The following is a 57,671-nucleotide window of genomic DNA, read 5'->3' on the forward strand; positions in this document are numbered from 1 at the left end:
GTGCGGTGGCGGGCCTCGGCCTCCACAAGGGCGTCGCGATGATCGTCATGGGCAAGATGAAGATCAAGCTCAAGGGCCGGCTCGCCTGGTACATGCACCGTGGCTACCACGGCATGGCCATGCCGACCTGGAACCGCAAGATCCGCGTCTTCGCCGACTGGACCCTCGGCATGTTCCTCAAGCGCGAGGTCGTCTCCCTCGGAGCGCTGGAGACCCCGCGCGAGGAGTTCTACGAGGCCGCCAAGCCGGCGCCGGCTCCGGCCGCCGCCGCTGCCCCGGCCGAGAAGGCCAAGGCCTCCTGACCCCGGCCGGTACGCCGGTTTCCTGAGCACGACCCCGAAGGGGCCGCCCGCCATCCGTGGTGCGGGCGGCCCCTTCGGCGTACCCGGGGACGGGGCGTCCTACCGCAGGTCCGGCGCGGCCGGCTGGAGTCCCGGTCGAAGGACGATCCACTGGCAAACCGGTCGTGATTGCCCCAGAGGGGAAGTGGGAAGTCGTTCCACGGAACTTCTGGAGGTGCCTGAGATGACCGACGCCGCGCCGCGGCTGGCAGCGATTGCCGAAACCCTGCTGGGCGCCCCCGTGCCCGTGCGGATACGGGCCTGGGACGGCAGTGAGGCCGGCCCGGCCACCGGCCCCGTGCTGGTGATCAACCACCGGCGCGCCCTGCGCCGGATCCTGTGGAAGCCGGGCGAACTGGGGCTCGCCCGCGCCTGGGTCGCCGGGGACCTGACCGTCGAGGGCGACCTGTTCGACCTGCTCGACCGGGTGGGCGGCCTGCTCTGGGAGCGCGAGCACCCGGCGCCCGCCCCCGCCCCGGCCCCGGCCCGTTCGGGGCTCGGCAAGCTCGCCGCCCTGCGCCCGCACCTGCCCGGACACGGATCCGCCGCCGGGACCGCCGCGCTGCTGCGCGACCCGGCCGCACGGGCCGCGGTACGCGACCTCGTGGTCCTGGCGCGCCCGTGGACGGCGCCCGCCCCGCCGCCGGAGGAGGCCGTCCGCAGCGGCGGGCCGCGCCACTCCAAGCGGCGCGACAGCGAGGCGATCAGCCACCACTACGACGTGGGCAACGACTTCTACGAGCGGGTCCTGGGCCCCTCGATGGTCTACTCGTGCGCCTACTGGACCCCGGACGGCACCCTTGAGGACGCCCAGCGGGACAAGCTCGACCTGGTCTGCCGCAAGCTCGGTCTGAAGCCCGGCCAGCGGCTCCTGGAGGTCGGCTGCGGCTGGGGTTCCATGGCCCTGCACGCGGCCCGCGAGTACGGGGTGCGCGTCACCGGCATCACGCTCTCGCGCGAGCAGGCCGCGTACGCCCGCAAGCGGATCGCCGAGGCGGGCCTGACCGACCGGGTCGAGATCCGGGTGCAGGACTACCGGGACGTCAAGGACGGCCCGTACGACGCGATTTCCTCGATCGGCATGGCCGAGCACGTCGGCTCCGAGCGCTACCGCGAGTACGCCGGGATACTGCACGCCCTGCTGGCCCCCGGCGGCCGGCTGCTCAACCACCAGATCGCGCGGCCCCCGGAGCACGACGAGCAGGCCTACGAGATCGACGAGTTCATCGACGCGTACGTGTTCCCGGACGGGGAGCTCTCCCCGATCGGCACCACCGTCGGCGAGCTGGAGCGGGCCGGCTTCGAGGTCCGCGACGTGGAGGCGCTGCGCGAGCACTACGCGCTGACCCTGCGGGCCTGGGTGGCGCGCCTGGAGCGGCACTGGGACGAGGCCGTACGGCTCACCTCGCCCGGCCGGGCCCGGGTGTGGCTGCTGTACATGGCGGCCTCCGCGCTGGGCTTCGAGCACGGCCGCCTCGGGATCAACCAGGTGCTGGCGGTGCGCCCCGGGGACGGAGGGGCCTCGGGGATGCCGCTGCGGGCGCGCGTCTGGGGCGAGGGCCCCGCGTAGCCCCGTACGGCCGCCGGGGCCCGGCGGCCGGGCAACGGGAAGGGCCCCGGGGCGTGTTGCCCCGGGGCCCTTCCGTGTCCCTCGCGCGCGCGGCGCGTACGGCCGTACCGCTACTCGGTCTTGATGGCGGTCAGCATGTTCAGCCGGGCGGCGCTGCGGGCCGGCCACATGGCGGCCAGGACGCCGACGACGGCGGCCAGCAGGAGGAAGACGCCGATCCGGTCGTAGGGGAGGACCAGTTCGTAGTTCGGCACCGACTTGGTGAGGGTGGAGCCGACGGCCCAGGCGAGGAAGACGCCGATGCCGACACCGAGGACCGCGCCGAACAGCGAGATGACCACGGACTCCAGGCGGATCATGTTCTTGACCCGGCCCCGGTCGAGGCCGATCGCCCGCAGCATGCCGATCTCCTGGGTCCGCTCGAAGACGGACATCGCCAGGGTGTTGACCACGCCGAGCACCGAGATGATCAGCGCCATGCCGAGCAGGCCGTACATGATGTTGAGCATCGTGTTGATGATGCCGCCCATCTCGTTGCGCATGTCCTGCTGGGTGGCGACGGTCATCGCCGGGTTCTTGCCGAGGGCGTCGATGACGGACTGCTGGCTGGCCTTGGACTGGCCGTCGGTGGTGTTGACGTAGACCTCGGGGATGTACTGCTGGTCCGTGTGCGCGGCGAGGATCTTGTTGTCGAGCACGTACGGGGACAGCAGCCCGTCGAGGTCCTCGTAGACGGCGCCGACCTTCAGGGCGGCCTTCTGGCCGTCCTCGAACTGTGCCTGGAGCGTGGAGCCTACGGTCAGGTTCTGCTTCTTGGCGGTCTTCTCGGCGACGGCGACCTCGCCCTTGCCGAGGCTGTCCAGGGAGCCGCCGACGACCTTGATGTTCAGCAGCTTGCCGATGGCGGCCGGGTTGACGCCGGAGGCCGAGCGGAAGCTGTCGCCGATCTTGAAGTAGCCGGCGGCCTGCGGGGAGACCGCCGTGACGCCGGGGGCCTTGGACAGGGTCTCGGCGACGGACTTGTCGAGGCTGCCCATGCCGCCGGACATGGTGACCTTGTAGTCGGCCTTGAGCTTGTCGGTGCTCATCCGGTCGATGGCCTTGCCCATGGTGACGCCGAGCACGGACATGGTGGTGACGAGGGTGAGGCCGATCGCCAGGGAGGCGGCCGTGACGGCGGTGCGGCGCGGGTTGCGGACGGCGTTCTGGGCGGCCAGCTTGCCGGGGACGCCGAAGACCTTCTGCAGCGCCGGGCGGACGGCCGCGATGACCGGCCGGGACAGCAGCGGGAGCAGCACGATCATGCCGACGAGCATGAGGAAGGCGCCGCCGCCGATGACCATGCGGCCGTCGCCGCCCATCGAGACGCCGAGGAAGACGACGCCGATGCCCGCGAGGCTGATCACGGAGCCGATGACGTTGCGGACGACGAGGGACTTGGCGGAGGCCGGGAGGTGGGCGCTGCCCATGGCGGCGACCGGGGCGATCCGGCCGGTGCGCCAGGCGGGCAGCAGGGCCGCGACGGTGGTGACGAGGACGCCGATGACCAGGGCGGCGATGATCGTGCCCGGGGCGATGACCAGGTCCCCGGCGGGGATCTTGGCGCCGATGGTGTCCATCAGGGAGCGCATGCCGACCGCCAGGCCGACGCCGGCGGCCAGGCCGATGGCGGCCGAGAGGGCGCCGATGACCAGGGCCTCGGCGAGCACCGAGCGCATGACCTGGCCGCGGTTGGCGCCGACGGCGCGCAGCAGGGCCAGCTCCTTGGTGCGCTGGGCGACCAGCATGGTGAAGGTGTTGTAGATCAGGAAGACGCCGACGAAGAGGGAGATGCCGGCGAAGGCGAGCAGCATGTTGCTCATGCTGGACATCGACTTCTCGATGTCCTTGGCCTGCTGGGCGGCGAGCGCGGCGCCGGTCTGGGCCTTGGTGCTCTTGCCGTCGACGAGCGGCTTGATGTCGGCGAGGAGCTGGTCGGCGGAGGTGCCGGAAGCGGCGGCGACGGAGAGCTCGTCGTAGAAGCCGGGCTGGAGGTAGAGCTCCTGGGCGACCTTGGTGTCGAACAGGACCAGACTGCCGCCGGCGTTGACGGCGCCGTCCTCGGTGGTGAAGACGCCGGTCAGGGTGAACTCGCGGACCGGGCCGTTGGTGGCGACGCGTACCTTGTCGCCGGTCTTGTAGCCGCCCGTGACGGCGGTCTCCTTGTCGAGGGCGACCTGGTCGTCCTTGACCGGGCCGGTGCCGTCGGTGAACGTGTAGCGCGGGTCCTTGCCGTCCTTGACGGGGGCGTAGTTGGAGCCCTTGTTGGCCCAGCCGGAGCCGATCAGCTTGCCGTTCTCGTCGCCGACGCCGGCGAAGCCGGAGACGCGGCCGGAGACCGAGCCGACGCCCTTGACGGCCTTGACCTTGTCGAGGGTCTGCTGGCTGATGCCGGGGTCGCCCTCCTTCTGGCCGTCCTCGCCGCGGGCCTGCCCGTGCGAGGTGACGGAGACGGCGACGCCGCTGTAGCTCTTGGCGGACTGGCCGGACAGGGACTTGCCGAGGGTGTCGGTGAAGACGAGGGTGCCGGAGACGAAGGCTACGCCGAGGGTGACGGCGAGCACCGTCATCAGCAGCCTCGCCTTGTGCGCGAGTACGTTGCGCAGGGCGGTACGGAACATGGGGATCTCAGTCCTGGGGCTGGAGGTCTGTGAGGAGGGCTGCGGGGGCTCCGCGGAGCGGGGCGGTCACGCTCCGGGTCAGCTGGTGCGGCCCTTGGCGTCGAAGGCCTTCATCCGGTCGAGCACACCGTCGGCGGTGGGCGCGTACATCTCGTCGACGATGCGGCCGTCGGCGAGGAAGATGACGCGGTCGGCGTAGGAGGCGGCGACCGCGTCGTGGGTGACCATGACGACGGTCTGGCCGAGCTCGCGGACCGAGTTGCGCAGGAAGCCGAGGACCTCGGCGCCGGAGCGGGAGTCGAGGTTTCCGGTCGGCTCGTCGCCGAAGATGATCTCGGGGCGGGCGGCGAGGGCGCGGGCGACGGCGACGCGCTGCTGCTGGCCGCCGGAGAGCTGGGTGGGGCGGTGGGAGAGGCGACCGGAGAGGCCGACCATGTTCACCACGTTGTCCAGCCACTGCTTGTCGGGCTTGCGGCCGGCGATGTCCATGGGGAGGGTGATGTTCTCCAGGGCGGTCAGGGTCGGCAGCAGGTTGAAGGCCTGGAAGATGAAGCCGATCTTGTCCCGGCGCAGCTGGGTCAGCTGCTTGTCCTTGAGGGAGCCGAGCTCGGTGTCGCCGATGCGGACGGAGCCGGAGGAGAAGGTGTCCAGGCCGGCGACGCAGTGCATCAGGGTGGACTTGCCGGAGCCGGAGGGGCCCATGATCGCGGTGAACTGGCCCTGGGCGAAGTCGACGGAGACGTTGTCCAGCGCGACCACCTGGGTCTCGCCCTGGCCGTACACCTTGGAGAGCTGCGTGGCGCGGGCGGCCACGGCCTGTGCGGTGTGCTGCCGGGCGTAGTTCATGGCGGTCACGGGGGGACTCCTGTCGAGCGGTTCTGCGGTGTGGCGGGACCTTTCCATCCTCACCGCGGGCACCCCCGCCGGGGATCAGCCCCGGTGCCCGTTCGACGGTCCACTCGAGTCTGACCAGGGGCGGCGCCGTCTCCTCCTTTGGTATGACAGGGACGCCGTCGCGGGGCCCGCGCGGGCGTCGGGCGCGCGGGGTGGCCCGGGGGTGGCCCGGGGTGGCGGGCGGGGTGGCGCGGGGGCAACGGAATCAGGTCAATCCCGGGGCGGGGCGGCGCATCCTCCGGAAGCGGGCCGACCGCGACTTATCGGGTCTGACGGCCACTCAATCGCCAATAAAATCAGACAACATCGGATAGAGGGCCCCCTGTCGCCGGGGGTGTTCCGGATAGGCTCGTCACTGCCTTCAAGGCATTTTCCACGGGGCCCGCCGCGCCTTGCCCGGATGGTGGAATGGCAGACACGGCGAGCTTAAACCTCGCTGGCCCTCGGGCCGTGCCGGTTCAAGTCCGGCTCCGGGCACATGCGGCTCTTCCGTTTATCGGCGGCGGTTCGCCGACCCTTCTCCTAAGATCCTCCTCCAGCAGTAGGGTGCTTTTTTTGCGAGCGCATTACTCTTGAGGCAAGGCCGCGCACGGTGGCCATGGAGGAGTGAGATGAGGAGCAGTAACCCGGTCTTCTCGCGACGGGGGTTCAGCCGCGACAACGGCGGCTACGCGGGCTTCGAGGCGCAGCACGCGCAGGCCGGGACCGCGACCAACCCGTACGCGACGAATCCTTACGCCACCGACCCGACCACCGGCATGCCGGCGGCCCCGGTCCGCGGCAACGCGATGACCATCGACGACGTCGTGACCCGTACGGCCATGACGCTCGGCACCCTGATCGTCACCGCGACCCTCGCGTGGATCGCCCTGCCCGTCGACCCGGCCAACGTCGGCAAGTCGTACGGCATCGCCGTCGGCTCGGCGCTCGTCGCGTTCGTGCTCGCCATGATCCAGAGCTTCAAGCGCAAGCCCACGCCGGCGCTGATCCTCGGCTACGCGGCGTTCGAGGGCGTGTTCCTCGGCGTGATCTCCATGGTCACCAGCACCTACATCAGCCCCGGCGTGGTCGTCCAGGCCGTGCTCGGCACGATGTGCGTCTTCGCGGCGGTGCTCGTCGCCTACAAGATGCGCTGGATCCGCGTCACCCGCCGCTTCACCGGCTTCGTGATGGCCGCGGCCCTCGGCTTCGTCCTGCTCATGCTGGCGAACTCGCTGTTCATGCTGTTCGGCGGCGGTGACGGCCTCGGCTTCCGCAGCGGCCCGCTCGGCATCGTCTTCGGCATCGTCGGCGTCATCCTGGGCGCCTGCTTCCTCGCCATGGACTTCAAGCAGGTCGAGGACGGCGTGACGTACGGCGCCCCGCGCGAGGAGGCCTGGCTGGCGGCCTTCGGCCTCACGCTGACCCTGGTGTGGATCTACCTGGAGCTGCTGCGCCTGTTCCAGATCCTCTCGGGCGACGACTAGTACGACGGCCAGTCGTACCGGCCGCACCGGCCGTACCGGCAAGGACCAAGGGGAAGGCCCCGCGAGCGGACGCTCGCGGGGCCTTCCCGCGTCCTGGGCTCGTGAGGGGGACAACGGGTCGCCGGTGCGATCAGCCGAACCTGCGGGCGGCTCTGCGCAGGCCGTACTCGTGGATGATCGCCTTGGCCTGGCCGTGCGACAGCTCGTGCGCGCCGAGCAGCCAGCTGACCTTGTCCTCGAACCGGACGAGGGAGGGGCCTTCGTCCACGGTCCGGAGCCAGTCGGAGATCTCACGACCGGTGGTCTGGGGGATTCTGTCGATCATGTTGCGGTGGGTCTGCTCGGAGAACTCTACGGACATGGGCGCCTCCGGGGGGTGTCGCCGTGCTGTTCTCTTCACGTCACCGTGCCGCAGAGTTCGCCCGTTGGCAATGGTGCCGGGACGGCGCGTAAGGTCGGCCGGGTGCTCGATACCTCACCCCTGAACGCCGTCGTGGAACGCTTCGCCGACCGGCTGCGGGCCGCCCCGCAGAGCACGCTCCAGCGGGGTGCGGCCGCCGAGGCCCTGGAGCTGGCCCGTGAGCTCGCGCTGCGCGCCCAGCGGCTGGAGGAGCCGGACGGGGCGGCTCCGGCGCGCGTGATGCCGGACGCGGGCCTCTTCACCGTGGGGGACCAGGTGGCGGTGGCCGGCCTGGACCTCGCCGAGGCGCTGCGCGCGGCCCCCGTCGGCGGCCCGGACGGCGCGAAGGCCCCGTCCGAACTGCTGGACGAGGCCGTGGCGCTGGTGGAGCTGGCGGAAGTCAGAGCGATGCGATGACCCGGTCCGCGAGGATGTAGACGTTGCTGTCGGGGTCCTCGGCGTCACCGCAGGAGAAGGTCAGCGCGTAGGCGCCGGAGATGCCGGAGCCGCCCAGCAGGACCGGGGCGGTGCCCGAGCGCAGTGCCTCGGCGAGGCGCTCCGCGGTCTCCCGGTGGCCCGGGGTCATGCAGAGCGTGGTGCCGTCGGTGAAGACGTACACGTCGAGGGTGCCCAGCGGGCCCGGGCGGACGTCCGCGAGGGCCGTACGGGCCTCCGCGAGCTCCTCCAGGCGGTTGACGGTGCGCTCGTGGTCGGCGCCGGGGTTCGGCTGGACCGGGACGAAGTCGGGGTGCGAGGGGTGGCGGCGGCGGGCCGCGGCCAGCTCGGCGGAATCCTCGGGGTACTCGTCGGCGAGGTCGTCGCCCAGGACCGGCTCCAGGCCGACGAGGTCCGCCTGCCGGGGCAGGAAGACCGGGCCGTCCTCACCGAGGCCGGGCAGGCCGCCCAGCAGGGAAGGGGCGTCGGCGGCGTCACGGGCCTCCTGCGCGGCCCAGAAGGCCCGCGCCTCGGCCAGCTCGCGCTCGCGCTCCTCGGCCAGGGCCTCGGCCACGGCGGCTCGTATCTCGGCGGCGGGGGACTGCACCGCGGCGCGGGCGTGCGGGACGGTCGCGGCGCGCGGGTGGGCCGACACCGCAAGCTCACCGCGCAGGGCGGTGACCTGCTTGCGCAGTCCGTGGACGGCGTGCAGCGCAGCAGCGCCCACGGCCGTGGCAGCGGCCGTGGTCAGCAGCAGGGCAAGAGACATGGCGCTCACTGACTAACTCCTGGTTGATTCGATCCCCCGACTTCCTACATCAGCTTGTCCTGTGCTGTGAATGGCGTGCAGTGCATTACGTCATGAAATGGACAGGTCTTTCGTCCTTGCGGGCCAAGGGGGATGGCTTCTGACCTGGGCAAATACCGATCCCCCAGGACAAAGGTCACATCCTGGGGGAGATTCGGTCACAGCTCGGCCGCGACGGGATTGGATTTGCCGTCAGTAGAGCGCACGGACCTGGAGGATCCCTTGCGGGGCCTGGGTGCCCCGCTCGATCCGGTGATCGGCGGGGCCGTCCGGGACTACGACAGGCGTTCGATCACCATGGCCATGCCCTGGCCGCCGCCGACGCACATCGTCTCCAGGCCGAACTGCTTGTCGTGGAACTGGAGGCTGTTGATCAGCGTGCCGGTGATGCGGGCACCGGTCATCCCGAACGGGTGACCGACGGCGATGGCCCCGCCGTTGACGTTCAGCTTGTCGAGGGGGATCTCCAGGTCGCGGTAGGACGGGATGACCTGCGCCGCGAAGGCCTCGTTGATCTCGAACAGGTCGATGTCGCCGACGGTCAGCCCGGCCCGCTTCAGGGCCTGCTTGGACGCCTCGACCGGGCCCAGGCCCATGATCTCGGGGGACAGGGCGGTGACGCCGGTGGAGACGATCCGGGCCAGCGGGGTCAGGCCCAGCTCCCGCGCCTTGGTGTCGCTCATGATGACGAGCGCGGCGGCGCCGTCGTTGAGCGGGCAGCAGTTGGCGGCCGTGACCAGGCCGTCGGGGCGGAACACGGGCTTGAGGCCCTCCACGCCCTCCAGCGTGACGCCGGCGCGCGGGCCGTCGTCCTTGCTGACGACCGTGCCGTCCGGGGTGGTGACGGGGGTGATCTCGCGGGCCCAGAAGCCGTTCTTGATGGCTTCCTCGGCGAGGTTCTGCGAACGCACGCCGAACTCGTCCATGTCCCGGCGGGTCACGCCCTTGAGGCGGGCCAGGTTCTCGGCGGTCTGCCCCATGGAGATGTACGCGTCGGGGATCAGGCCGTCCTCGCGCGGATCGTGCCAGTCGCTGCCCTCGCTCTGCGCGACGGCGGCCGTGCGGCCCTCGGCGTCGGAGAAGAGCGGGTTGTGGGTCTCCGGCAGGCCGTCGGAGGAGCCCTTCGCGAACCGGGAGACGGTCTCGACGCCGGCGGAGATGAACACGTCGCCCTCGCCCGCCTTGATGGCGTGCAGCGCCATCCGGGAGGTCTGGAGGGAGGAGGAGCAGTAGCGCGTGATCGTGGTGCCGGGCAGGTAGTCCATGCCCATCTGCACCGCGACGATGCGGGCGAGGTTGTGGCCCTGCTCGCCGCCGGGGAGGCCGCAGCCGAGCATCAGGTCGTCGATCTGGCGCGGGTCCAGCTCGGGGATCTTGGCGAGGGCGGCCTGGATGATCGTGGCGGTGAGGTCGTCGGGGCGCACGTCCTTGAGCGAGCCCTTGCCGGCGCGCCCGATCGGGGAGCGGGCGGTGGAAACGATGACGGCTTCGGGCATCGGGACTCCAAGGGGGTGCGTGCGTCGTTGCGGGACCGCAAGCGAAGTTACCGCCCCGTACGGTCGAGGTCACCGGCCTGGGCGTGTGACCCCGGTCGCCTTTTTCACGCGCCGCTCGCACGGCTCGGCCGCAGGCGGCCTCCCCGGCTTCGCGCCGCTGCGACGGACTCCGTCCGTCGGCCCGCTGGGCGGGGTCGGTTCGGGTGGCGGGTGCCGGTGGGTTGGGTGCGGGTGGGTGGGCCGCTGCGCGGGGCGGGGTCCCCTACCCTCCCCCAGACTCCGTCCGGGGGGACCCCCACTTCCACCGTTCCCAGGGGCTCCGCCCCTGACCCCGATACCGGACGCTCCGCGCCCGGTGCGCTCAAACGCCGCGCGGGCTGGATTGCCCGCAGGGCAATTCCAGCCCCGCCTGGGGGCACCTCCCAGCGGTAGCTGGGGGAGTTTGAGGCGCGGGGGTCTGGGGGCGGAGCCCCCAGGGGGTCCGGGGCGCAGCCCCGGGGAACGGGCGAAGGGCGGGGCGGGGAGCAGCCCGCGCAGCGGCCCACCCACCCGCACCGGCCCTCGTCCGGCGGTAGGGCCCCGCTCAAGGCCCGGTCGGACCCCGGCGGAGGCCGTGCCGCCGGGCCCGCACGCCGCGCGGAAGGGCCCATGCGGGCCCGGGGCGGGGAAGTCGGGCGGGTGGCCTCCGGAGGGTTACGCGGGGTCCTCCTGGGCGGCGGCGGCCGCCGTGGCGGGTTCCGGGGACTCGGGTTCCGGGAGGCGCCGGCGGCGGCGGTGTTTCAGGAGGGCCCACGGCCCCCGGGCGGCCGTGACCTCGGTGCCCGGTTCGCCCGCCGCCGCCGACGCCGCCTTGGCCACCAGCAGCATGTCCTCGTCCCGCGAGACGTCCAGCCGGTCCGACCCCGGCCACAGCCCCAGCGCCGCGCACAGCGTCGGCAGCACCGCCATGGCGGCGGTCGCGTACCCCTCCGCCGAGGGGTGGTACGAGTCCGGGCCGAACATCTCGCGCGGGTTCGCCGCGAACTCCGGGCCCAGCAGGTCCCCCATCGAGATCGTGCGCGCCCCCAGCGCGACCACGCCGATCGTCTGCGCCGCCGCCAGCTGCCGCGAGACCCGGCGGGCCATCCACCGCAGCGGCTGGTACACCGGCTCGATGGTGCCCAGGTCGGGGCAGGTCCCGACCACCACTTCCGCGCCCGCGAGCCGCAGTCTGCGTACCGCCGAGGTCAGCAGCCGCACCGACTGCGTCAGCGGCATCCGCTTGGTCACGTCGTTCGCGCCGATGATGATCACGCAGACGTCCGGCGCGGGCCCGGGCCCGTCCAGCAGCAGGCCCACCTGCCGGTCGAGGTCGTCCGACATGGCCCCGGACAGCGCCACGTTCCGCAGCTCCACCGGCCGCTCGGCCACCGCCGCCAGCCCAGACGCCAGCAGCGCCGCCGGCGTCTGGCGGGCCCGGTGGACGCCCAGTCCGGCCGCCGTGGAGTCGCCCAGCATGCCCATCCGCAGCGGCCCCGGGCTCAGCTCCGGCCCGCTGAACTCGCTCCCGTACAGGCCGTCCGCGCGCGGCGGGTCACCCAGGCCGTTGCCCACCGTGCGCTTCGCGAACTGCACCTCCGCCAGCACCAGCCCGAACGCGGCGACCCCGACCAGCCCGAGGCCGCCCCCGCCGTACGCTGCCCCCGCCGCGATCCGGCGGGCCGTCCTCGCCCTGGACACCCTTGGAGCCACCTCCTGCGTCGTGTTGACCTACCTGCCCCGTACTGCCGGTCGGCCAATCCCTTTCCGCATACTCTGGCCGGACCTCCCGGAGAACCCGTGGAGTCCCCTTCTTGGAGAACATGGTGCAATTCCACGACTCGATGATCAGCCTCGTCGGCAACACCCCGCTGGTGAAGCTCAACCGCGTGACCGAAGGCCTGCAGGCCACCGTGCTTGCCAAGGTCGAGTACTTCAATCCCGGCGGTTCGGTGAAGGACCGCATCGCCGTCCGGATGATCGAGGCCGCCGAGCAGAGCGGTGCCCTGAAGCCCGGTGGCACCATCGTGGAGCCCACCAGCGGCAACACCGGCGTCGGACTCGCCATCGTGGCCCAGCAGAAGGGCTACAAGTGCATCTTCGTCTGCCCTGACAAGGTGTCCATGGACAAGATCAACGTGATGCGCGCGTACGGCGCGGAGGTCGTGGTCTGCCCCACCGCCGTCGACCCCGAGCACCCGGACTCGTACTACAACGTGTCCGACCGCCTCGCGCGCGAGCCCGGCGCCTGGAAGCCCGACCAGTACAGCAACCCGAACAACCCCCGTTCGCACTACGAGACCACCGGTCCCGAACTGTGGGAGCAGACCGAGGGGAAGATCACGCACTTCGTCGCGGGCGTCGGCACCGGCGGCACCATCTCCGGCACCGGCAACTACCTCAAGGAGGTCAGCGGCGGGAAGGTCAAGGTCATCGGCGCGGACCCGGAGGGCTCCGTCTACTCCGGCGGCAGCGGCCGCCCGTACCTCGTCGAGGGTGTCGGCGAGGACTTCTGGCCGACGGCCTACGACCCGGACGTCACCGACGAGATCATCGCGGTGTCCGACAAGGACTCCTTCCAGATGACCCGCCGCCTCGCGAAGGAGGAGGGCCTGCTGGTCGGCGGCTCCTGCGGCATGGCGGTCGTCGCCGCGCTGCGCGCCGCCGAGGGCCTGGGCCCGGACGACGTGGTCGTCGTCCTGCTGCCGGACAGCGGCCGCGGCTACCTCAGCAAGATCTTCTCGGACGAGTGGATGGCCGGGCACGGCTTCCTGGAGGAGGCGGGTCCCGCCGCGCGCATCGGCGACGTCCTCGCCGACAAGGAGGGCGGCATCCCGTCGCTCGTCCACATGCACCCCGAGGAGACCGTCGGCCAGGCCATCGAGGTGCTGCGCGAGTACGGCGTCTCGCAGATGCCGATCGTCAAGCCGGGCGCCGGCCACCCCGACGTGATGGCCGCCGAGGTCATCGGCTCGGTCGTGGAGAAGGAGCTCCTCGCGGCGCTGTTCGCGCAGCGGGCCTCGCTCGGCGACCCGCTGGAGAAGCACATGAGCGCGCCGCTGCCGCAGGTCGGCTCCGGCGAGCCGGTGTCCGAGCTGATGGCGGTGCTCGGCGAGGCCGACGCGGCGATCGTGCTGGTCGAGGGCAAGCCCACCGGTGTGGTGAGCCGTCAGGACCTGCTGGCGTTCCTGGCCAAGACGGCCAAGTAGTCCCGGGTGCGCGGACGGCGGGGCGGCGGGCCACTGGGCCGCCGCCCCGCCGCGGTCGCTTGCGGGGCGGGGACCGCCGCACCCCCGGCGGGCCGGGGGGCGGGACGACGGCGGTCCCCGCCCGGGGACACGGGCCGGGTCAGGGCCGTCCGCGTCCGTGGCACCGGCGCGTTCCGGGAGCCGCTCCGGAGGTGCGCAGGTGCCGTGCGAGGCGCCGGCCGGGGTCGCTGCCTCCCGGTCTCCCGGGCTCCCCTGCCGACGACACCACTGTGGCGCAGCCGTGTTAAGCCGGTGCTGCCGTCACGTGTCGCCCCCGTACCGTTTGCGCGAAGAGCACGGCCCAGGGGATGTCCGCCTAGGCGCGCGGGTCGCGGCCGGGGCGGCGGAGCAGGCCGGTGTGGGCGAGGTTCACGCCCACGATGCCCGCCCAGGCCGCCACCAGGCCGCCGATGCCCTGGGTGATGCCGATGGCCGACAGCGGGACCGCCAGCACCAGCGTGACGATCGCGAAGCCGAAGCGCTCCCCGAAGGCGCTCACCGGTCCGGCGGGGCCCTGCCCGCCCGTCCCGCCGCGCGCCCGGAGCAGCCGCTCCTCGGCGAGCCTGCGCCGGACCTGGGTGTCGACCTTGTCCACGAAGGAGTCCACGAGCGCGGCCTCGTACTCGGGTCCGAGCTCCCGCCGGACCTCCAGGGTGGCGGCGAGTTCCTTCTTGAGCTCTGTCATGAGGCCACCGTAGGAAGGGCCGCCGCGGCCCGCACTGGGGGTAGCCCCCGTATCCGTATCCCGGGCACCGGCTTGCCGAGCTGCATAGACACATGCAGAGTGCAGGGTGACTGAATATCTCACCGGGGACGGGACGGAGGGGGCGGCGATGAACGACAGCCCGGCCGCACGGCTGCAACAGCTGTTCGAGGGACACCGGCTGACGCCGACCCAGCGGCGCATCGCGCACTGCATGGTGCGCGGGGCGGCGGAGGTGCCGTTCCTGTCGAGCGTGGAACTCGCCGAGCTGGCCGGGGTGAGCCAGCCCTCGGTGACCCGGTTCGCGGTCGCCCTCGGCTTCGACGGGTACCCGGCGCTGCGCCGGCACCTGCGCGAGGTGGCTCCGGCCGGGCGGCCCGAGCCCGCGCGCGAGGGCGAGTACAACGAGTACCAGCAGGCGGTGCAGGGCGAGATCGAGAACCTCCAGCGGCTGTCGGCGATGCTCGCGGACCCGGCGCCGGTCGAGGAGGCGGGCCGGGTACTGGCCGGGTCGTCCCCGCTGCCGGTGCTCGGGCTGCGGGCGGCCTCCTCGCAGGCGCGCGGGTTCGCGTACTTCGCGGCCAAGGTGCACCCGGACGTACGCCTCCTCGACGAGGGCGGCTCCATGCTCGCCGACCGGATCGACGCGGCGGCCGCGGCCGGGGCCTCGGCGCTGCTGTGCTTCGCGCTGCCGCGGCACCCGCGCGAGGTGGTGGAGGCCCTGGAGCACGCGCGGGCGGCCGGGCTGACGGCGGTGACGGTCGCCGACTCGGCCTTCGCGCCCGTGGCCCGGCACTCGGACCTGCTGATCCCGGCGCCGGTGGGCACGGGGCTGGCCTTCGACACGGCGTGCGCGCCGATGCTGCTGGGGCGGGTGCTGCTGGAGGCGATGGCGGACGCGCTGCCGGACGCGCAGGCGCGGCTGGAGGACTTCGACGCGCGGGCCGCCGCGCGGGGGCTGTTCGTGGATTGACGCTCTCCCCCGTGAGCGGGGGAGATTCCCACCGGGCCGCCGCTGTCAAGCGGCGGTCGTAGGTGGTTCCTGCTTCATCACCCATCGCCCGGCATGCCGGGTCTTACACGGGCTCCACAGGCGTTTTACGTGTCCGGACGTCCCTCGGCCACGATGCGCCGTCCTTCACGACGAAGGCTGAGTTCTGCGTTCTCGTCCCGGTCGTGGGCTGCTCCGCAGGAGCACACCCAGTGCCGGACCTTGAGCTGCTGCGCTCGGCGGTGACCAACGAGCGGGCGGCGGCCCGGATGCGGGAGGTGTTCGCGGCGCAGGTGGCCCCGGCGCTGGCGGCCGCCCTGGGCCCGGACCGGGCCGCGCGGGCGGCGGGCCTGGTCGCCGCCCAGCTCCTCGGCCTCGGCCTGAGCCGCTACCTGCTGCGCCTGCCGGGGGTGGCGGACCCGGCCCCGTCCGAGGTCGTGGAGGGCCTCGCCCCCGCCATCGCGGCCACCCTGGCGGCTCCCTGACGGGGCCGCCCCTACAGCAGAGCGTCCCGGTGGTCGCCGCCCGCCTCCGTGACGATCTCCGTGAGGGTCTGGGCCGGGCGGGCCAGGGCGAAGCGGACGGTGTCGGCGGGGCCGGGGGTGAAGCCGTGGACCGCCGGGCGGGGGAGGCTGTTGTAGCCGTAGTGGGCCGTGAAGGCGTACGCGCCCGTGTCCGGGACGGCGATGACGTCGCCCGGGGAGAGTTCCGGCAGCTCCCGGGCGGTGGCCAGCAGGTCGCCCGCGAAGCAGGCCGGGCCCGCGATGTCCTGGGGGACCGGCGCGCCGTCCCGGGGTACGCCCTTGGCGTCGTACGCCAGGATCCGCAGCGGCCAGGCGGCCGGCGCGTACACGGTGCGGGTGGCCACCTGGACGCCCGCGTGGGTCAGCGCGATGCGGCGGCCGCCGGTCGTCTTCGTGTACTCGACCCGCGCCAGCACCAGCCCGTGCTTGGCCAGCAGCGACCGCCCGAACTCGGTGACCAGCCCGTACGGGCCGTCGAAGAGCGCGGGGACGGCCGCGCGCAGGGCCGCCACGTACTCCCCGTACGTCGGGGCGTGCTCGTCCGAGGCGAAGTTCACCGGCAGCCCGCCGCCGATGTCGAGGGTGTCGATCCGGCGCTCCCCGACGGCCGCGTTGATCTCCTCGGCCAGCCCGTGCAGCTCCCGCACCCCCTCGGCGATCAGCTCCAGCGGCACCCCCTGCGAGCCCGAGTGGACGTGCAGCCGGGTCAGCCACGGCCGCTGCGCGCAGGCCCGTACGAGCCGCTCGCGCGCCCCCGGATCGCGCAGCGCGAAGCCGAACTTGGAGGTGGCGGTGGCCGTGGACAGGGCGCCGATGGACCCGGTACCCGTCTGCGGGTTGATCCGCAGCCCGACGGGGGAGCGGGCGGGGGCCGCCGCCACCAGGGCGTCGAGGCGCTCCAGCTCCTGCCGGTTGTCGGCGTTGACGGCGATGCCCCGGGCCAGCGCCCCGCGCAGTTCGGCCGTCGTCTTGGCGGGGGAGTCCAGCACCGTCCGATCCGCCGGGACCCCCGCCGCCCGGGCCAGGGCGAGCTCGCCGGGGCTGGCCGCCTCGCAGCCGAGCCCGGCGTCCGCGAGCAGCCGCAGTACGGGCACCAGCGGGGCGGCCTTCACCGCGAAGGTGTGCAGGACCGGCGTCCCGGGCGCCACCGCGGCCGCGAACGCCTCCGTCAGGGCGGCGGCGGAGGCGCGGATACCGGCCACGTCGAGCAGGCAGACCACCGGCTCGCGCTCCAGCAGACCCTGCTCCACGGCGGCCCGTACGGCCCGGTCACGGCGCTCCGCGGCGCCCTGCGTGTGCGTGTCGGCAGCCATGTCCGCCATCCCATCATCAGGCCGACCCGCCCGCAGCTGTTGACTGGAACTATTCATGACGCGAGGATGTGAATGGATTGACCAACACCGGAGGAGGCACCCATGTCAGGACCCCGCCCCGTACGGGCCGCGCGAGGCACCGAGCTCAGCACCCTGGGATGGCAGCAGGAGGCCGCCCTCCGGATGCTCCAGAACAACCTCGACCCCGAGGTCGCCGAGCACCCCGACAAGCTCGTCGTCTACGGCGGCACCGGCAAGGCCGCCCGCGACTGGCGCTCGTACGACGCCATGGTCCGCACCCTGCAGACCCTCAAGCAGGACGAGACCATGCTCGTCCAGTCCGGCCGCCCGGTCGGCGTGATGCAGACCCACGAGTGGGCGCCGCGCGTCCTGCTCGCCAACTCCAACCTGGTCGGCGACTGGGCCAACTGGGAGGAGTTCCGCCGCCTGGAGCACCTCGGCCTGACCATGTACGGCCAGATGACCGCCGGCTCCTGGATCTACATCGGCACCCAGGGCATCCTCCAGGGCACGTACGAGACCTTCGCCGCGGTCGCCGCGAAGAAGTTCGGCGGCACCCTCGCCGGCACCATCACCCTCACCGCCGGCCTCGGCGGCATGGGCGGCGCCCAGCCGCTGGCCGTGACGATGAACGACGGCGTCGCCATCTGCATCGACGTCGACCCGCGCGCCATCGAGCGCCGCATCGAGCACCGCTACCTGGACGTGAAGGCCGACAACCCGGCACACGCCCTCCAGCTGGCCACCGAGGCCCGCGACGCCCGCCGCCCGCTCTCCATCGGCCTCCTCGGCAACGCCGCCGAGCTGCTCCCGCAGATGCTGGCCGAGGGCGCGCCGATCGACATCGTGACGGACCAGACCTCCGCCCACGACCCGCTCTCCTACCTCCCCGTCGGCGTCGACTTCGACGACATGGCGGCGTACGCGGCCAAGGACCCGGCCGGCTTCACCACCCGCGCCCGCGAGTCGATGGCCAGGCACGTCGAGGCCATGGTCGGCTTCATGGACGCGGGCGCCGAGGTCTTCGACTACGGCAACTCCATCCGCGGCGAGGCCCAGCTGGCCGGCTACGACCGCGCCTTCGCCTTCCCCGGCTTCGTCCCCGCCTACATCCGCCCGCTGTTCTGCGAGGGCAAGGGCCCCTTCCGCTGGGCCGCCCTCTCCGGCGAGGCCTCGGACATCCACAAGACCGACAAGGCGATGCTGGAGCTCTTCCCGGAGAACGAGTCCCTGCACCGCTGGATCAAGATGGCCGGCGAGCGCGTCCACTTCCAGGGCCTGCCCGCCCGCATCTGCTGGCTCGGCTACGGCGAGCGCGACAAGGCCGGCGAGCGCTTCAACGACATGGTCGCCGACGGCACCCTCGCCGCCCCGCTGGCCATCGGCCGCGACCACCTCGACTGCGGCTCCGTGGCCTCCCCGTACCGCGAGACCGAGGCCATGCTCGACGGCTCCGACGCCATCGCCGACTGGCCGCTGCTCAACGCCATGGTCAACGTGGCCTCCGGCGCCTCCTGGGTCTCCATCCACCACGGCGGCGGCGTCGGCATGGGCCGCTCCATCCACGCCGGCCAGGTCACCGTGGCCGACGGCACCCCGCTGGCCGGCGAGAAGATCCGCCGCGTCCTCACCAACGACCCCGGCATGGGCGTCATCCGCCACGTCGACGCCGGCTACGACATCGCCGAGAACGTCGCCGACGAGCGCGGCGTCCGGGTCCCGATGCGCGAGGGTGACTCCGCGTGACCCCCTCCAGCGACACCGGCGCGGGCGAGGCGTCCCGGGGCTCAGCCCCGGGCGCCCGCCCCGCCGCCCCCGCCGGCGGAGGCTCCCCGGAGCCCTCCGCCGGCGCGGGCCGGGGCCCGGGCGCGGCCTCGTTCCACGGCATGTGGGACGAGCTGCGCCCGATCGGCCGCGACAGCGGCAGCGGCGGGTACCGCAGGTACGCCTGGACCGCCGCCGACGCCGACTGCCGGGCCTGGTTCCGGGCGCAGGCCGAGTCGCGCGGGCTCGCGTACGAGGTGGACCGCAACGGCAACCAGTGGGCCTGGCTCGGCGACCCCCTCGCGGGCGACGCCGTGGTCACCGGCTCCCACCTGGACTCCGTCCCCGACGGCGGGGCCTTCGACGGCCCCCTCGGCGTGGTGTCCTCCTTCGCCGCCCTGGACGAGCTCCGCGCCCGCGGCGCCGCCCTCACCCGGCCCCTGGCCATCACCAACTTCGGTGACGAGGAGGGCGCCCGCTTCGGGCTGGCCTGCGTCGGCTCCCGGCTCGCCTCCGGGCAGCTGACCAGGGAGAAGGCGTACGAGCTGCGCGACGGCGACGGCGTCGGTCTGCCGCAGGCCATGGAGGCCGCCGGCTACGACCCCGCGGCCATCGGCGCCGACCCCGAGCGCCTCGCCCGCATCGGCGCCTTCGTCGAACTCCACGTCGAACAGGGCCGCGCCCTCGACCTGTCCGGCGACCGCGTCGGCATCGCCTCCGCGATCTGGCCGCACGGCCGCTGGCGGTTCGACTTCCACGGCGAGGCCAACCACGCGGGCACCACCCGCCTGGTGGACCGCCGCGACCCGATGCTCACCTACGCGGAGACCGTCCTGGCCGCCCGCCGTGAGGCGGCCCTGGCCGGCGCCGTCGCCACCTTCGGCAAGATCTCCGTCGAGCCGAACGGCGTCAACGCCATCCCCTCCCTCGTCCGCGGCTGGCTCGACTCCCGCGCCGCCGACCAGGCCACCCTCGACACGGTCGTCACGGCCGTGGAGAAGGCCGCCCGCGAGCACGCCGACCGCGACGGCATCGACCTGAACGTCGTACGGGAGTCCTTCACCCCCGTCGTCGAGTTCGAGCACGCCCTGCGCGACGAGCTCAACCGGATCCTCGGCGGCTCCGTCCCGGTCCTCGGCACGGGCGCGGGACACGACGCCGGAATCCTCTCCGCGTCCGTCCCGACCGCGATGCTGTTCGTGCGCAACCCCACCGGCGTCTCCCACTCGCCGCGGGAGTCCGCGGCCGAGGACGACTGCGTCGCCGGAGTCCTCGCCCTCGCCGACGTACTGGAAGGCCTGGCATGCCGCTGAAGACGTACTGGCTGGAGCACGCCTGGCTCGGCGACACCGTCGAGCCGGGCGTCGCCCTGGAGGTATCGGCCGACGGGCGGATCGCCGCCCTGCGCACCGGGACGGACACACCGCCGCCCGGCGCCGAGGTCCTGCGCGGCCTGACCCTGCCGGGCCTGGCCAACGCCCACAGCCACGCCTTCCACCGGGCCCTGCGCTCGGTCGTGCAGGTCGGCAGCGGCACCTTCTGGACCTGGCGCGACGTCATGTACAAGGTCGCCCAGAACCTCACCCCCGAGAGCTATTTCGCCCTCGCCCGCGCCGTGTACGCGGAGATGGCCCTGGCCGGCATCACCAACGTCGGCGAGTTCCACTACGTCCACCACGCGCCCGGCGGCACCCCGTACGCCGACCCCAACGCCATGGGCGAGGCCCTCATCGAGGCCGCCGCCGCGGCGGGCATCCGCATCACCCTCCTCGACACCGCGTACCTCTCCTCCGGCTTCGGCGAGGCCCCGAGCGAGCACCAGAAGCGGTTCTCCGACGGCGACGCCGACGCCTGGGCCGAGCGGGTCTCCGCCCTCAAGCCCCGCGAGCACGCCCTGATCGGCGCGGCCGTCCACTCCGTACGGGCCGTCCCGGCCGGACAGCTCGCCACGGTCGCCGGCTGGGCGCAGGAGCGGAGGGCCCCGCTGCACGTGCACCTGTCCGAGCAGACGGCGGAGAACGACGCCTGCCAGGCCGCCCACGGGCGCACGCCCACCCAGCTCCTCGCCGACCACGGGGTGCTCGGCCCGCGCACCACCGGCGTGCACAACACGCACCTGACGGACGCGGACATCGCCCTCCTCGGCGGGACCACCACCGGCACCTGCATGTGCCCCACCACCGAACGCGACCTCGCCGACGGCATCGGCCCGGCCGGCCGGCTCCAGCGGGCGGGCAGCCCGCTGTCGCTGGGCAGCGACAGCCACGCCGTGATCGACCTGCTGGAGGAGGCCCGCGCGATGGAGCTCAACGAGCGCCTCGCCAGCCGCACCCGGGGCCACTGGACGGCGAACGCCCTGCTGCGGGCCGCCACCGAGGACGGTCACGCCGCCCTCGGCCTCGCGGACGCGGGCCGCCTGGAGGCGGGCGCCCTCGCCGACTTCACCACCGTGGCGCTGGACTCCGTACGCACGGCCGGCCCGCTGCCGCGCCTCGGCGCGGAGACGGCCGTCTTCGCCGCCTCGGCCGCGGACGTCCGCCACACGGTGGTCGGCGGCCGCCACGTGGTCCGCGACGGCGCCCACACCCTGGTCGGGGACGTCGCCGCGGCCCTGGCCGACTCGATCGCCGCCGTCCGCGGCTGACACCGTCCGGGAACAGCACGTCCCGAGAGGAACCCATGACCACCCTCATCACCAACATCGGCAGCCTCGTCACCAACGACCCCGCCCTCGGCGACGGCTCCCCCCTCGGCCTGATCGAGAACGCGGCCCTCGTCATCGACGGCGACACCGTCGCCTGGACCGGGCCCGCCGCCGGCGCCCCCGCCGCCGACGCGTCCTTCGACGCGCGGGGCCGCGCCGTCATCCCCGGCTTCGTCGACTCGCACAGCCACCTCGTCTTCGCCGGCGACCGCACCGCAGAGTTCAACGCCCGGATGTCCGGCCGCAGCTACTCCGCCGGCGGCATCCGCACCACCGTCGCCGCCACCCGCGCCGCCACCGACGCGGAGCTGGAGGCCAACCTGCTGCGCCACCTCGACGAGGCCCGCCGCCAGGGCACCACCACCTTCGAGACCAAGTCCGGCTACGGCCTCACCGTCGCCGACGAGGCCCGCGCCCTGCGCATCGCCTCCGCGCACACCGAGGAGGTCACCTACCTCGGCGCGCACATCGTCTCCCCCGACTACGCCGACGACCCGGCCGGCTACGTCGACCTCGTCACCGGCGAGATGCTGGAGGCCTGCGCCCCGTACGCCCGCTGGGTGGACGTCTTCTGCGAGAAGGGCGCCTTCGACGGCGACCAGGCCCGCGCCATCCTCACCGCGGGCGCCGCCGCCGGGCTGATCCCGCGCGTCCACGCCAACCAGCTGTCGTACGGCCCCGGCGTGCAGCTCGCGGTCGAGCTGGAGGCGGCCTCCGCCGACCACTGCACCCACCTCACCGACGCCGACGTCGACGCCCTGGTCCAGGCCGCCGGCACCACGGTTGCGACCCTGCTGCCCGGCGCCGAGTTCTCCACCCGCGCCCAGTGGCCCGACGCCCGCAGGCTGCTCGACGCGGGTGCCACCGTCGCCCTGTCCACCGACTGCAACCCCGGGTCCTCGTACACGAGCTCCATGCCGTTCTGCATCGCCCTCGCCGTCCGGGACATGGGCATGACCCCCGACGAGGCCCTGTGGGCCGCCACCGCCGGCGGGGCCCGCGCGCTGCGCCGGACCGACATCGGCCGCCTGTCGCCCGGCGCCCGCGCCGACCTGGCCCTGCTCGACGCCCCGAGCCACGTCCACCTCGCCTACCGGCCGGGCGTCCCGCTCGTCTCCGCCGTCTGGCAGCGGGGGGTCCGCGCCGTCTGAGCGGCGGCGTTCCGGCGCCCGTTCCGGCGGCCGGAACGCCGGCCGCCGAACCGCCCGAAGTGCCACCCGCCCTTTGTCTTCCCTCCGTAGGGTCCCGGGCGTACCTTGTGCCACCAATCTGATGTGTCGTCAGTAACTTGTGGCCCGAGGGGAAGACGAAGGTGTCCGACCGGAAACGCTCCACCGCACTCGCGCCGGCGCTCGCGCTCGCGCTCGCCGGGTCCGCGGTCCTGCTCGCCGCCCCCGCGGCCCACGCCGACGTGGTCGACGTCGAGTACAAGTGCCAGACCCCGATCGGGGACAAGTCGGCGGTCTCGCCCATCGACATCAAGGCCGTGAAGGAGGGCGACGGCTACAAGCTGACGATGTCCTTCCAGAAGGGCGTCTCCTCCAGCCCCATCGAGCTTGGCAAGGGCGCGATGAACCCCAGCGCCGTGATCATGACCGACGGTGCCGAGAAGGTCTCCGTACCGGTCTCCGGGCCGCCCAACCCCGAGGCCGCGCCCGCCAACACCCCCATCAAGATCACCGACCTGTCGGGCACCTACACCCCGAAGAAGAGCGGCAAGGTCACCTTCACCGCGGGCGTCCTCACCATCAAGGCCATGGGGACCACCACCACCTGCACCCCCGGCAACAACCCGAAGCCCTCCCTGGAGACGGAGGTCACCGCCGCGGGCGGCGGAGCCCCGCAGACCGGCGGCGGCGACGGCGGGGGAGGCGGGGACACCCTCCCGCAGACCGGTCCCGCCGACTCCGCGCTCGCCCTCGGCACCCTCGGCGCCACCGTGCTCCTCTCCGGCGCCGCCGGCGTGCTCTGGCTGACCCGGCGGACCCGGCAGCCCCAGCGGACCCGGTCCTGACGGAGCGCCCGCCCGTGCCCCCCGCCCGCGGACGACGCGGCCCCCAGCGGCCCGGCGCCGCACTCCTCGGCGCCGTACTCCTCACCGCCGCCACCCTCTGCGGCACGGCCCCGGCCGCCGCCGACGATCCCGGTACGCCCGGCTGGACCGTCGGGCCGGCCACCGCCCGCCCCGGCTCCGCCCGCCCGTACTTCTACCTCGCGGGCCCCGCCGGCACCGTCCTGGAGGACCGCCTCACCCTCGACAACCCCGGCGACCGCGAGCACACCGTCACCCTGCGCGGGGCCGACGCCCACAACACCCCGGACGGCGCCCTCGCCGTGCGCCCCGCCGCGCCCGGGGCCTCCGGCGCGGGCTCCTGGATCAGCTTCGGCGGCTCCGCCACCGTGAAGCTCCCGCCCCGCACCCGCGCGGTCGTCCCCTTCACCGTCACCGTGCCGCCCGCCGCCACGCCCGGCGACCACCCGGCCGCCGTGGTCGCCGCCGAAACCGGCCGCGAGGCGGGCGTACGGGTCCACCTGCGCGTCGGGGGCCCGGCCGTGGCCGCCCTCACCGTCGAGGACGTATCCGTACGCGGCCACGGCGCGGCCACCGTCGTGGACTACACCCTGGTCAACCGGGGCAACGTGGCCCTCGCCCCGGAGCTCGCCCTGAGCCCCGACGGCACCCTGCACGACCTCCCCGCCCGGCCCGCCCGCGCCCTGCCCGTCGAGCTGCTACCCGGCCAGCGGGCCCGGCTGAGCGAACCCTGGCCCGGCGCGCCCGCCCTCGACCGGGTCGCCCTCACCCTCACCGCCACCGCCCCCGGCGCGGCCCCGGCCACCGCCACGGCCGCGGCCTGGCTGGCCCCCGGCGGCACCGCCGGCCTGGCCGCCGGCACCCTGCTCGCCCTCGGCGGGAGCGCCCTGGCCGCACTGCTCCTCGTACGGGCCCGGCGCGGACGGAGCCCCCGGCGCACCCGGCGCGAGGAGGCGCCGGGTACGCCGGGGAGCCGGCCGGCCGGGGCACCGGCCATCCGCGCACACGAGGACTCGCACGAGCACTCGCACGAGCACTCGCACGAGCACGAGCTGACGGGGGCACCCAGGTGAGCCGCACGGCCGGCGCGAAGACCGCGTCCCCCCTCGGCGCGGCCCTGGCGGCACTCGCCCTGGTGCTGCTCCCGTTGCTCCCGGCGGCCGCCCCGGCCGCGGCGGCAGAGGGAAAGCCCGCCGCGGCGCTCTCCCTCCAGGAGGCGGCCAAGGGCACCGAGATCACGGTCACCGGCACCGGCTGGCGGCCCAAGACCCTGGTCATGCTGCTGGTCTGCGGCCAGAACATGATCGGCGGCACCAACAGCTGCGCCAACGCCGACGGAGCGGCCGTCTCGGTCACCGACGACGGCCGTTTCACCGCCCGGCTGCCGGTCGCGGAGCCGCCCAAGCCCTGCCCCTGCGTGGTCAACGTGACCTCCGTCAACGGGGACCAGTCCACGGTGGCCGTGCCGATCAGGATCACCGGCCACCCGGTGGCCGAGCTGCCCGCCGAGTCCGGCACGGCCCGCCTCGCGATGCTGACGGGGGTCCGGCTGGCGGGCGAGGACGGGGTGCTGACCTGGTTCGGCGCCCCGCCCGGCCGGAAGTTCACCGCCACCGTCGGCAACCTCGGCTCGGCCCCGGTCAAGGACCCCGTCTTCCAGCTCGGCACCGCGCGGGGGGTCTTCGCCCCGGTGTGGGAGGAGGCCCGCTGGAAGGGGACGATCCCGCCCGGCGGCAAGGCGGAGGTCGCGCTGGACGTGGCCCTGCCGGCGGGCGCCCACGGCGACTACACGGTCTCCCTCAAGTACGGGGACACGGTGCTGGCCGCGCAGCCCTGGGGCGTGGACCGCCCGTACGGGGTGCTGCTCTTCTGGGGCCTGCTGCTGGTGGTGATCCCGACGGCGCTCTTCCGGGCGGGCATGGCCGTCGTCGACCGGGTCCGCCCCCGCGCGGCGGGGTCCGCCGGCCGCCACCGGGGCCCGAAGGCCGCCCCGGACCCGGCGGTGGCGGTCACCGCCCGGCTGCCCCGGGTCACGGCCGCGGGCGCCCCTCCCGGGGCGCAGCCGCCGGCCCTGCCGTGGTTCACCCCGCAGCCGCAGCCGCCCGCCCCCGCCCCCGCCCACGCCCCCGACCCCGGGCCGCGGGACGCGGGACCCCCACAGACATCCGCACCGTCCGATCACAGTCCGACGACGAAGGGACCATCGTGAAGACCCAACGGAGGGCGAGCGCGGCCGTGGTCGCGCTGCTGCTCAGCGGCGCGGGTATCGCCGTGGCGGCTTCCCCCGCCCAGGCCGCCGAGGCCACGTTCAAGGTCAAGTGCGTACCGCCGGCCGGCGGCGGCGACCCGGTGGAGGGCGAGACCACCGCCAAGATCACCGCACCGGCCACGGCCAAGGTCGGCGACGAGGTCGACGTGTCGTGGGAGACGGTGAAGCCGGCCTCGAACAACACCGACCTGATGGTGATCCCGAAGGACTCGGTCCAGCCCACGGGCTGGCTCACCGTCGGCGGCGGGGGAGGGGAGGTCAAGGTCGTCGGGGAGAAGAAGAACCCGGAGATCCCGAAGAAGGCCCCCATGGTGATGTCCACCATGAAGGGCAAGCTGAAGCTGACCAAGGCCGGGAAGATCACCGTGACGCCCGGCAAGTACGAGGTCGCGGTGACCTTCTCCTTCGGCACCTTCGTCACCAAGTGCGCCCCGGTGGGCGAGGTGAAGGGCGGGGCGGTCATCGACGTGGCGGACGGCGGCGGCAGCACCGGCGGCTCCACCACCTCGGGCGGCTCCACCGGCTCCACGGGATCCACCGGCTCCACGGGCTCCACGGGATCCACCGGCTCCACGGGCTCGACGGGCTCCACCGGCTCGACGGGCTCGACGGGCTCCACCGGCGGCAGCGGCGGCCAGACCGACTTCCCGGGCAAGGCGGTCGAGGTGGCCTACGACTGCGGCGCGGTCGTCCCGGGCGGCATCAAGACCCCGGTCACCGTCAACGCCAAGAAGAACGCGAGCGGCGCCTTCGACCTCACGGTCAAGACCGCGAAGGGAGCCATGGCCGCCCCCATGGCGCTGCCCGCGGGGGCTCTCAAGCCCTCGATGGCCATCAAGCTCGGCGGCGCCGACAGCGGCACGGTCAAGGTCACCGGTCCGGCCAACGCGGAGCCGATCCCGGACAAGGCCCCGGTCAGCCTCAGCGACATGACGGGCACCTACAAGCCCGGCAAGTCGGGCAAGGTGACGCTGAGCCCCGACCAGCTGACGATCGACGTCACGATGGCCCCGGGCTCCACGCCGATCAACGTGCCGTGCAAGGCGTCCAGCAGCGGCGTCTCCCTGGAGCTGGACACCACCGCCCAGCCGGGCGGCTCCGGCTCCACCTCCGCGGGCTCCGCGGCGGCCTCCGGCAGCTCCGGCGCCGCGGGCGGCCTCGCCGAGACCGGCGCCGACGACGACGGCGGCCTCAAGGCCCTCGCCCTGGTCGCCGGCACCGTCATCCTCCTCGGCGGTGCGGTCTTCACCTTCACCCCGTGGCGCCGCCTGCGCGGCACCCGCTGACGGTCCCTCCCGGACAGCGGAAAGGCCCGGCACACCTTCCGGTGTGCCGGGCCTTTCACCGCTCGCGCGGGGGGAGACTCAGTTCGAGTCGCCCACGAGCGCGTCGACCTTCTTGCGGTACATGTAGATCGCGAGACCGGCGACCACGGCGGCGGCCGCCTGGAAGAGGATCACGCCCACGCCGTTCATCTTCACGTCGGCCAGGCCGAGCAGACCGGTGACGCAGTCACCGGCGGTGACGGCGAGGAACCACACGCCCATCATCTGGGACGAGTACTTCTGCGGCGCCATCTTCGTGGTGACCGACAGGCCGACCGGCGACAGGCACAGCTCGGCGACGGTGTGCATCAGGAAGATCAGCACCAGCCACCACATGGTGACCTTGGTGTCGTTGCCGGCGGTCTGGCTCAGCGGAATGGCGAACACGAAGAACGAGGCGCCGACGATGACCAGAGCCACCGAGAACTTCACGATGGTGCTGGGCTCGCGGTTGCGGCGGGCCAGGAGCAGCCACGCGGCGGCGAAGACCGGGGCCAGAGCCACCACGAAGGCCGGGTTCAGCGACTGGAAGATGACGGTCGGGATCTCCCAGCCGAACAGGCTGCGCTCGGAGTTCTTGTCACCGAACAGCGAGAGGGTCGAGCCGCCCTGGTCGTAGATCATCCAGAAGACGGCGGCGGCCACGAAGAACCAGATGTAGGCGCTCATCTTGCTCTGCTCGCCCGCGGTCAGGTCCTTGTCGCGCTTGATGCGGGCGAGGACGGCGACCGGGATGATCAGACCGGCGATGGTGATCGGGTACAGCGCCCACTTGATCGTGAACATGTCGGCCATGGTCACGGCGGTGTAGAAGACCGCGATGACGGCCACGACCGCGAGGGCCTTGACGATCACGGCCTTGCGCTCGGCCGGGGTCAGCGGGTTCGGGACCAGGCTGCTCTTCGGGTCCAGCGTGCGGCCGGCGAGCAGGAAGACCAGGAGGCCGATGCCCATGCCGACGGCGGCGAGCGCGAAGCCGAGGTGCCAGTTCACGAGCTCGCCGACCATGCCGATGCCGACCGGGGCGAGGAGGGCACCCATGTTGATGCCGATGTAGAAGATCGTGAAGCCGCTGTCACGGCGCGGGTCGTCCACGCCCTTGTACAGGTGGCCGACCATCGTGGAGATGTTGGCCTTCAGCAGACCGGAGCCGACCGCGACCAGCAGCAGACCGACGAAGAACGAGAGCTGGCCGGGCACCGCGAGCGCCACGTGACCGGCCATGATCACGACACCGGCGATGGCGACGGTCTTGCGGGCGCCCCAGACGCGGTCGCCGAACCAGCCGCCGGGCAGGGCCATGAGGTAGACCAGCGCCACGTACACCGAGTAGATGGCGGTGGCAGTCGCCGCGGTGAAGCCGAGGCCTCCGCCCTGGCTGCCGGTCGCGGCGTCGACGCCGCCGGAGACCAAGTACAGAACGAGAAGCGCACGCATGCCGTAGTAGGAGAAGCGCTCCCACATCTCGGTCATGAACAGCGTGGCCAGGCCAACGGGGTGGCCGAGGAAGGTCTTTTCCGGCGCCGGAGTCGCCGAGTCCTTCGTCAGGCTGGAAGCCATGGTCGATCCTTGCTTGCTCGGGACGCTTGGCTTCGTGAGCTGTTCAGCGCCCGGTGGGGGTTGGCCGGCACCGGCGACGGATGTCCCACCCCACGCCCTGGGGTCTCGTGTCCCGCTATGGCGGGGTGATGGGTCAGCCGTAACCGGGATCCACGCCCTGCACGCCTCCTCGCGTGCCGGGCCCGGCCCATAGGTCATTCACTGTCATCTGGGCCGGAACCAACCGACCAGAGCAGAATTTGAGGATCTTGGCTCGGATTTGAGCGCAAATGTCCCCTCGATAGTGCATCGGGCGTTCCGCCACCATACGACAGGGCACCGATGCATATGGAAGGCCTTGAGATATGGATCACAGGATTCCGGGGAACCGATCCATCATGTTCGAAGGCGGGTAGTAGTTAATAACCCCAGTTCGAGAGGGGTGTGCGGGCAAGCGCCTGCTTTCAGCCGCCGCGGACTACCATCACCCACATGACGCGTGTACTGCTCGCCGAGGACGACGCATCCATCTCGGAACCCCTCGCCCGCGCCCTGCGCCGGGAGGGGTACGAGGTCGAGGTCCGGGAGGACGGTCCCACCGCCCTGGACGCCGGACTGCAGGGCGGCGTCGACCTCGTCGTCCTGGACCTGGGCCTGCCCGGGATGGACGGCCTGGAGGTGGCCCGGCGACTGCGCGCCGAGGGCCACGGCTTCCCGATCCTGGTACTGACCGCCCGGGCCGACGAGGTCGACACGGTCGTCGGCCTCGACGCCGGCGCCGACGACTACGTGACCAAGCCCTTCCGCCTCGCCGAGCTGCTGGCCCGCGTACGGGCCCTGCTGCGGCGCGGCGCCACCGAGGCCAGCCAGGCCCCCGCCACCCACGGCGTGCGCATCGACGTCGAGTCGCACCGCGCCTGGATGGGGGAGGAAGAGCTCCAGCTCACCGCCAAGGAGTTCGACCTGCTGCGCGTCCTGGTCCGCGACGCCGGCCGGGTCGTCACCCGCGACCAGCTGATGCGCGAGGTCTGGGACACCACCTGGTGGTCCTCCACCAAGACCCTCGACATGCACATCTCCTGGCTGCGCAAGAAGCTGGGCGACGACGCCGCCAACCCCCGCTACATCGCCACCGTCCGGGGCGTCGGCTTCCGCTTCGAGAAGAGCTGACACCCAGGGCATGCGCCGCCGCCTCATCAACTCCACGCTCGCCGTGGTGCTCGTCGTGATCGCCGTGTTCGGGGTCTCCCTCGTCATCGTGGAGACCCGGACCATCACCAGCAGCGCCCAGGACCGCATCGGCTCCGAGGCGCTGCGGCTGCTCGGCATCGTCGAGGCGGACGCCCTGGAGCACAAGCCCGTCGACGCGGGCGCCATCGCCGAGCAGCTCGACCTCGGCACGTACGCCCGCATCACCATCGCCGGCCGCCCGACGGTCGAGGTCGGCGACCGGATCGAGGACAGCGTCATCCGGGGCACCGCCCGCGGCGAGCAGGGCGTGCTCGTGGTGGTCGAGGAGTCCCGCGCCACCGTCACCAAGGAGGTCGGGCGGACCCTGGCCGTGGTCGGCGCGGTGGCGCTGCTGGCGGTCGTGGCGGCCGTACTGCTCGCCGTCCGCCAGGCCAACCGGCTGGCCTCCCCGCTCACCGACCTCGCCGAGACCGCCGAACGGCTCGGGTCGGGCGACCCGCGGCCCCGGCACAAGCGCTACGGGGTCCCCGAGCTGGACCGCGTCGCCGACGTGCTCGACTCCAGCGCGGAGCGGATCGCCCGCATGCTGACCGCCGAGCGGCGCCTGGCCGCCGACGCCTCCCACCAGCTGCGCACCCCCCTCACCGCCCTGTCGATGCGGCTGGAGGAGATCACGGTCACCGACGACCTGGAGACCGTCCGGGAGGAGGCGACCATCGCCCTCACCCAGGTGGAGCGGCTCACGGACGTGGTCCAGCGGCTGCTGACGAACTCCCGGGACCCCCGGACCGGCTCCGCGGTCCCCTTCGACCTCGACGAGGTCGTCAAGCAGCAGGTGGAGGAGTGGCGGCCGGCCTACCGCAGCGCCGGACGGGCCGTGGTCCGCTCCGGCAAGACCGGCATGCGCGCCGTCGGCACCCCCGGCGCGGTCTCCCAGGTACTGGCGACCCTCGTGGAGAACGCGCTGATGCACGGCGGCGGCACCGTCGCCCTGCGCACCCGCGTGACCGGCAACCAGGCCGTCATCGAGGTCACGGACGAGGGCCCCGGCGTCCCGCCCGACCTCGGCAACCGGATCTTCGAGCGGACCATCAGCGGCCGCAACTCCACCGGCATCGGCCTGGCCGTCGCCCGGGACCTCGCGGAAGCGGACGGCGGCCGTCTGGAACTGCTCCAGAGCCGGCCGCCGGTGTTCGCGCTCTTCCTCAGCCGCACCGCCCCCGAGCGCGCGGAGCCGGAGCGTACGGTCAGGTAGCCGTCGGCCCTCAGCCCTGGTTGGCCGCGGGCTCGGGGGCGCGGGGGGCCGTGGGCGCGTCGTGCCCGTCGCGCTGCTCGACGACCAGCGAGTGCGCGGCCGGGGTGGGCAGCGCCTTGAAGACCCAGGTGCGGTAGGACCAGAAGCGGAACACGGTCGCCACGCCCATGCCGAAGAACTTGAAGACGTTGTTGGCGAGCGAGCTGTCGAAGCCGAGGCCGTACGTGCCGACGTAGAGCACGCCGCTCTCGATGACCATGCCGATGCCGCTGAACAGGACGAAGAGGAGCATCTCGCGGCGCCGGCTGCCCAGGTCGCGGTCACGGTAGGTGAAGTAACGGAACCCCACGTAGTTCGTGATGATCGCGACCACGATGGCTATCACGTTGGCGCGCACCGTCTGCAGGTCGGTCGTGCTGCGCAGCAGGTTGAAGACACCGAAGTTGACCAGGACACCGGCTCCGCCGACGGCCCCGAACTTGACGACCTCCCGGGCCAGACCGCGGAAGCGCTCGGACAGCGGTACGGCCTTCGGCGTGCTGCTCATGTGATGGTTCAGTCCCTGTCCGTCGTCGTCGCCCCGCGGCGGCGCGTCACCCGATTTCGTCAACCCCACCATGCTAAGTGTCCCCCGTGGCGGGAGTCTGCGCCCCGGGACCCCTTGCGACGCACGGCACACGGGGCTCCGGGAGGGCACCGGCGGGTCCGCGCCAGGGTCCCGTCCGAATGGCGGAATACCGGCGGATACCCTGGAGGCGTGACGTTCCCGGTAGTCGGCATGGTCGGCGGCGGTCAGCTCGCCCGCATGACCCACGAGGCGGGTATCCCCCTCGGCATCAGATTCAAGATCCTCAGTGACACCCCACAGGACTCGGCGGCCCAGGTCGTGAGCGACGTCGTCATCGGCGACTATCGCGACCTGGAGACGTTGCGCGCCTTCGCGCGCGGCTGCGACGTGATCACCTTCGATCACGAGCACGTACCCACCGAGCACCTCCGGGCCCTGGAGTCGGACGGCATCCCCGTCCGGCCGGGGCCCGACGCGTTGGTGCACGCCCAGGACAAGGGGGTGATGCGCGCCAAGCTCGACGAGATCGGCGCGCCCAGCCCCCGCCACCGGATCGTGAGCGATCCGGCGGACGTGGCGGCCTTCGCGGAAGAGGTCGGCGGGTTCCCCGTCATCCTCAAGACGGTGCGCGGCGGGTACGACGGCAAGGGCGTGTGGTTCGTCCGCACCCCCGAGGACGCGGAGGCCCCCTTCAAGGCGGGCGTCCCGGTCCTCGCCGAGGAGAAGGTGGACTACGTCCGCGAGCTCGCGGCCAACATCGTCCGCTCCCCGCACGGCCAGGCGGTGGCCTACCCCGTCGTCGAGTCCATCCAGGTGGACGGGGTCTGCGACACGGTGATCGCCCCCGCCCCCAACCTCTCCGAATCCCTCGCGGGCGAGGCCCAGGCCCTGGCCCTGCGCATCGCGCGGGAGCTCGACGTGACCGGCCACCTGGCCGTGGAGCTGTTCGAGACCACCGACGGCCGCATCCTCGTCAACGAGCTGGCCATGCGACCGCACAACAGCGGTCACTGGACCCAGGACGGTGCGGTCACCTCCCAGTTCGCCAACCACGTCCGCGCGGTCCTGGACCTCCCCCTGGGCGACCCGCGCCCCCGGGCCCGCTGGACGGTCATGGCGAACGTGCTCGGCGGGGACTACCCCGACATGTACGCGGGGTACCTGCACTGCATGGCGCACGATCCGCAGGTGAAGATCCACATGTACGGCAAGGACGTGAAACACGGCCGCAAGGTCGGCCACGTCAACACCTACGGCGACGACCTGGACGATGTGCTGGAGCGCGCACGTCACGCAGCCGGCTACCTCAGAGGAACGATCACCGAATGAGCACCTCCCCCGTCGTAGGCATCGTCATGGGCTCGGACTCCGACTGGCCGGTCATGGAGGCCGCCGCCCAGGCCCTGGACGAGTTCGAGATCCCCTACGAGGTCGACGTCGTCTCCGCCCACCGCATGCCGCGCGAGATGGTGGCGTACGGCGAGCAGGCTGCCGACCGGGGCCTGAAGGCGATCATCGCGGGCGCGGGCGGGGCCGCCCACCTGCCCGGGATGCTGGCCTCCGTCACCCCGCTGCCCGTCATCGGCGTGCCGGTCCCGCTGAAGTACCTCGACGGCATGGACTCGCTGCTGTCGATCGTCCAGATGCCCGCCGGGGTCCCCGTGGCCACCGTCTCCGTCGCCGGGGCGCGCAACGCGGGCCTGCTGGCCGTACGCATGCTGGCCGCGCACGACGCGGAGCTGCTCGGCCGGATGCGCGACTTCCAGCAGGAGCTGAACGACCAGGCCACCGAGAAGGGCAAGCGGCTGCGCACGAAGGTCGCGGGCTCGGAGTCCTTCGGGTTCGGCAAGTGAGCGCGGCGGACCTGCTGGCGCAGGCCCGGGAGCTGCTCACCGAGTACCCGGTCGTCGACGGGCACAACGACCTGCCCTGGGCGCTGCGCGAGCAGGTCCGCTACGACCTCGACCGGCGGGACATCGCCGGCGACCAGTCGGGCCACCTGCACACCGACCTCCCCCGGCTGCGGGCCGGCGGGGTCGGCGCCCAGTTCTGGTCCGTGTACGTGCGCTCCGACTACAGCGGCGACGAGGCGGTCAGCGCCACCCTGGAGCAGATCGACGCCGTCGACCAGCTGATCACCCGTTACCCGGGGTCGCTGGTGCGCGCGCTGACGGCGGACGACATGGAGGCGGCCCGCGCCGAGGGCCGGATCGCCTCGCTGATGGGCGCCGAGGGCGGCCACTCCATCAACAACTCGCTCGCCACCCTGCGCGCCCTGCACCAGCTGGGCGTGCGGTACATGACGCTCACCCACAACGACACCATCGACTGGGCGGACTCGGCGACCGACGAGGCCCGGCACGGCGGCCTCACCGGCTTCGGCCACGAGGTCGTGCGCGAGATGAACCGCATCGGCATGCTCGTGGACCTCTCGCACGTCGCCGCGACGACGATGCGCGACGCCCTCGACACCTCGCGGGCGCCGGTGATCTTCTCGCACTCCTCGGCGCGCGCGGTCTGCGACCACCCGCGCAACGTCCCCGACGACGTGCTGGAGCGGCTGCCCGGCAACGGCGGGGTGGCGATGGCCACCTTCGTGCCCAAGTTCATCCTGCCCGCCGCCGTCGAGTGGACCCTCGCGGCGGACGAGAACCTGCGCGCGCACGGCTTCCACCACCTCGACACCACTCCCGGGGCGATGGCCCTGCACCGGGAGTTCGAGGCGGCCCGCCCGCGCCCGGTGGCCACCGCCGCCACCGTCGCCGACCACCTGGACCACATGCGCGAGGCGGCCGGCGTCGACCACATCGGCATCGGCGGCGACTTCGACGGCACCGCGTTCACCCCGGCCGGGCTGGACGACGTGTCGGGCTACCCGAACCTGATCGCGGAACTGATCGGGCGCGGCTGGTCCCGGGCCGACCTGGCGAAGCTGACCTGGTCCAACGCGGTACGGGTGCTGCGCGACGCGGAGTCGACGGCCCGGGAACTCTCGGCCACCCGGGGCCCGTCCAACGCCCGCCCCTGACGCCCCGCCACCCGGGAGCCGGCCCCACCCGTCCCCCGGCCGGGCCGGGCCCGGCTTGACCGGGGTCCGGTTGGGACCGGCTCCCGGCCCGTGGCCCGGCCCGCTCCCGGCTCGGACCGGACCCCGGGCAGCCCGCAGGCCCGCCGAGGCCCGGCCCCCGGCCTGCGGCCCCTGCCCCCCCGCAACCCGCCGGGAGGCTACGGCACCACCCGAACGCCACATCCGCCGGGCGGCCCCGGCTCCCCACGTGTCACGGTGGCACCATCTTCTCTCCCTGCTGCCGCCGAGACCGGAGCCACTGCCATGGCCGATCTGCAGGATGAACCCCACTCCGTGGGCGTCGGAGCCGAAGACGTCCCCGCCCCCGCCCCCGCGTTCGTGGGCGGCGCCCTGGAACGGGCAGCCGAGCTGCTCGCCGTCCATCCCGTCGCGGACGGGTGCAACACCCTCGTCTGGACCCTGCGCCAGAGCCCGTACCACGACATCGAAACCCCGGACACCGGAGTCGACACCGACATCCCCCGGCTGCGCGCCGGCGGGGTGGGCGCCCAGTTCTGGACGCTGCTCGTGCCCCCGGGCCGGCCGCGCGAGGGCGCGGCCGCCGACCAGGTGGTGTCCGACACCCTCGAACAGATCGACGTGGCGCGGTCCCTGATGCGCCGCTACTCCGACAGCCTGTGCCTCGCGCTGAGCGCCGACGACATGGTCGACGCCCGCAACCGGGGCCGGATCGCCTCGTTCCTGGGGCCCGTCCCCGGCAGTACGCTCACCGACTCCCTCGGTGCGCTGCGGGCCTTCCACGCGCTGGGCGTCCGCATCCTCGCGCCCGCGGGCGCCCCCTGGGCCGAGGAGGGCCTGACGGCCTTCGGCCACGAGGTGGTCAAGGAGGTGAACCGGCTGGCGATGCTGCTGGACCTGACGGGCTGCCCGCCGGCCGCGGCCTGCCAGCTCGCGGCGGCGTCCAAGGCGCCGGTGATCATCTCGAACGCGGGGGCCGCCGCCCTCAACCCGCATCCGGGCAACGTCACGGACGAGGTGCTGCTCGCGCTGCGGGCGGCGAACGGACTGGCGATGGTCACCTTCGACACCGCGCGGACCGGGGACTCCCTGCACGCGGTGGCCGACCACCTGGACCACGTACGGGCCATCGCGGGCCCGGAGGGCGTCGGACTCGGAGCGGCCTTCGGCGCCGAACGGGGCGGCCCCCGCCCGGCCGGCCTCACCGACCCCTCGGGCTACCCGCACCTGATCGCGGAACTACTGGAACGGGGCTGGTCGGAAGCCGACGTGGCCCTGCTGACCTGGGGCAACGCCCAGCGGGTGCTGCGTGACGCGGAGTTCACGGCCCGCGCCGCCCAGCACCGCAGGCCGACTCCCTAGAGGGAGGCCAGGGCCCGCTTCGGCAGGACGGTCGCCTTCCACAGCCGGACCATCGACCACACCGTGGCGTAGAGCAGGAGGCCGTTGCGCGCGCACAGCAGGATCGTGCCGAGCGTGCTGTTGGTGAGGATGTCCGAGCCGTACCAGACCGGGAAGATCAGTGTGGTCAGCGCGTTGGCGGCGATGAGCAGCCAGGCGACCGGACGCTGGGTGGTGTTCCTGGAGGTCAGGCAGACGGCGGCGAGGCCGAGCAGCCAGATCATGTACTGCGGGCTGATGACGCGGCTGGTGACCGTGAAGACCATGATCGCGCAGAGCGCGGCGTCGAAAGGCGTCGCGCTCGACCAGCGGTTGGCCCGGACGCGCCACAGCAGGAGCAGCAGGAAGCCGACCACGGTCAGGCCGAGCGAGGCCCGCGCGATGGCGGGCACGTACGGGCCGACGTACTCGAAGGCGCCGTACTGGAAGTTGATCTCGCCGGGCCACAGGTCCAGGAGGCGGGCCGCCATCAGCGCGGAGCCGCCGAGGGACTCGACCTGCACGCCGCGGTCGCCCTGGTTCCCGAGGAAGCCGAGGGTGTCGCGGAACAGCAGCGCGAAGACGGCCAGCAGCGCGGCGCCGGACAGCGCGGCCGCGACGAAGGCGTCCCGCGTCGACTTGCCGCGCGGGGTGCCGAGCAGGGTGAGCAGCGGCCACACCTTGACCATCGCGCCGATGCCGGCGATGACCCCGCCGAGCTTCGGGCGGTTCCGCAGCGCGAGGAGGGCGAAGACCGCGAGCAGGGTGACCTGGATGTCGTAGCGGGCGAACGGGGTCGCCATCATCATCGGCAGCGTCACCAGCCACACCAGGGCGCCGGCCATGCTGCCGTCGCTGCGGCGCGCGGCGCGGACGAGGCCGAGCAGGACCACGCCGTCGCAGAGCACCGTCAGGGCCACGAAGGCCTGGAAGTAGGTGAGGAACGGCAGCAGGTCGGGCGAGAGGAAGATCGCCGCGGCGGCCGGGGGGTACTGCCACATGATGTCGTTCTGCGGCAGCGTCCACGTGACGAGGACGTTGTACCAGTTGTGGTAGGTCGCGGTGACCTCGACGCGGACGACGTTCGAGCTGAAGAAGTCGTTGACGAGCATCCAGAGCATCGCTGCCCGGCTGGCCAGCCAGAACCCCGCGATGGCGAGCAGGGCGCCGCGTCCTCGCACGGCCGTCTCGAAGGATGCCCGCCGGCCGCGCCGGGAGGCGGGCGCCGCCGTCGCGGATGCGGTCGGGTGGGCTGGGGGGCTGCTGGTCGTGGTCATCGGCGCAGAGTCTACCCAGTCGTTTATTCCACTTTTTTGACTGAGATCCATCAAAAGTGGGTATGGATGTACGCCCTGCTCAACCGGCAGACCCCCGGAAACCCTTACGCCTGCGGTCGGCCCATCGCCCGGTACGTCCAGCCGGCCGCCCGCCAGCGCACGGGGTCGAGCGCGTTCCGACCGTCCCCTTCTTGACGCGGTCCTCGCGCCGCTCGGCGCCGGGGCGCCTCGCGGGCTTCGGTCCGCTGCGCCGGACTCCGTCCGTCGAGGCGGTGGCGCGGGTCAGGCCTGCGGTCGGCCCATCGCCCGGTACGTCCAGCCGGCCGCCCGCCAGCGCACGGGGTCGAGCGCGTTCCGACCGTCCAGGACCAGGCGGTCGGTGACGACGGCGCCGAGCTCGGCCGGGTCGAGGTCGCGGAACTCGCGCCACTCGGTGAGGTGCAGGACGACCTCGGCGCCGCGGGCCGCCGCGAGCGCGGAGTCCGCGTAGCCGAGGGTGGGGAAGACCCGGCGGGCGTTGTCCATGCCCTTGGGGTCGTAGACGGTGACCTGGCCGCCCTGGAGGTGGATCTGCCCGGCGACGTTGAGCGCGGGGGAGTCGCGGACGTCGTCGGAGTCGGGCTTGAAGGTGGCGCCGAGGACGGCGACCCGCTTGCCGAGGAAGGAGCCTCCGACGGCCTCGCGGGCCAGCTCGACCATGTGGCCGCGGCGGCGCATGTTGATGGAGTCGACCTCCCGCAGGAAGGTCAGGGCCTGGTCGGCGCCCAGCTCGCCGGCCCGGGCCATGAAGGCGCGGATGTCCTTGGGCAGGCAGCCGCCGCCGAAGCCGATGCCGGCGCGCAGGAACTTCGAGCCGATCCGCTCGTCGTGGCCGATGGCCTCGGCCAGCTTGACCACGTCGCCGCCCGCGGCCTCGCACACCTCCGCCATCGCGTTGATGAAGGAGATCTTGGTCGCCAGGAAGGAGTTCGCGGCCGTCTTGACGAGCTCCGCCGTCGGGAAGTCGGTGACCACCAGCGGGCTGCCCTCGGACATCGGGGTCTCGTACACCTCGCGCAGCAGCTTCTCGCCGCGCTCGCCCCGGACGCCGACGACGATCCGGTCGGGGTGCAGGGTGTCCTGCACGGCGAAGCCCTCGCGCAGGAACTCCGGGTTCCACGCCAGCTCCGCCTCCGCGCCCACCGGGGCCAGCTCCGCCAGCTTCGCCGCGAGCCGCGCCGCGGAGCCCACCGGCACCGTCGACTTGCCGACCACCAGCACCGGCCGGGTCAGGTGCGGGGCCAGCGACTCGAACGCCGAGTCGACGTACGACATGTCGCAGGCGTACTCGCCGTGCTTCTGCGGGGTGTTCACGCACACGAAGTGGACGTCGCCGAACTCGCCGAGCTCCTCCCAGGACCGTGTGAACCGCAGCCGCCCGGTGGACCCCGGCAGCCCCGCCACGTGCCGGGCGAGCAGATCTTCCAGGCCCGGCTCGTACATCGGGGCCCGGCCGGCCTCCAGCATCGCGATCTTCTCCGGGACCACGTCCAGGCCCAGCACCTCGAAGCCGAGTTCCGCCATGGCCGCGGCATGGGTGGCGCCCAGGTAGCCGGTACCGATCACGGTGATCTTGAGGGGGGCCATGGATGCTCCAGAGGTGCGGGGCCGTTTGCGGCCCCCGAGCATAGTCGGGCCGGTCCGGGGGGACGTTCCCAGGAGCATCCGGCTGTCACGCAGCTCACGTACGCGCCACATATCGCTGCACGGACGCCGGGAACTAGAATTTGGGTTACTTAACGGTAGTTAGCATCCCGCGCCGAGCGTGCGGCAGCGACACACGGCTGTCGCCGCCCCACGGCGCGTGACCTTGGGGAGTGAGAGATCTTGGCGGGTTCTGCCGACTTCGACCTGTACCGCCCGGCCGAGGAGCACGACATGCTCCGAGAGTCCGTCCGCGCGCTCTGCGAGGCGAAGATCCTCCCGTTCGCGGCCGCCGTCGACGAGGAGGCCCGCTTCCCGCAGGAGGCCCTCGACGCCCTCGTCGCCAACGACCTGCACGCCGTCCACGTGCCGGAGACCTACGGCGGCGCCGGCGCCGACGCCCTCGCCACGGTCATCGTGATCGAGGAGGTGGCCCGCGTCTGCGCGTCCTCCTCCCTCATCCCGGCCGTGAACAAGCTCGGCTCCCTCCCGGTGATCCTCTCCGGCTCCGAGGAGCTCAAGGCCAAGTACCTCGGCCCGCTGGCCAAGGGCGACGGGATGTTCTCGTACTGCCTCTCCGAGCCCGACGCGGGCTCCGACGCGGCCGGCATGAAGACCCGCGCGGTCCGCGACGGCGACTTCTGGGTGCTCAACGGCGTCAAGCGCTGGATCACCAACGCGGGCGTCTCCGACTACTACACGGTCATGGCCGTCACCGACCCGGAGAAGCGCTCCAAGGGCATCTCGGCCTTCGTCGTCGAGAAGTCCGACGAGGGAGTCTCCTTCGGCGCCCCCGAGAAGAAGCTCGGCATCAAGGGCTCCCCGACGCGCGAGGTCTACCTCGACAACGTCCGCATCCCCGCCGACCGCATGATCGGCGCCGAGGGCACCGGCTTCGCCACCGCGATGAAGACCCTCGACCACACCCGCATCACCATCGCCGCCCAGGCCCTCGGCATCGCCCAGGGCGCCCTGGACTACGCCAAGGGCTACGTCCAGGAGCGCAAGCAGTTCGGCAAGCCGATCGGCGACTTCCAGGGCGTCCAGTTCATGCTCGCGGACATGGCCATGAAGATCGAGGCCGCCCGCCAGCTGACCTACGCCGCCGCCGCCAAGTCGGAGCGCGTCGATTCCGACCTGACCTTCTTCGGCGCCGCCGCCAAGTGCTTCGCCTCCGACGTGGCCATGGAGGTCACCACGGACGCCGTCCAGCTCCTCGGCGGCTACGGCTACACCCGCGACTACCCGGTCGAGCGCATGATGCGCGACGCCAAGATCACCCAGATCTACGAGGGCACGAACCAGGTCCAGCGCATCGTCATGGCCCGCAACCTGCCGTAGCGCAGCCCGGCCCGTACGCGCGTGAAAGGCCCCCGCGACCGCCGGGGGCCTTTCCGTGCGCCCTCCTTTGTAACGATTCCGATCCAGCGGGCGGCCGGGCCGCGAGCGCACGCCCCCGGCGGGCCGCCGTGCCCCCCTCGCGGGGGAGGCACCCCGCCGGGCCGCGCCGCCCGAAGCGCCCGGGCGGACGCCGCGGCCGGGGTTTCGCCGCTGAGCAGCGGGTCTTCGGCCGAGCAGCCCGTACGCCGTACATATAGAGGGGACGGACGGGCCCCCGCGCATGCGCAGAGTGAGGATCCCGCCGTAACCGGAACGTTGCCGCGGGCGGCCGGCCCGGCCCGCCTCCGGGCTTCGCACTGCCCGGGATGGGCTAACTTTGAAGCTTCGTACGCCCGAACCGGTTGGGGAGAGAACAAAATGACGGAAGCGATCCTGCTGGTCGGCGGGCAGGGGACGCGACTGCGCCCCGTGACGGTGAACACCCCCAAGCCGATGGTTCCGGCAGCGGGCGTCCCGTTCCTCGCCCACCAGATAGCCAGGGCCGCAGCCGCCGGTGTCACGCACATCGTGATGGCCACCTGCTACCTCGCCGAGGTCTTCGAGCCCTACTTCGGCGACGGTTCCGACTTCGGCATCACCCTCGAATACGTCGTCGAGGACGAGCCGCTGGGCACGGGCGGCGCCATCCGCAACGCCGCCGAGCGCCTGACCGGCGGCCCCGACTCCCCGGTCCTCGTCTTCAACGGCGACATCCTCACCGGTCTCGACATCGCCGGCCTGGTCGAGTCGCACCGGGCGGCCGACGCCGACGTCTCCCTGCACCTCGTACGCGTCGAGGACCCCCGCGCCTTCGGCCTGGTCCCCACCGACGCCGACGGGCGGGTGCTGGCCTTCACCGAGAAGCCGGAGACCCCCGAGGAGATCATCACCGACCAGATCAACGCCGGCTGCTACGTCTTCCGCCGCAGCGTGATCGACTCCATCCCGGCCGGCCGCCCGGTGTCCGTCGAGCGCGAGACCTTCCCCGGCCTGCTCGCCTCCGGCGCCAAGCTCCACGGCGTCACCGAGGACACCTACTGGCTGGACCTCGGCAAGCCCGAGTCCTTCGTCCAGGCCTCCGCCGACCTGGTGCGCGGCGTCGTCTCCTCCCCGGCCGTCCCCGGCCCGCGCGGCGAGGCCCTCGTGCTCCCCGGTGCAGAGGTGGCGGACGGCGCCAAGCTCTCGGGCGGTACCGTTGTGGGTGCCGGCGCCCGGATCGAATCGGGTGCTGTCGTCCAGGGCTCCATCGTGCTGGACGGCGCGATCCTCGGCGCGGACACGGTGGTGAGCGCCAGCCTCATCGGCGCAGGCGCCTCGGTGGGCAAGCGCACGGTGGTGACGGGCGCGGTCATCGGCGACGGTGCCGTCGTGGGGGCTGACAACGAACTTCGCGCAGGGGTGCGGGTGTGGTGCGAGGCTGAACTGCCCGACGCCGCCGTCCGCTTCTCCTCCGACCGGTGATGACCAACTTGAGTGAGGCACAACCTGTGATAGGCGAGCAGCAGACTCCCCGCGCGACCGACGTCGCAACCACCAAGCTCCCCGACACCTGGGCGGACACGCCGCTCACCGTGGTCATGCCCACCTACAACGAGGCGGGCAACCTGCCGGGCATGGTGGAGCTGCTCATGGGCCTCGACCAGCCGGGCCTGCGCCTGCTGATCGTCGACGACTCCTCGCCCGACGGCACCGGCAAGATCGCCGACGAGCTCGCCGAGGGCTTCCTCACCGAGGACGGCAAGCCCCGCATGTCCGTCCTGCACCGCACCGCCAAGGACGGCCTCGGCCGCGCCTACGCGGCCGGCATGGCCAAGGCCGTCGAGGACGGCGCCGAGTACGTGCTCCAGATGGACGCCGACGGCTCCCACCCGGCCGGCAAGATCGCCGAGATGCTGGGCGTCGCCCGCTCCACCGGCGCCGGTCTCGTCGTCGGCTCCCGCTACGTGCCGGGCGGCACCCTCTCCGACGCCTGGGGCGCGCACCGCAAGCTGCTCTCCCGCTGGGCCAACGCGTACGCGAGCACCATCCTGGGCACCCGCGTCCGCGACATCACCGGCGGCTTCAACCTGTGGAGCGCGGGCGCGCTCAAGGCGATCGACCTCGCGTCGATCGGCAGCGCCGGCTACAGCTTCCAGGTGGAGATGAAGTTCAAGGCCCTGCGCCGCGGCTTCCAGGTGATGGAGGTCCCGATCCACTTCGAGGACCGCACCGTCGGCGAGTCCAAGATGAACCTGGCCGTCCAGCTGGAGTCCATCGCGATGCCGTGGAAGCTCCGCGCGGCCGCCGGCAAGAAGAAGTAACCGCACCCGGTACCGGTCACCGGTACCGGTACCCGGTCGTACGGAAGGGGCACCCCCTCGGGGGTGCCCCTTCCGGCGTACCCGGCACCGCGTGCTCAGCCCCGCCCCGTCGGCCGGGTCTCCAGGAAGCGCTTCAGCCGGCCCGCCGCCGGCCGCTCCACGAACCGCTGGATCAGCCAGGACGCCAGCAGCATCACGGCCATCGCCGACAGCAGCAGCGTCCACGGCTCGACGTCCCGGTGCCACTGCCTCAGCAGGGTCACCCCGATCTGCTGGTGCAGCAGGTACAGCGGGTACGACATGGCCCCCGCGACCGACAGCCAGCGCCAGTCGACCCGGTCCAGCCAGCCCAGCGCCACCGCGGCCATCACCAGGTAGCACAGGGTCACGACGAGCAGGCACATCTCCCAGGACAGCCGGTCGCCCTTGACGGTGTTCCACTGGACGATGTCGTTCAGCCAGCGCTGCATCAGCAGCCAGGAGAACACCAGCAACGCCCACGGCTCGCCCGCCCGCGCCCCCTCACGGCGGATCAGGTAGAAGCAGATCCCGGAGACGAACAGCGGCGAGTAGTTCGGGTTCGCCAGCACCTGGAGCACCGGCAGCCCGGAGCCGGGTGCCAGCAGAGAGGCCACCGTCCAGATCCAGCAGAAGTTCAGCACCTTGCGGTACGTCAGGCCCGTCCACGCGACCACGGCGAAGATCAGGTAGAAGCGGACCTCGGACCACAGCGTCCAGTACGACGCGTCCATCGGCGAGCTGCCCAGCGGCGTCTGCACCATCGTCAGGTTGGTGAGCACCTGGCTCAGCCCCGGCCCGGCCCCGCCGAACGGCTTCTGGACGGCCAGCATCACGCCCATGGTGACCAGTACGCAGAACCAGTACGCGGGTCCCAGCCGGATCACCCGGCTGCGCAGGTAGCTGCCGAGCGGCCGCCCCCACGCCGACATGCAGATGACGAAGCCGCTGATCATGAAGAACAGCTCCACGCCCATCCAGCTGTACCGGCCGACCATCGTCAGCCACCCGAAGGCGTCCCGCCCCCACACCTCCTGACGGGTGTAGTGGTGCACCAGCACCAGCACCGCCGCGAGGATCCGCAGCCCGTCCAGCACGCGCAGCCGGGGCGGCCGCGCGGCCGACGGGGTCACCCGCCCCGGCCGGGGGGACAGCACGAAGCGGCGTTCGCCGTCCTCCCGCCGGTCTTCGACGACGCGCGGGGACGGATGCAGGGACATGGAGGCTCCACGGGCAGGCTGACGCGTGCCCGAATTTCTTACGGCCGCGCCGGTTCACGAGCCCGTTCGCGCCTTCCCCCGGCCGTCTGGGCCGCAACAGTCTTACGAAAGACCGCCCGGGATGTCCACAGGGGGTGACCGAGCGAACACCCGCCCCTCACCCGTTCGGACGCGGACGACGGCCCGTCACTGCCCCTTGACGGTCACCTTCTGGTCGTTCTGGATCTCCTTGACCAGCTGCTGCACCTTCGCCTTGTCCCAGACCAGGTTCCCGCCGCGCTCACCGGAGATCGGCATGTTCATCGACACGCCGTCACCGCCGCTGATGCCCTTCATCGCGAAGAACATCTGACCCATGTCCCACAGCCCCATGTCCTTGTCCACGATCAGCGTGTCCAGGCCGGCGCCCATCACCGGGTAGAGGGAGAAGGGGTTCAGGACCGTGCCCGGGGTGGCCGCCTGGCTCGCCAGCGCGGAGAGGAACTTCTGCTGGTTCTTCGTCCGCTGGAGGTCCGACTCGGCGAAGGCGTACCGGGTGCGGACGAACGCCAGCGACTGCTCGCCGTTGAGGGTCTGCTTGCCCGCCTTGAAGTCGGCGCCCGACTTCTCGTCCTTGAAGGCCTGCTCGATGTCCAGCTCCACCCCGCCGAGCGCGTCCACGATGTTCGCGAACCCGGCGAAGCCGATCTCGGCGTAGTGGTCGATGCGCAGGCCGGTGTTGAACTCCACCGTCCGCACCAGCAGCTCCGGCCCGTCCTCCGCGTACGCGGCGTTCAGCTTGACCCGGCGCTTCTGCGAGGGGAACTTCTTGCCCGACTGGGAGCCGACGAAGGAGGGGATCTCCACGTCGGAGTCGCGCGGCAGCGAGATCATCGTGTTCCCGCTGGAGCACTTCGCCAGGATCATCATCGAGTCGGTGCGCTTGCCCTCGGCGGAGCCCGTGTGGAGCTTCTTCTTCTCCTCGTCGGACATGCCCTCGCGGCTGTCGGAGCCCACGATCAGGTAAGTGGTGCAGTCGCCCTCCTTCGGGCGCTCGATGACCTTCGCCAGGTCGACCTCGCGGCGCACCTGGGAGTCCGCCCAGAAGTAGGTGCCGATGCCGGTCACCAGGAGTACGGAGACCACCGCGATCGAACCGATCTTGATCCGCTTGCGCCAGTCGACGACGACGCGGACGGGTGTGGGACCACCGGGACCACCCGGGCCGCCGGGACCCAGGGGGCGCCCGGGACCATCGGGGCCCGAGGGATTGCGGGGGCCGGCGGGACGCCCGTACACCTGGCCGGTGTTGTAGCCGCTGTCGTACGCGGAGTCGGGTCCCTGCGCCTGCTGCGGCGGCACCCCGTACCCCGGACGGCCGCCGGGACGCCCGCCCGGCGGCGGGGACTGCGGCGGGACCGGCGGGCGCGCCGGACGCTGCGGCTGCCGCTGCTGGGGCTGCCGCTGGACGTGGCGCATCCGCTGCGCCCCGTCCGGCTGCCCCTGCCCGCTGCCGCGCCCGTACCCGTCATCGCGGCGGCCCTGCGCGTCGCGCTCGCCGTACCCGTCCCAGTCACTCATGGGCACAAGGATGCCCGCCCGGGAGCACCGCACGACACCCCGGTCCGCGCTTCGTACCGCGCCTGTTGCACACCTGATGCCTACGAACCGCACTTAAGGTGGCTGTATGACACAGATACCGGACGCACCCGAGGGCAAGCCGATCTCGGCGTCCCGGACCACCCTCAGCCACATCATGACGGCCAACGACACCAACCTCCTCGGCACCGTGCACGGCGGCGTGATCATGAAGTTGGTCGACGACGCCGCCGGCGCCGTGGCCGGACGCCACTCCGGCGGGCCCGCCGTCACCGCCTCCATGGACGAGATGGCCTTCCTCGCCCCCGTCCGCGTCGGCGACCTCGTCCACGTCCGGGCGCAGGTCAACTGGACCGGCCGCACCTCGATGGAGGTCGGCGTACGGGTCCTCGCGGAGCGGTGGAACGAGTCGAGCCCCGCCACCCAGGTCGGCAGCGCCTACCTCGTCTTCACGGCGGTCGACTCCGACGGCAAGCCCCGCCAGGTCCCCCCGGTGATCCCGGAGACCGAGCAGGACGAGCGCCGCTACCAGGAGGCCCAGATCCGCCGCACCCACCGCCTCGCCCGCCGGCAGGCCATCACCGAACTGCGTCGGCGGCGGGCCGCGGAGGGCCTCGACGACTGAGTTCCGGGTGTGGGGTCGGTTACGGAACGGCCGTGGGGCGCCACGGGCGCCCGGGCTCCGTCTAGAGTGTCGGGCGACGGCCGGGGGGGGCGTCGATTCCAAGCCGGACACTTCGTGGAGCTGTTCCCCTCATGACGCCTGCCACACAAGTACCCGTACTCCTCGACGCCATACCGCCCCAGCAGGAGCAGCGCGACAAGGGACGGGTGCGCCGCCCGCGCCTCTACGTCCTGGACGGGCTGCGCCTGCTGGCCGCGCTGTCCGTGGTCGCCTTCCACTGGACCGGCGTCAACCTCCACCCGGAAGTGTGGGGCCAGAAGCCCAAGTCGCTGATGCCCGCGGTCAACGGCATCACCGCGTACGGCTGGATGGGCGTCCAGCTCTTCTTCCTGATCAGCGGGTTCGTCATCTGCATGTCGTGCTGGGGCCGTTCCCCCCGCGACTACTTCATATCCCGCGTGGTCCGGCTCTACCCCGCCTACTGGTTCGGCGTCATCGCCACCGCCCTGGTGGTGAACTTCGCCGTCACGGTCCGGCCGAGCCGCAAGCCGCTGGGCATCAGCGACCTTCTGGCCAACCTCACCATGCTGCAGAAGCCCCTGTGGGTGCCCGACGCCGACGGCGTGTACTGGACCCTCTGGGTCGAGCTCCGGTTCTACCTGCTCTTCGCCGTCGTGGCCGTCATGGGTCTCACCTACCGCAGGGTCCTCGCGTTCTGCGGGATCTGGACGATCCTGGCCGTGATCGCCCCGTACACGCAGATCGGCCTGCTGGACCTGCTGCTCCTGCCGAACGACGCCCCGTACTTCATCGCGGGCGTGGCCATGTACCTGATCTACCGCTTCGGTGTGAACCCGATGCTGATCGCGGTCGTCGCCTTCTCCTGGCTCATCGCGCAGAACCGGCTGCACGTCACCGTGGGGGCCTACCGGCACGAAGTGGGCTACGACCTGTCGTGGCCGATCGCCGCGACCATCACGGCCGTGTTCTTCCTGGTGATGCTGGCCGCCGCGACGGGCCTCCTCAACAGGATCCAGTGGAAGTGGCTGACCGTCGCCGGAGCCCTCACCTACCCCGTCTACCTCCTCCACCAGGAGATCGGCTGGGCGCTGATCCGCTGGGGCCGCGACCACGGGCTCGCGCCGTACCCGCTGCTCGCGATGTGCCTGGCGGCGATCCTGCTGCTCTCCTGGCTGGTCCACCGCTTCGTCGAGCGGCCCGGTTCGGCGTCGCTCAAGCGGATGCTGGAGGGCGCGAGGTTCTCGCTGCCGAAGAAGGACCCGGCGGTCGTCTCCCGCTGAGCCGCGGCCCGTCGGCGGCGGCCGGCGGCGGCCGGATGTCCGCCGGAATTGGATGGGGCCCCGGGCCGCGACTTACCCTGTGACGTCGAGAGAGGTCCGGAACGTCCCGCGCCCAGGCCACCCCCACAGCCGATCCGACGGATCCGGAAGGTACCACCACATGACCAGCAGCAGTACGGCGACCGCGGCCGCGGCAGGCTCCGGACGGCACGTCCCGGACGGGGGCACGAGCTCCCGGGACGTCCCCCGCGCCGCCCGCACGGCCCGCTACGACTGGCTGTGGGCCGCCCTGCTGACCCTCGCCGTCGCCGCCGTCGGCATCGGGCGCGCCCAGCCCTGGCGGGACGAGCTCGCCAGCTGGAACGCCGCCTCGCGCAGCACCGGCGAGCTGGCCGACATGCTGGGCCACGTCGACGCCGTCTCCGGCCTCTACTACTTCCTGCTGCACTTCTGGGTCTCCGTCTTCGGGGACTCCACCGCCATGCTCCGGCTCCCGTCGGCGCTCGCCATGGCCGGCGCCGCCGCCTTCGCCGTCCTGACGGCCCGCACCCTCTTCGACCGCCGCACCGCCGTCTTCACCGGGCTGCTGTTCGCGTTCGTGCCGGCCGTGTCCCGGTACGGGCAGGAGGCGCGCTCGTACGCCTTCGTCGTACTCGCCGTCAGCGCCGCCACCTGGCTGCTGCTGCGGGCGCTGGAGCGCCCGGTCCTGCGCCGCTGGGCCCCGTACGCGCTCGCCGTGGCCGCGGCCGGGCTGTTCCACGTCGTCTCCCTGCTCTTCCTGCTGCCGCACGGCCTGATCGTGCTGCTGCGCTGGCGGCGGGACCGGCGCGGGCGCACCGTCCTCGCCTACGCCGCCACGGTGGCCGTCGCCCTGCTCCCCGTGATCCCGCTGGTGCTGCTGGGGCAGCGCCAGGTCGGCCGGCAGATCAACTGGATCAAGACCCCGCACCTGCGGAGCGTCGCCGACCTCTGGAACAACCTCTTCGGCTCCCCGACGATAGGCCTCGCCCTCGCCGCGCTGGTCCTGCTCCCGCTCGCCTGGAGCCGGGGCCGGCGGCCCGCGGCGGAGCTCCTGCTGGCCGGCGGGGCCCCGATCGTGGCCGCCTGGGTGGTCTCGCAGGGCAGCACCTCGTACTTCATGGACCGCTACCTGCTCTTCACCGTGCCCGCCTGGGTGGTGCTCGCGGCCGCCGCCCTGGCCGCGCTGCGGCCGCTGCGGGCCGGGGCGCTGGTGCTGGCCGCGCTGATCCTCCTGGGCCTGCCCGACCAGCGGCAGATGCGCACCGAATGGGCCCGGGTCGGCCTCGACGGCCAGGCCGCGGCGCAGATCATCGGCAAGGGCTACCGGCCCGGGGACGGGTTCGTGCCCGTGCGCGGCGCCGACCGGGTGTTCATGATCGACTTCCAGGTGGAGTACTTCCTCCCGGAGCGCGTCCAGCTCCGGGACGTCTTCGCCGAGCGCTCGGCACTGGACAGCGACGACCTGTTCCCGCAGGAGTGCGCCCGGCCCGCGGAGTGCCTGCGCGCCACCCCGCGCGTGTGGGTGGTCACCTGGAGCGGCACGAAGGACCCGTACCACAAGCTCCCGAAGGAGCAGGCCGACGCGCTGCGCAGCCACTACCGGGTGGTGGAGACCAAGACGGTGAAGGGCCTGAGCGTCTCCCTGCTGGAGCGCGCCGCCTGAGCGGCGCCCCCTACGGCCCGCACACCACCTGGTCGCCGGTGACGGCCTGGTCCCCGCCGCCCCGGTAGGGGTCCTCGGCCCGCACCGGCACCACCTTGCGGTACTCCGAACCGGCCGTCACCAGCACCGTGCGGCCCTGCCCGGCGACCGCGCGCAGCTCGCTGCCCGGCAGCGCCGCCGCCACCGTGCGGGCCGAGCGGTCCCAGCGCGGGTCGTACGCGATCACCGTGCGCCGCACGTCGCGGCTGGCGCCGTTGCCCGGGGCACGGGTGGTGTCGAAGCCGGTGGCGCGCAGGGCCTCGTCCACCCGGCCGCCGAGCCCGTCGATCCGGGTGCCGTTCTCCACCTGGACCCGGATCTGCTGCGGCGGCACGTCCACCGTCACGGCGGCGGGCCGCTGCCGCCCGCCGGTGCCCCCGCCGGGCCGGGGCGGGGCGAGCGGGCGGTCCTTGCGCAGCGCCTCGAAGAGCCGGGCGGCCTTCGGCCCGTCCCACTTCACCGTCGAGCCGATGCCCTTGACCGGGTACGAGGCGTCCCCGACCGGCACCGAGGCGAACTCGGACGAGGAGGGCGTGAAGTCGCGCATGGCCTGGCCCAGCGCCAGCATCTGCTCCGAGCCGAAGCCCCGGTCGGCCCGCACCGACCCCAGCAGGGTGGAGCTGACCTCCTTGAACTTCACCGGGTTCAGCAGCACCCCGCCCCCGGTGGCCTGTTTGACCAGGGCGGCGACGAACCGCTGCTGGCGCTGCATGCGGCCCAGGTCGGAGGCCCCGTCGACGTGGCGGGAGCGCACGTACTGCAGGGCCTGGCCGCCGCTCAGCCGGTGCGTGCCCGGCAGCAGGTCCAGGCCGGTGTTCTGGTCGTGCAGGGCCTTGACGGTGCAGATCTCCACGCCGCCCATCGCGTCGACGGTCTTCATGAAGCTGCTGAAGTCGACCTCCAGGTAGTGGTCGATCTTGACCTTCGTCATGTTCTCGACGGTGCGGACGGTCAGGTTCGGCCCGCCCTCGGCGTAGGCCGCGTTGAGCTTCACGGGGTGGGGCCGGTGCGGTTTGCCGGACACCGGGTCGCGGTGCGCGGGCAGCTCGGCGTAGCTGTCCCGGGGCAGGCTGACCACACTGGCCCGTTCCCGGTCGGCGGAGAGGTGCACCAGCATGATCGTGTCGGTGCAGTGGCAGGGGGCGCCGCCGAGCCGGTACTCGCGCTTCTCCTCCGGGGTGATCCGGTCCCGGCCGTCGGTGCCGACGAGCAGGAAGTTCATCCCGTGCCCGGCCTGCGGGCGGTTCTTCATGTCCTTGAAGGGGTCGACCCGTTCGATCCCGGTGTCCAGGCCGGTCATCACCGCGTGCCCGACGGCTCCGGACCCCAGCACCACCAGCGACACCCCGGCCGCGATCCGCACCCCCCACCGGGGCCGGCCCTCCCGGCGCCGCCCCTTGCGGCCGCCGCCGCGCGCACGCCGCGGCTGGGGGGACCTGGCGGGTGGGGTGGGACGGTGCGGCTGGGGCACGGTGGACACCTCCGCGGGGGACGACAGCACGGGGACGGAGCCGGCGGTTCGCTCACGGTGCTGCTCACCGGCCGGCACATCGGGCAGATTCGTCAGAACAGTAGGCCCATACGATCAGCGTCTGTCCGTACCGCTCGTCCGCCGCGCACCCGTTTCCCCCGTACGCGGTAACGTCACACGGATACCCGGCCGTGAAGGACGGCATGCCCGCCCGGCAGCCCTCGCGGGTCCGACACCGCCGTCCCGGCCCCGGAAACGGCGGAAGGGGCGACCCGGTCCTCCACGGACCGGGTCACCCCTTCGCGTTCATCCGGGCCGGCTCACCACCGGTACGGCTTGTAGACCTCCATGCAGGCCCCGGTGTCCGAACCGTTGAGGGCGTCGGCCGAGTCCGGCACCGAACCGGCCTCCGGCGGCGCCTGCTGCGGGTAGACGGCGCCGTCGCGCCAGTCGCCGCCCACGATCAGGGTGATCCGGGAGACGTCCGCCGACTGCTGCACCGCGGTCCCCGGGATGCCCATGGCCGCCGCCACGCTCTGCGCCTCGTCGGCCAGGTCGGGGGACGGGTAGCGCACCACGGTCGCCTTCTCCGGGGTCAGCGCGCTGTCCGCGCGGGCCCCCGTGAAGCCCTTGGAGACCAGGGCCTCCGCCACCACGTTCGCCCGCCGGGGCGCCAGCGGCATCTTCTCCACGGCGGTGCCGTTGACCACGTTGACCTGGATCTTGTCCGGGGCGGTCGACGGAGCACCGGACGGGCCCTGGCCCGGCTGGGCCGGCTGTCCCGACTCCGCGGGCTGCGAGGCGCCCGGAGCGGGAGCCGACGCGGAAGCCGAGGCCGAGGCCTGTGCCGACGGGCTCTGCGGGGCCGTCGGCGCGCCGTTCTTGTCGAAGGCCACGTCCTTGCGGAGCATCGTCCACAGCTTGTCGGCGTCCGTCGGGTTCACCACGAGCCGGTCCGGGTCCGAGGGGTCCTGGAAGGTCGGCATCGTCGTCATCGTGATGCGGTTGGTCGGTACGTCCTTGAGCTGCATGGCCAGGTTGTAGAGCTTCTTGACCGAGCCGATCTCCTCGGAGACCTCCAGCGCCTTGGTGCCGGCCTCGGCCAGCGCCGTGATCCGGCCGACGTCGGTGAAGGCGTTCTGGCTCTTGAGCTCGCGCATCATCGAGTTCATGTACATGTGCTGGGCCTGCGCCCGTCCCAGGTCGCTGCTGAAGGCGTGCCGGGTGCGCAGCCACTGGAGGGCCTGCTCGCCCTTGACCCGGGTGGTGCCCTTCTGGAGCTTGAGGCCGGAGCCGCCGCCGGAGGTGGCTATCGGCCGGTCCCAGACGTTGTCCTTGACGCAGACCGGGACGCCGCCGACCGCGTCGGCCATCTGCACCACACCGGAGAAATCGATCATCATCCAGTGGTCGATGTAGACGTTGGTCAGCTTCTCCCACGTGGCCAGCGTGCAGCCGGGGCCGCCGCGGCCGAGCGACTCGTTGATCATCGCCCGGGTCTTCTTGAACTTCTCGCCGCTCTTCGGGTCCGTGCACTCGGGTATCTCGACCCGGGTGTCGCGCGGGATGCTCACCACGGAGGCGTTCTCCCGGTCGGCCGACACGTGCAGCAGCATCTGCACGTCCGCGAGCGGGGCGTTCCCCACGGTGTCGCGGCTGCCGCCGAGTTCGACGTTCTCCGGCTTGTTGCGGCTGTCCGAGCCGATGAGCAGGATGTTCAGCGGCCGCTGGCCCTTGGCGTTGGCATGGGTCTTCTCCACGCCGCTCTCACCGCTCAGGCGCTGCCCGCTGCGGATGTTGCCGTTGAGATGACGGTAGTAGAGGTACCCGGCCGCCGAGGTCCCCAGGATCAGGAACGCCATGACGGACGCCACCCAGAACAGCACCCGGCGGCGCCGCCGCCGGACCGGGAGCCCACCCTCCGGGGGCCGGGTCGTGCCCGAGCCCTTGGGCTCGGTCGTGCCCGAGCCCTTCCGGGGCGGGGGCACCGAGGCGGAGGCTTCCCCGTCGCCGTCGGATATGCCGTCGGCGGCCTGGTCGGGCGCCCCCTCCCCCCGCACGCTGCTGTGCTTCACACGTCCCCCCTCAAGATCACTACTGGTCGGTATCGTGCCGGGCCTACCGGCTACCGCCCGTCATGCGCCGGTCGGTCGAAAAGATCGGTGGTACTGGTGCTCGTGGTGGTGCGTGCCGTGCCGTAACAGCCGTCCGCCCCCGTGGCGCGGACCGCTCACTTCGCGCAGACCGCCTTGTCCGCCTCGACCCGCTGGAGCCCCTCGGGCGCCTGCTGCGGCGTCTCCGCCGCGCCGAGCGGCTTCCCCGGCTCCTTGAAGTCGGAGCCCAGCGTCAGCTTCATCGGCGTCCTCGGACCCGCGTCCACGGAACCCATTTTCAGGGCCGCACCGGACAGCCCCATCATGTCCGCCAGCGCACGCGCCTGATCGGCCTGGTTCGGGGCGAACTCCAGCTGGGTGGCCCCCAGCCGGCCGGAGGCGTTGCCGTGGTTGCTGGCCTTCAGTACGCCCTTGGCGTTCTGCAGCCAGGTCAGGGTAGTGGAGGCCGATCCGGGCGGCCCGCCGCCGTTGTACACGTCCACCCGGACGTCGCCCGCGGGCGCGCGGCCGCCCTGGAGCATCGCGTCCTGCCGGCTCTTGGCGTCGGCGTCGGCCGCCTCCTTCGCCGCCGCCTCCTTCTTCTCGACCTCGGTGAGCGAGACGTCCCCGCGGATCATCCGGAGCAGCTCCTCGGCGGGCGCCGCGTTGAGGACCACGGTCGACTTGCGGTTCGCCGGCTCGTTCGGGTTGTCGATCACCGGGAGCGTCGTGAAGGTGACGTTCTTGAGGTTCATGTCCTTCAACTCACCGGCGAGATCGGTGAGCTTGGCGATCGACCCCAGCCCCTGGTCCACCGTCAGCGACTTGGTGGCCGCCTCCGCCAGCGACACGAACTTCTTCGGACTGGTCAGCGTCTCCTTGGACTTCATCTCCCGCATCATCGAACCCAGGAACTGCTGCTGGGTCTTGATCCGGTCCAGGTCGCTCTCGTTGCCGAACGCGTGCCGCGTCCGTACGAAGGCCAGCGCCTGCTCGCCCTGGAGGCGGTGCTCGCCCGCCTTCAGGTTCAGCTTGGAATCGCGGTCGTTGACGTCCTTCTCCACGCAGACGGGCACCCCGCCCACCGCCGCGCTCAGGTTCTTCACCGCGTTGAAGTCGACCATCATGAAGTTGTCGACCTCGATGCCGGTCAGCTGCTTGACCGTGCGCATCGTGCAGCCCGGGTCACGCCCCTCCTGGCCCAGGCTGTTGTTGAAGCGGGTGCCCTTCGTACCGGCGATGTCCTTCACCGAACCGTTCGGCTGCTTCGTCGGGCACGCCGGGATGTCGGTGATCAGGTCGCGCGGGATCGACAGCGCCGTCGCGTTGCTGCGGTCCTTCGACACGTGGAACAGGATCGTGGTGTCGGCGTGGCCGACGCTCTCCGCGTCCCCGTACCCCTCGTTGCCCTTGCCGCTGCGCTTGTCGGTGCCGATCACCAGGATGTTGATCGGCTGGTCCTTCTTGAACCCGTTGCCCACGCCACCGGTGTCGATGACCTTGAGGTTGCCGTTCAGGTGCTCGTAGTACAGGTACGAGCCCAGCCCGCCGCCGACCAGCAGCAGCGCCAGCGTCCCGCCCGTCGCCACCAGGACCTTGCGGCGCCGGGGCGGACCGCCGCCCTTGCGGGGACGCCCGCCGCGCCGCCCGCCGGACGGGCCTTCGCCGCGGCGGGGCTTGGGTACGGCCGGGGAGGGAGCGGTCGGCGCGGAGGGAGCGGCGGCGCTCCTGCGGGATCTGCGGGGTGCGGCGACGGTGGGCTGCTGCGCAGCGGAATGACCCAGTCGCAGTTCGTAGTTGCCGGTGCGGGGATTGAGCACCCACTGGTCTGCGGGGTCGATCTCGTCCGCCCGCCCACGGCTTTGCGCATCCACGGTTGCTCGAATCCTCCGTCGGTGCTTCGCGACGCGCCTCCCCCCAGGCACGCGGTCAACGATCCGGCTGCTGGTGCACGGCCTCTTTCACGGCCGGTGCACCGGATCGCTCACCTTATCCGGCCAGGTCAGCGCCAAACCATGCTGGTGACAAAATCCACTCTCTCTATAACGGGCCAAAGCGCCCATCGGGCTCGGCCGGACCCCGGGCTTTTGGATTGCTTTACCGGCAGTCGGCCGCAGCCGCCGTGGTTCCCGTGAAAGTCGGCACCGGAGCGGCCGGTACCGGGCTTCCGCTTCGCACCGGCGACGGCTCCCCGGAGGCCGCCGCCGAGCCGGTCGCCGTGGCAGGTCCGGCACCCTCCCGGGCCGGTTCCGAGGACCGCGTACCGGGCTCCGGAACGGGCACCGGATCCGGTTCCGCCCGGACCCGCGGATCGGGCTCCGGAGAGGTGATCGTCAACGGCAGGTCCATGCGCAACTGCCGGAACAGCCGGGCCGCGTCCGGCTCCACGAGCTCGTCCCGGTTGGGGTCCGCCGCGTACGGGCGACGCGGCACGGTCAGGAACTTGACCTGGTCGGTCGGTATGTCCCGTACGCCCCGTACGAGTTCATACAGGCCCCGCAGTGACGCCAGCCCCGGATCCGTGGTCACCGAAGAGGTCGCCGCGTCCAGCAGCGGATACAGCCGCGCCGGGTTCAGCAGCACCCCGTTGCTCTTGACCTTCTCCACCAGTGAACCCAGGAACTGCTGCTGGCGCTCCATCCGTTCGGTGTCACTGCCGTCACCCAGCCCGTACCGCGCCCGGACGAACCCGAGCGCCTGCTCGCCCCGGAGCAGCTGCCGCCCCGCCGGCAGCCTGAGGTGCGCCTCCTCGTCCACCACCGGCCGCCGCAGGCACACCTCCACCCCGCCGACCGCGTCCACCATCTTCTTGAACCCGCCGAAGTCCACCACCATGTGGTGGTCGATGCGGATCCCGGTCATCCGTTCGACCGTACGGATCGTGCAGGCGGCCCCGCCCCACTGGAAGGCCCAGTTGAACTGCGCGAACCGCTCCACCGTCCGGGTGCCGTCCGGCTTCAGGCAGCTCGGGACCTCCGTCATCAGGTCCCGCGGTATCGACACCGCCGTGGCGCTCCCGCGGTCCGCCGGCAGGTGCAGCAGGATCGTGGTGTCCGAGCGCTGGGTGCCCTCGTCCTGCCCGTAGCGCGAGTTGGCCGTGCCCGACCGGGAGTCCGAGCCGATCAGCAGGATGTTCTGGGCGCCGGCCCCGAAGTGCGCCGGACGCTCGCGCTCGTAGCGCCGCAGCTCGGCCGCGGCCGACGTGTCCTCCGTGATGTTCCCGTCGAGCTTCGCGTACACCCACCAGCCGGCCGCGGCCCCCGCCAGCACCAGCAGGACGAGCCCCAGCCCGATCCAGCGCAGCAGCCGCCGTCGCCGGCGCCCGCGCGGAGGCGTCCCACTGCCTCCGGCCACGCCGGAGCCGAACGGTATGCCCGCGCTGCCCGTCACTCGCGCTCCGTCCCCTCACCCTCGTCGGCGACCGGCCGTACGGGTGAGCACGGCCTGGAGCCGATCCTGCCCCCGGGTGACGTCGGTGGCCCGGGGGCAGGGGTCGGGCAAGGGCCATACGGGTGACAAATCGCGGCGGAGCCGCCCTGCGGGCCCGGGCGGGTGCGGGGCGGGCCTTCGGCGGGTGCGGGGCAGGTCCCGGGCGGGTGAGGTCAGGCCCTGAGGGTGCGGTCAGACCCTGAGGGTGACGCGCTCGCTCTCGACGCGCTGCTCCAGCGCCTCCGGCGACAGCGCGTCCAGGTTCCGGCACAGCACCACGGAGCCGCCCGTGGCCAGCGCCCCGTACAGCCCCGCCGACAGCCCCTCCCAGCTGTCGTAGCCGAGGCCCGACAGCACCCGGGCGCCCTCGCCCGCGCCCCGGCCGGCCGCGTCGGCGCGCGCCCGCCCGACGACGTCCGCGTACGAGAACTCCTCGCCGCCCACCACCAGACCCGGGCCGTCGGCGTCGACGGGCGCGAACGGCGCGAACCGGTCACCCTGGCCGGGTACCTCCACCGCGTAGTCCGCGAACCCGGCCGGCGGCTGCGGGAACCGCCCGCCCAGCGGACGCAGCGCGAGCGCGACCCGCTCCCCGGAGCAGGCCCGCGCCTCCTCCAGGGTGTCGGGCCCGCTCACCACCAGGTCGGCACCGGCGGGATCCCCGCCCACCTCGGCCACCACCCCGACCGAGGCGCAGGCGAGCAGCCACACGGCGCTCTGCCAGTGGGCCGGGAGCAGCAGCGCCAGCCGGTCGCCCGGCTCGGCGCCCAGGTCGCCCTGGAGCAGATTGGCGGTCTTGGCCACCCAATTGGCGAAGGTGGCGACGGACAATTCGACGCGCTCGCCCGTGGCGTCGTCGTAGAAGGTCACGAGAGGGCGGCCCGGATCGGCGGCGAGCGCGGATCGCAGCAGGTCGGCAGGGGTGCGGTCAGTGGCGTTCACCCGGCCCAGCGTACGCGGGCCCGTCCCCCGTACGGGGGGTGACGGCTCGCCCGTACGGGGGTGGGCGGCCGCACTGATCGTCGGACGGATCGTCAGTTCTCCGATGGCGCTTCGTGGTGGCTGTGCCCAGCATCGCTTCCATGCGCGGATTCCTTGCTTCCTCCATCGGCGTCGCGACGGCTGCCGCACTGGCCCTGCCGCTCGCGCTATCCACTCCCGCCCAGGCCGAGTCGATCCCGGCGGACCCCGCCGGCTCCACCCAGTCGCTGCCGCTCGGCCCCCTGGCGCCCTCGGGCGCCCGCATCCCCGGCGTGCCCGGCATGAGCGCCGCCCCCGACCCGGACGCGACCCGGGGCCTGGCGGCGCGCGAGGTCAAGACGTTCTCGCTGGTCGGCGTCGTCTGGGACGACGTGAGCACCCCGCTCGTCGGCCGCGTCCAGGTCCGCACCCGCGCGGTCGGCACGCGGCAGTGGTCGAACTGGCAGGACCTCGACACCCACAACGGCGAACACGCCGCCGACCCCGACGCGACCGAACGCGGCACCGGCCGCGTCCGCGGCAGCACCGCCCCGCTCTGGGTCGGCGCCTCCGACGCCGTGGAGGTCCGCGTCGAGGCCGAGGCCGGCACCACCCGGTCGGCGCCGGCCTCCCGGCTGCCGTCGGGCATGCG

47 protein-coding genes and 1 tRNA gene (2 of these 48 running past the window's edge) are annotated in these 57,671 nt (G+C 72.6%); 29 read left to right on the forward strand and 19 right to left on the reverse strand.

Annotated elements, in window-relative coordinates; genetic code table 11:
• Both OG553_RS20455 and OG553_RS20460 read left to right on the forward strand, forming a co-directional pair.
• Positions 1–302, forward strand: the 3' portion of a protein-coding gene (locus OG553_RS20455; RefSeq protein WP_405980376.1) for an NAD(P)/FAD-dependent oxidoreductase. 1,084 nt of this gene lie to the left of the window's left edge; 302 of the gene's 1,386 nt are visible here — the last part of the coding sequence; the start codon falls outside the window, past its left edge; the stop codon is at positions 300–302.
• Positions 303–525: 223 nt separating this feature from the next.
• Positions 526–1,911, forward strand: a complete 1,386-nt coding sequence (locus OG553_RS20460) for a class I SAM-dependent methyltransferase (protein ID WP_405980377.1) — start codon at positions 526–528, stop codon at positions 1,909–1,911.
• 110 nt (positions 1,912–2,021) lie between these two features.
• Here the strand turns inward: OG553_RS20460 and OG553_RS20465 are convergent, their stop codons facing one another.
• Complete coding sequence (locus OG553_RS20465) at positions 2,022–4,571, reverse strand: ABC transporter permease (RefSeq protein WP_405980378.1); 2,550 nt, start codon at positions 4,569–4,571, stop codon at positions 2,022–2,024.
• A 78-nt stretch (positions 4,572–4,649) separates the two neighbouring features.
• Positions 4,650–5,417 (reverse strand): ABC transporter ATP-binding protein, encoded by a 768-nt coding sequence (locus OG553_RS20470; RefSeq protein WP_405983088.1) that lies wholly within the window; start codon positions 5,415–5,417, stop codon positions 4,650–4,652.
• A gap of 442 nt (positions 5,418–5,859) precedes the next feature.
• On the opposite strand from OG553_RS20470, the gene OG553_RS20475 reads away from it, so the two are divergent.
• Both OG553_RS20475 and OG553_RS20480 read left to right on the forward strand, forming a co-directional pair.
• A tRNA-Leu gene (locus OG553_RS20475) sits at positions 5,860–5,942 on the forward strand.
• Between the two features lie 134 nt (positions 5,943–6,076).
• Positions 6,077–6,931 carry a Bax inhibitor-1/YccA family protein gene (locus tag OG553_RS20480; protein WP_405980379.1) on the forward strand — a complete coding sequence of 285 codons (855 nt, stop codon included), beginning with the start codon at positions 6,077–6,079 and terminating at the stop codon, positions 6,929–6,931.
• 130 nt (positions 6,932–7,061) lie between these two features.
• Here the strand turns inward: OG553_RS20480 and OG553_RS20485 are convergent, their stop codons facing one another.
• Positions 7,062–7,292, reverse strand: coding sequence for a DUF4287 domain-containing protein (locus OG553_RS20485; RefSeq protein WP_405980380.1), 231 nt, complete (start codon positions 7,290–7,292; stop codon positions 7,062–7,064).
• A gap of 102 nt (positions 7,293–7,394) precedes the next feature.
• Between OG553_RS20485 and OG553_RS20490 the strand changes: the two genes are divergently transcribed.
• Positions 7,395–7,748, forward strand: coding sequence for a hypothetical protein (locus OG553_RS20490; RefSeq protein ID WP_405980381.1), 354 nt, complete (start codon positions 7,395–7,397; stop codon positions 7,746–7,748).
• On the opposite strand, the gene OG553_RS20495 is transcribed toward OG553_RS20490, so the two are convergent.
• The 3 genes from OG553_RS20495 to OG553_RS20505 all read right to left on the reverse strand — a co-directional run bounded on the left by OG553_RS20495 (position 7,732) and on the right by OG553_RS20505 (position 11,789).
• Entirely contained in the window at positions 7,732–8,535 is an 804-nt protein-coding gene (locus OG553_RS20495; RefSeq protein WP_405983089.1) for a hypothetical protein, read from the reverse strand. The two genes, OG553_RS20490 and OG553_RS20495, sit on opposite strands and share 17 nt — an antisense overlap.
• Before the next feature lie 314 nt (positions 8,536–8,849).
• Positions 8,850–10,070, reverse strand: coding sequence for an acetyl-CoA C-acetyltransferase (locus OG553_RS20500; protein WP_405980382.1), 1,221 nt, complete (start codon positions 10,068–10,070; stop codon positions 8,850–8,852).
• A 693-nt stretch (positions 10,071–10,763) separates the two neighbouring features.
• Positions 10,764–11,789, reverse strand: coding sequence for an SGNH/GDSL hydrolase family protein (locus OG553_RS20505; protein WP_405980383.1), 1,026 nt, complete (start codon positions 11,787–11,789; stop codon positions 10,764–10,766).
• Between the two features lie 125 nt (positions 11,790–11,914).
• On the opposite strand from OG553_RS20505, the gene OG553_RS20510 reads away from it, so the two are divergent.
• Entirely contained in the window at positions 11,915–13,297 is a 1,383-nt protein-coding gene (locus tag OG553_RS20510; RefSeq protein ID WP_405983090.1) for a cystathionine beta-synthase, read from the forward strand.
• 355 nt (positions 13,298–13,652) lie between these two features.
• Here the strand turns inward: OG553_RS20510 and OG553_RS20515 are convergent, their stop codons facing one another.
• A complete protein-coding gene (locus OG553_RS20515) occupies positions 13,653–14,021 on the reverse strand; it encodes a hypothetical protein (protein WP_405980384.1) in 369 nt (122 codons plus the stop codon).
• 148 nt (positions 14,022–14,169) lie between these two features.
• On the opposite strand from OG553_RS20515, the gene OG553_RS20520 reads away from it, so the two are divergent.
• On the forward strand, positions 14,170–15,012 hold the full coding sequence (locus OG553_RS20520; RefSeq protein WP_362468091.1) for a MurR/RpiR family transcriptional regulator: 843 nt from the start codon (positions 14,170–14,172) through the stop codon (positions 15,010–15,012).
• Positions 15,013–15,242: 230 nt separating this feature from the next.
• Positions 15,243–15,515: a hypothetical protein gene (locus OG553_RS20525; RefSeq protein WP_405980385.1), complete on the forward strand. Its 273-nt coding sequence runs from the start codon at positions 15,243–15,245 to the stop codon at positions 15,513–15,515.
• An 11-nt stretch (positions 15,516–15,526) separates the two neighbouring features.
• On the opposite strand, the gene OG553_RS20530 is transcribed toward OG553_RS20525, so the two are convergent.
• Positions 15,527–16,867: a diaminopimelate decarboxylase gene (locus OG553_RS20530; RefSeq protein WP_405980386.1), complete on the reverse strand. Its 1,341-nt coding sequence runs from the start codon at positions 16,865–16,867 to the stop codon at positions 15,527–15,529.
• 102 nt (positions 16,868–16,969) lie between these two features.
• On the opposite strand from OG553_RS20530, the gene hutU reads away from it, so the two are divergent.
• The 8 genes from hutU (at position 16,970) to OG553_RS20570 (ending at position 26,943) form a co-directional block, all read left to right on the forward strand.
• Positions 16,970–18,634 (forward strand): urocanate hydratase, encoded by a 1,665-nt coding sequence (gene hutU, locus OG553_RS20535; protein ID WP_405980387.1) that lies wholly within the window; start codon positions 16,970–16,972, stop codon positions 18,632–18,634.
• Positions 18,635–18,774: 140 nt separating this feature from the next.
• Positions 18,775–19,965 carry an allantoate amidohydrolase gene (locus tag OG553_RS20540; protein WP_405983091.1) on the forward strand — a complete coding sequence of 397 codons (1,191 nt, stop codon included), beginning with the start codon at positions 18,775–18,777 and terminating at the stop codon, positions 19,963–19,965.
• Positions 19,956–21,296 (forward strand): formimidoylglutamate deiminase, encoded by a 1,341-nt coding sequence (locus OG553_RS20545; RefSeq protein ID WP_405980388.1) that lies wholly within the window; start codon positions 19,956–19,958, stop codon positions 21,294–21,296. Before OG553_RS20540 ends, OG553_RS20545 begins: the two co-directional genes overlap by 10 nt.
• 35 nt (positions 21,297–21,331) lie before the next feature.
• Complete coding sequence (hutI, locus tag OG553_RS20550) at positions 21,332–22,507, forward strand: imidazolonepropionase (RefSeq protein WP_405980389.1); 1,176 nt, start codon at positions 21,332–21,334, stop codon at positions 22,505–22,507.
• 161 nt (positions 22,508–22,668) lie between these two features.
• Positions 22,669–23,370 (forward strand): LPXTG cell wall anchor domain-containing protein, encoded by a 702-nt coding sequence (locus OG553_RS20555; RefSeq protein ID WP_405980390.1) that lies wholly within the window; start codon positions 22,669–22,671, stop codon positions 23,368–23,370.
• 14 nt (positions 23,371–23,384) lie between these two features.
• A complete protein-coding gene (locus OG553_RS20560; protein ID WP_405980391.1) occupies positions 23,385–24,461 on the forward strand; it encodes a hypothetical protein in 1,077 nt (358 codons plus the stop codon).
• Positions 24,458–25,597 (forward strand): neocarzinostatin apoprotein domain-containing protein, encoded by a 1,140-nt coding sequence (locus OG553_RS20565; RefSeq protein WP_405980392.1) that lies wholly within the window; start codon positions 24,458–24,460, stop codon positions 25,595–25,597. The genes OG553_RS20560 and OG553_RS20565 overlap by 4 nt, the downstream gene beginning before the upstream one ends.
• Positions 25,594–26,943 carry a hypothetical protein gene (locus tag OG553_RS20570; RefSeq protein ID WP_405980393.1) on the forward strand — a complete coding sequence of 450 codons (1,350 nt, stop codon included), beginning with the start codon at positions 25,594–25,596 and terminating at the stop codon, positions 26,941–26,943. The genes OG553_RS20565 and OG553_RS20570 overlap by 4 nt, the downstream gene beginning before the upstream one ends.
• A gap of 78 nt (positions 26,944–27,021) precedes the next feature.
• On the opposite strand, the gene OG553_RS20575 is transcribed toward OG553_RS20570, so the two are convergent.
• Positions 27,022–28,542, reverse strand: a complete 1,521-nt coding sequence (locus tag OG553_RS20575) for a peptide MFS transporter (protein WP_405980394.1) — start codon at positions 28,540–28,542, stop codon at positions 27,022–27,024.
• 471 nt (positions 28,543–29,013) lie between these two features.
• On the opposite strand from OG553_RS20575, the gene OG553_RS20580 reads away from it, so the two are divergent.
• On the forward strand, positions 29,014–29,691 hold the full coding sequence (locus OG553_RS20580; protein WP_007264490.1) for a response regulator transcription factor: 678 nt from the start codon (positions 29,014–29,016) through the stop codon (positions 29,689–29,691).
• A gap of 10 nt (positions 29,692–29,701) precedes the next feature.
• Positions 29,702–30,967 carry an ATP-binding protein gene (locus OG553_RS20585; protein ID WP_405980395.1) on the forward strand — a complete coding sequence of 422 codons (1,266 nt, stop codon included), beginning with the start codon at positions 29,702–29,704 and terminating at the stop codon, positions 30,965–30,967.
• Between the two features lie 10 nt (positions 30,968–30,977).
• On the opposite strand, the gene OG553_RS20590 is transcribed toward OG553_RS20585, so the two are convergent.
• The gene (locus OG553_RS20590; RefSeq protein WP_405980396.1) at positions 30,978–31,514 is read right to left on the reverse strand and encodes a GtrA family protein; all 537 of its coding nucleotides are present in this window, start codon (positions 31,512–31,514) and stop codon (positions 30,978–30,980) included.
• A gap of 114 nt (positions 31,515–31,628) precedes the next feature.
• Here OG553_RS20590 and OG553_RS20595 point away from each other — a divergent pair, with 114 nt between their 5' ends.
• The 4 genes from OG553_RS20595 (at position 31,629) to OG553_RS20610 (ending at position 35,943) form a co-directional block, all read left to right on the forward strand.
• A complete protein-coding gene (locus tag OG553_RS20595) occupies positions 31,629–32,864 on the forward strand; it encodes a 5-(carboxyamino)imidazole ribonucleotide synthase (protein ID WP_405980397.1) in 1,236 nt (411 codons plus the stop codon).
• Positions 32,861–33,388 carry a 5-(carboxyamino)imidazole ribonucleotide mutase gene (purE, locus tag OG553_RS20600; RefSeq protein ID WP_405980398.1) on the forward strand — a complete coding sequence of 176 codons (528 nt, stop codon included), beginning with the start codon at positions 32,861–32,863 and terminating at the stop codon, positions 33,386–33,388. The genes OG553_RS20595 and purE overlap by 4 nt, the downstream gene beginning before the upstream one ends.
• On the forward strand, positions 33,385–34,563 hold the full coding sequence (locus OG553_RS20605) for a dipeptidase (protein WP_405980399.1): 1,179 nt from the start codon (positions 33,385–33,387) through the stop codon (positions 34,561–34,563). Before purE ends, OG553_RS20605 begins: the two co-directional genes overlap by 4 nt.
• A gap of 303 nt (positions 34,564–34,866) precedes the next feature.
• The gene (locus tag OG553_RS20610; protein WP_405980400.1) at positions 34,867–35,943 is read left to right on the forward strand and encodes a membrane dipeptidase; all 1,077 of its coding nucleotides are present in this window, start codon (positions 34,867–34,869) and stop codon (positions 35,941–35,943) included.
• Here OG553_RS20610 and OG553_RS20615 read toward each other — a convergent pair.
• Both OG553_RS20615 and OG553_RS20620 read right to left on the reverse strand, forming a co-directional pair.
• Positions 35,940–37,238: a glycosyltransferase 87 family protein gene (locus tag OG553_RS20615; RefSeq protein ID WP_405980401.1), complete on the reverse strand. Its 1,299-nt coding sequence runs from the start codon at positions 37,236–37,238 to the stop codon at positions 35,940–35,942. The genes OG553_RS20610 and OG553_RS20615 overlap by 4 nt on opposite strands.
• 282 nt (positions 37,239–37,520) lie before the next feature.
• Complete coding sequence (locus tag OG553_RS20620; RefSeq protein ID WP_405980402.1) at positions 37,521–38,864, reverse strand: UDP-glucose dehydrogenase family protein; 1,344 nt, start codon at positions 38,862–38,864, stop codon at positions 37,521–37,523.
• A gap of 240 nt (positions 38,865–39,104) precedes the next feature.
• On the opposite strand from OG553_RS20620, the gene OG553_RS20625 reads away from it, so the two are divergent.
• The 3 genes from OG553_RS20625 (at position 39,105) to OG553_RS20635 (ending at position 42,601) form a co-directional block, all read left to right on the forward strand.
• The gene (locus OG553_RS20625) at positions 39,105–40,262 is read left to right on the forward strand and encodes an acyl-CoA dehydrogenase family protein (RefSeq protein WP_365146144.1); all 1,158 of its coding nucleotides are present in this window, start codon (positions 39,105–39,107) and stop codon (positions 40,260–40,262) included.
• A gap of 417 nt (positions 40,263–40,679) precedes the next feature.
• The gene (locus OG553_RS20630; protein ID WP_405980403.1) at positions 40,680–41,762 is read left to right on the forward strand and encodes a sugar phosphate nucleotidyltransferase; all 1,083 of its coding nucleotides are present in this window, start codon (positions 40,680–40,682) and stop codon (positions 41,760–41,762) included.
• Entirely contained in the window at positions 41,762–42,601 is an 840-nt protein-coding gene (locus OG553_RS20635; RefSeq protein WP_405980404.1) for a polyprenol monophosphomannose synthase, read from the forward strand. Before OG553_RS20630 ends, OG553_RS20635 begins: the two co-directional genes overlap by 1 nt.
• A 95-nt stretch (positions 42,602–42,696) precedes the next feature.
• On the opposite strand, the gene OG553_RS20640 is transcribed toward OG553_RS20635, so the two are convergent.
• Complete coding sequence (locus OG553_RS20640) at positions 42,697–43,839, reverse strand: acyltransferase family protein (protein ID WP_405980405.1); 1,143 nt, start codon at positions 43,837–43,839, stop codon at positions 42,697–42,699.
• Between the two features lie 186 nt (positions 43,840–44,025).
• Positions 44,026–45,399 (reverse strand): LCP family protein, encoded by a 1,374-nt coding sequence (locus tag OG553_RS20645; RefSeq protein ID WP_405980406.1) that lies wholly within the window; start codon positions 45,397–45,399, stop codon positions 44,026–44,028.
• Between the two features lie 106 nt (positions 45,400–45,505).
• On the opposite strand from OG553_RS20645, the gene OG553_RS20650 reads away from it, so the two are divergent.
• The 3 genes from OG553_RS20650 (at position 45,506) to OG553_RS20660 (ending at position 49,027) form a co-directional block, all read left to right on the forward strand.
• Positions 45,506–46,042, forward strand: a complete 537-nt coding sequence (locus OG553_RS20650; protein WP_405980407.1) for an acyl-CoA thioesterase — start codon at positions 45,506–45,508, stop codon at positions 46,040–46,042.
• Positions 46,043–46,173: 131 nt separating this feature from the next.
• Entirely contained in the window at positions 46,174–47,343 is a 1,170-nt protein-coding gene (locus OG553_RS20655) for an acyltransferase family protein (RefSeq protein ID WP_405980408.1), read from the forward strand.
• Between the two features lie 160 nt (positions 47,344–47,503).
• Complete coding sequence (locus OG553_RS20660; protein WP_405980409.1) at positions 47,504–49,027, forward strand: glycosyltransferase family 39 protein; 1,524 nt, start codon at positions 47,504–47,506, stop codon at positions 49,025–49,027.
• Between the two features lie 10 nt (positions 49,028–49,037).
• On the opposite strand, the gene OG553_RS20665 is transcribed toward OG553_RS20660, so the two are convergent.
• The 5 genes from OG553_RS20665 to OG553_RS20685 all read right to left on the reverse strand — a co-directional run bounded on the left by OG553_RS20665 (position 49,038) and on the right by OG553_RS20685 (position 57,001).
• The gene (locus OG553_RS20665) at positions 49,038–50,429 is read right to left on the reverse strand and encodes an LCP family protein (RefSeq protein ID WP_405983092.1); all 1,392 of its coding nucleotides are present in this window, start codon (positions 50,427–50,429) and stop codon (positions 49,038–49,040) included.
• Between the two features lie 428 nt (positions 50,430–50,857).
• Positions 50,858–52,423, reverse strand: coding sequence for an LCP family protein (locus OG553_RS20670; RefSeq protein ID WP_405983093.1), 1,566 nt, complete (start codon positions 52,421–52,423; stop codon positions 50,858–50,860).
• Positions 52,424–52,767: 344 nt separating this feature from the next.
• Positions 52,768–54,504, reverse strand: coding sequence for an LCP family protein (locus OG553_RS20675; RefSeq protein WP_405980410.1), 1,737 nt, complete (start codon positions 54,502–54,504; stop codon positions 52,768–52,770).
• 223 nt (positions 54,505–54,727) lie between these two features.
• Positions 54,728–56,020: an LCP family protein gene (locus OG553_RS20680; protein WP_405980411.1), complete on the reverse strand. Its 1,293-nt coding sequence runs from the start codon at positions 56,018–56,020 to the stop codon at positions 54,728–54,730.
• A gap of 231 nt (positions 56,021–56,251) precedes the next feature.
• On the reverse strand, positions 56,252–57,001 hold the full coding sequence (locus OG553_RS20685; protein WP_405980412.1) for a TIGR03089 family protein: 750 nt from the start codon (positions 56,999–57,001) through the stop codon (positions 56,252–56,254).
• A 140-nt stretch (positions 57,002–57,141) separates the two neighbouring features.
• Between OG553_RS20685 and OG553_RS20690 the strand changes: the two genes are divergently transcribed.
• Positions 57,142–57,671: the start of a peptidoglycan recognition protein gene (locus tag OG553_RS20690; protein ID WP_405980413.1), read on the forward strand. It continues 916 nt past the right edge of the window; the window shows 530 of its 1,446 coding nt (coding positions 1–530); the start codon lies at positions 57,142–57,144; its stop codon lies beyond the right edge, outside the window.

The organism is Streptomyces sp. NBC_00158 (assembly GCF_045160885.1).
In the GTDB taxonomy this organism is placed as follows: Bacteria; Actinomycetota; Actinomycetes; order Streptomycetales; family Streptomycetaceae; genus Streptomyces.

Coding starts and splice junctions, on each gene's coding strand:
- OG553_RS20460 (WP_405980377.1), top strand. CDS start 526: ATGACCGACGCCGCGCCGCGGCTGGCAGCGATTGCCGAAACCCTGCTG.
- OG553_RS20465 (WP_405980378.1), bottom strand. CDS start 4,571: ATGTTCCGTACCGCCCTGCGCAACGTACTCGCGCACAAGGCGAGGCTG.
- OG553_RS20470 (WP_405983088.1), bottom strand. CDS start 5,417: ATGAACTACGCCCGGCAGCACACCGCACAGGCCGTGGCCGCCCGCGCC.
- OG553_RS20480 (WP_405980379.1), top strand. CDS start 6,077: ATGAGGAGCAGTAACCCGGTCTTCTCGCGACGGGGGTTCAGCCGCGAC.
- OG553_RS20485 (WP_405980380.1), bottom strand. CDS start 7,292: ATGTCCGTAGAGTTCTCCGAGCAGACCCACCGCAACATGATCGACAGA.
- OG553_RS20495 (WP_405983089.1), bottom strand. CDS start 8,535: ATGTCTCTTGCCCTGCTGCTGACCACGGCCGCTGCCACGGCCGTGGGC.
- OG553_RS20500 (WP_405980382.1), bottom strand. CDS start 10,070: ATGCCCGAAGCCGTCATCGTTTCCACCGCCCGCTCCCCGATCGGGCGC.
- OG553_RS20515 (WP_405980384.1), bottom strand. CDS start 14,021: ATGACAGAGCTCAAGAAGGAACTCGCCGCCACCCTGGAGGTCCGGCGG.
- OG553_RS20520 (WP_362468091.1), top strand. CDS start 14,170: ATGAACGACAGCCCGGCCGCACGGCTGCAACAGCTGTTCGAGGGACAC.
- OG553_RS20530 (WP_405980386.1), bottom strand. CDS start 16,867: ATGGCTGCCGACACGCACACGCAGGGCGCCGCGGAGCGCCGTGACCGG.
- hutU (WP_405980387.1), top strand. CDS start 16,970: ATGTCAGGACCCCGCCCCGTACGGGCCGCGCGAGGCACCGAGCTCAGC.
- OG553_RS20540 (WP_405983091.1), top strand. CDS start 18,775: ATGTGGGACGAGCTGCGCCCGATCGGCCGCGACAGCGGCAGCGGCGGG.
- OG553_RS20545 (WP_405980388.1), top strand. CDS start 19,956: ATGCCGCTGAAGACGTACTGGCTGGAGCACGCCTGGCTCGGCGACACC.
- hutI (WP_405980389.1), top strand. CDS start 21,332: ATGACCACCCTCATCACCAACATCGGCAGCCTCGTCACCAACGACCCC.
- OG553_RS20575 (WP_405980394.1), bottom strand. CDS start 28,542: ATGGCTTCCAGCCTGACGAAGGACTCGGCGACTCCGGCGCCGGAAAAG.
- OG553_RS20580 (WP_007264490.1), top strand. CDS start 29,014: ATGACGCGTGTACTGCTCGCCGAGGACGACGCATCCATCTCGGAACCC.
- OG553_RS20585 (WP_405980395.1), top strand. CDS start 29,702: ATGCGCCGCCGCCTCATCAACTCCACGCTCGCCGTGGTGCTCGTCGTG.
- OG553_RS20590 (WP_405980396.1), bottom strand. CDS start 31,514: ATGAGCAGCACGCCGAAGGCCGTACCGCTGTCCGAGCGCTTCCGCGGT.
- purE (WP_405980398.1), top strand. CDS start 32,861: ATGAGCACCTCCCCCGTCGTAGGCATCGTCATGGGCTCGGACTCCGAC.
- OG553_RS20610 (WP_405980400.1), top strand. CDS start 34,867: ATGGCCGATCTGCAGGATGAACCCCACTCCGTGGGCGTCGGAGCCGAA.
- OG553_RS20615 (WP_405980401.1), bottom strand. CDS start 37,238: ATGACCACGACCAGCAGCCCCCCAGCCCACCCGACCGCATCCGCGACG.
- OG553_RS20620 (WP_405980402.1), bottom strand. CDS start 38,864: ATGGCCCCCCTCAAGATCACCGTGATCGGTACCGGCTACCTGGGCGCC.
- OG553_RS20630 (WP_405980403.1), top strand. CDS start 40,680: ATGACGGAAGCGATCCTGCTGGTCGGCGGGCAGGGGACGCGACTGCGC.
- OG553_RS20635 (WP_405980404.1), top strand. CDS start 41,762: ATGACCAACTTGAGTGAGGCACAACCTGTGATAGGCGAGCAGCAGACT.
- OG553_RS20640 (WP_405980405.1), bottom strand. CDS start 43,839: ATGTCCCTGCATCCGTCCCCGCGCGTCGTCGAAGACCGGCGGGAGGAC.
- OG553_RS20645 (WP_405980406.1), bottom strand. CDS start 45,399: ATGAGTGACTGGGACGGGTACGGCGAGCGCGACGCGCAGGGCCGCCGC.
- OG553_RS20650 (WP_405980407.1), top strand. CDS start 45,506: ATGACACAGATACCGGACGCACCCGAGGGCAAGCCGATCTCGGCGTCC.
- OG553_RS20655 (WP_405980408.1), top strand. CDS start 46,174: ATGACGCCTGCCACACAAGTACCCGTACTCCTCGACGCCATACCGCCC.
- OG553_RS20660 (WP_405980409.1), top strand. CDS start 47,504: ATGACCAGCAGCAGTACGGCGACCGCGGCCGCGGCAGGCTCCGGACGG.